General features: G+C 65.0%; 43 protein-coding genes and 1 tRNA gene (1 of these 44 only partly in view). 11 read left to right on the top strand and 33 right to left on the bottom strand.

Annotated elements, in window-relative coordinates; all coding sequences use genetic code 11:
- Nucleotides 1-82 precede the first annotated feature (82 nt).
- The 11 genes from arsB to M0534_RS08280 all read right to left on the bottom strand — a co-directional run bounded on the left by arsB (nucleotide 83) and on the right by M0534_RS08280 (nucleotide 10,772).
- Nucleotides 83-1,201, bottom strand: coding sequence for an ACR3 family arsenite efflux transporter (gene arsB / locus M0534_RS08330; protein ID WP_248567960.1), 1,119 nt, complete (start codon nucleotides 1,199-1,201; stop codon nucleotides 83-85).
- Nucleotides 1,198-1,629 (bottom strand): arsenate reductase (thioredoxin), encoded by a 432-nt coding sequence (gene arsC, locus M0534_RS08325; RefSeq protein ID WP_248567959.1) that lies wholly within the window; start codon nucleotides 1,627-1,629, stop codon nucleotides 1,198-1,200. The genes arsB and arsC overlap by 4 nt, the downstream gene beginning before the upstream one ends.
- A gap of 14 nt (nucleotides 1,630-1,643) precedes the next feature.
- Nucleotides 1,644-1,976, bottom strand: a complete 333-nt coding sequence (locus M0534_RS08320) for a metalloregulator ArsR/SmtB family transcription factor (protein WP_248567958.1) — start codon at nucleotides 1,974-1,976, stop codon at nucleotides 1,644-1,646.
- Between the two features lie 160 nt (nucleotides 1,977-2,136).
- Nucleotides 2,137-2,523 (bottom strand): CBS domain-containing protein, encoded by a 387-nt coding sequence (locus M0534_RS08315; RefSeq protein ID WP_248567957.1) that lies wholly within the window; start codon nucleotides 2,521-2,523, stop codon nucleotides 2,137-2,139.
- An 11-nt stretch (nucleotides 2,524-2,534) separates the two neighbouring features.
- Nucleotides 2,535-2,882 carry a transcriptional regulator gene (locus M0534_RS08310; RefSeq protein WP_248567956.1) on the bottom strand — a complete coding sequence of 116 codons (348 nt, stop codon included), beginning with the start codon at nucleotides 2,880-2,882 and terminating at the stop codon, nucleotides 2,535-2,537.
- Nucleotides 2,879-4,387: a DUF1538 family protein gene (locus M0534_RS08305; protein WP_248567955.1), complete on the bottom strand. Its 1,509-nt coding sequence runs from the start codon at nucleotides 4,385-4,387 to the stop codon at nucleotides 2,879-2,881. The genes M0534_RS08310 and M0534_RS08305 overlap by 4 nt, the downstream gene beginning before the upstream one ends.
- Before the next feature lie 56 nt (nucleotides 4,388-4,443).
- Nucleotides 4,444-5,598 (bottom strand): lipocalin-like domain-containing protein, encoded by a 1,155-nt coding sequence (locus M0534_RS08300; RefSeq protein WP_248567954.1) that lies wholly within the window; start codon nucleotides 5,596-5,598, stop codon nucleotides 4,444-4,446.
- Nucleotides 5,595-8,117 (bottom strand): FtsX-like permease family protein, encoded by a 2,523-nt coding sequence (locus M0534_RS08295; RefSeq protein ID WP_248567953.1) that lies wholly within the window; start codon nucleotides 8,115-8,117, stop codon nucleotides 5,595-5,597. The genes M0534_RS08300 and M0534_RS08295 overlap by 4 nt, the downstream gene beginning before the upstream one ends.
- Nucleotides 8,114-8,794: an ABC transporter ATP-binding protein gene (locus M0534_RS08290; protein WP_248567952.1), complete on the bottom strand. Its 681-nt coding sequence runs from the start codon at nucleotides 8,792-8,794 to the stop codon at nucleotides 8,114-8,116. Before M0534_RS08290 ends, M0534_RS08295 begins: the two co-directional genes overlap by 4 nt.
- Before the next feature lie 204 nt (nucleotides 8,795-8,998).
- Nucleotides 8,999-9,961 (bottom strand): 4-hydroxy-3-methylbut-2-enyl diphosphate reductase, encoded by a 963-nt coding sequence (ispH, locus tag M0534_RS08285; RefSeq protein ID WP_248567951.1) that lies wholly within the window; start codon nucleotides 9,959-9,961, stop codon nucleotides 8,999-9,001.
- Between the two features lie 70 nt (nucleotides 9,962-10,031).
- Nucleotides 10,032-10,772 (bottom strand): DUF1499 domain-containing protein, encoded by a 741-nt coding sequence (locus M0534_RS08280; protein WP_248567950.1) that lies wholly within the window; start codon nucleotides 10,770-10,772, stop codon nucleotides 10,032-10,034.
- Between M0534_RS08280 and M0534_RS08275 the strand changes: the two genes are divergently transcribed.
- Nucleotides 10,750-11,853, top strand: coding sequence for an alpha/beta hydrolase (locus M0534_RS08275; protein WP_248567949.1), 1,104 nt, complete (start codon nucleotides 10,750-10,752; stop codon nucleotides 11,851-11,853). The genes M0534_RS08280 and M0534_RS08275 overlap by 23 nt on opposite strands.
- A 357-nt stretch (nucleotides 11,854-12,210) precedes the next feature.
- Here the strand turns inward: M0534_RS08275 and M0534_RS08270 are convergent, their stop codons facing one another.
- From M0534_RS08270 to murJ, 5 genes are all read right to left on the bottom strand, one after another.
- Nucleotides 12,211-13,464, bottom strand: a complete 1,254-nt coding sequence (locus M0534_RS08270) for a DUF445 domain-containing protein (protein ID WP_248567948.1) — start codon at nucleotides 13,462-13,464, stop codon at nucleotides 12,211-12,213.
- A gap of 30 nt (nucleotides 13,465-13,494) precedes the next feature.
- A complete protein-coding gene (lspA, locus tag M0534_RS08265; RefSeq protein WP_248567970.1) occupies nucleotides 13,495-13,971 on the bottom strand; it encodes a signal peptidase II in 477 nt (158 codons plus the stop codon).
- A 61-nt stretch (nucleotides 13,972-14,032) separates the two neighbouring features.
- Entirely contained in the window at nucleotides 14,033-16,870 is a 2,838-nt protein-coding gene (gene ileS / locus M0534_RS08260; protein WP_248567947.1) for an isoleucine--tRNA ligase, read from the bottom strand.
- Between the two features lie 115 nt (nucleotides 16,871-16,985).
- The gene (gene ribF, locus M0534_RS08255; protein WP_248567946.1) at nucleotides 16,986-17,918 is read right to left on the bottom strand and encodes a bifunctional riboflavin kinase/FAD synthetase; all 933 of its coding nucleotides are present in this window, start codon (nucleotides 17,916-17,918) and stop codon (nucleotides 16,986-16,988) included.
- A gap of 180 nt (nucleotides 17,919-18,098) precedes the next feature.
- Nucleotides 18,099-19,661, bottom strand: a complete 1,563-nt coding sequence (gene murJ / locus M0534_RS08250; RefSeq protein ID WP_248567945.1) for a murein biosynthesis integral membrane protein MurJ — start codon at nucleotides 19,659-19,661, stop codon at nucleotides 18,099-18,101.
- 244 nt (nucleotides 19,662-19,905) lie between these two features.
- On the opposite strand from murJ, the gene rpsT reads away from it, so the two are divergent.
- Nucleotides 19,906-20,166: a 30S ribosomal protein S20 gene (gene rpsT, locus M0534_RS08245; protein ID WP_248567944.1), complete on the top strand. Its 261-nt coding sequence runs from the start codon at nucleotides 19,906-19,908 to the stop codon at nucleotides 20,164-20,166.
- A gap of 231 nt (nucleotides 20,167-20,397) precedes the next feature.
- On the opposite strand, the gene proB is transcribed toward rpsT, so the two are convergent.
- From proB to rplU, 4 genes are all read right to left on the bottom strand, one after another.
- Nucleotides 20,398-21,522: a glutamate 5-kinase gene (proB, locus tag M0534_RS08240; RefSeq protein WP_248567943.1), complete on the bottom strand. Its 1,125-nt coding sequence runs from the start codon at nucleotides 21,520-21,522 to the stop codon at nucleotides 20,398-20,400.
- The gene (gene cgtA / locus M0534_RS08235) at nucleotides 21,519-22,586 is read right to left on the bottom strand and encodes an Obg family GTPase CgtA (RefSeq protein ID WP_248567942.1); all 1,068 of its coding nucleotides are present in this window, start codon (nucleotides 22,584-22,586) and stop codon (nucleotides 21,519-21,521) included. The genes proB and cgtA overlap by 4 nt, the downstream gene beginning before the upstream one ends.
- 135 nt (nucleotides 22,587-22,721) lie before the next feature.
- Nucleotides 22,722-22,982 (bottom strand): 50S ribosomal protein L27, encoded by a 261-nt coding sequence (gene rpmA / locus M0534_RS08230; protein WP_248567941.1) that lies wholly within the window; start codon nucleotides 22,980-22,982, stop codon nucleotides 22,722-22,724.
- A gap of 18 nt (nucleotides 22,983-23,000) precedes the next feature.
- Nucleotides 23,001-23,315, bottom strand: coding sequence for a 50S ribosomal protein L21 (gene rplU / locus M0534_RS08225; RefSeq protein ID WP_248567940.1), 315 nt, complete (start codon nucleotides 23,313-23,315; stop codon nucleotides 23,001-23,003).
- Nucleotides 23,316-23,523: 208 nt separating this feature from the next.
- Here rplU and M0534_RS08220 point away from each other — a divergent pair, with 208 nt between their 5' ends.
- The 8 genes from M0534_RS08220 (at nucleotide 23,524) to M0534_RS08185 (ending at nucleotide 30,402) form a co-directional block, all read left to right on the top strand.
- On the top strand, nucleotides 23,524-24,492 hold the full coding sequence (locus M0534_RS08220) for a polyprenyl synthetase family protein (RefSeq protein ID WP_248567939.1): 969 nt from the start codon (nucleotides 23,524-23,526) through the stop codon (nucleotides 24,490-24,492).
- Nucleotides 24,493-24,507: 15 nt separating this feature from the next.
- Nucleotides 24,508-24,584: transfer RNA gene (locus M0534_RS08215), tRNA-Pro, on the top strand.
- A gap of 239 nt (nucleotides 24,585-24,823) precedes the next feature.
- Nucleotides 24,824-26,539 (top strand): type IV-A pilus assembly ATPase PilB, encoded by a 1,716-nt coding sequence (pilB, locus tag M0534_RS08210; protein WP_248567938.1) that lies wholly within the window; start codon nucleotides 24,824-24,826, stop codon nucleotides 26,537-26,539.
- 53 nt (nucleotides 26,540-26,592) lie between these two features.
- Nucleotides 26,593-27,813: a type II secretion system F family protein gene (locus M0534_RS08205; protein ID WP_248567937.1), complete on the top strand. Its 1,221-nt coding sequence runs from the start codon at nucleotides 26,593-26,595 to the stop codon at nucleotides 27,811-27,813.
- Between the two features lie 28 nt (nucleotides 27,814-27,841).
- Nucleotides 27,842-28,717, top strand: coding sequence for a prepilin peptidase (locus M0534_RS08200; RefSeq protein WP_248567936.1), 876 nt, complete (start codon nucleotides 27,842-27,844; stop codon nucleotides 28,715-28,717).
- Nucleotides 28,718-28,741: 24 nt separating this feature from the next.
- Nucleotides 28,742-29,380 (top strand): dephospho-CoA kinase, encoded by a 639-nt coding sequence (gene coaE / locus M0534_RS08195; RefSeq protein ID WP_248567935.1) that lies wholly within the window; start codon nucleotides 28,742-28,744, stop codon nucleotides 29,378-29,380.
- On the top strand, nucleotides 29,380-30,198 hold the full coding sequence (gene zapD / locus M0534_RS08190) for a cell division protein ZapD (RefSeq protein WP_248567934.1): 819 nt from the start codon (nucleotides 29,380-29,382) through the stop codon (nucleotides 30,196-30,198). The genes coaE and zapD overlap by 1 nt, the downstream gene beginning before the upstream one ends.
- Nucleotides 30,199-30,402 (top strand): DNA gyrase inhibitor YacG, encoded by a 204-nt coding sequence (locus M0534_RS08185; RefSeq protein ID WP_248567933.1) that lies wholly within the window; start codon nucleotides 30,199-30,201, stop codon nucleotides 30,400-30,402.
- Between the two features lie 291 nt (nucleotides 30,403-30,693).
- Here the strand turns inward: M0534_RS08185 and M0534_RS08180 are convergent, their stop codons facing one another.
- Genes M0534_RS08180 through secA form a run of 3 tightly spaced genes read right to left on the bottom strand, consistent with a single transcriptional unit; the run spans nucleotide 30,694 to nucleotide 35,587 of the window.
- The gene (locus tag M0534_RS08180; protein ID WP_345894712.1) at nucleotides 30,694-31,677 is read right to left on the bottom strand and encodes a Nudix family hydrolase; all 984 of its coding nucleotides are present in this window, start codon (nucleotides 31,675-31,677) and stop codon (nucleotides 30,694-30,696) included.
- Nucleotides 31,658-32,875 (bottom strand): bifunctional glutamate N-acetyltransferase/amino-acid acetyltransferase ArgJ, encoded by a 1,218-nt coding sequence (gene argJ / locus M0534_RS08175; RefSeq protein WP_248567932.1) that lies wholly within the window; start codon nucleotides 32,873-32,875, stop codon nucleotides 31,658-31,660. Before argJ ends, M0534_RS08180 begins: the two co-directional genes overlap by 20 nt.
- Before the next feature lie 6 nt (nucleotides 32,876-32,881).
- Nucleotides 32,882-35,587 (bottom strand): preprotein translocase subunit SecA, encoded by a 2,706-nt coding sequence (gene secA / locus M0534_RS08170; protein WP_248567931.1) that lies wholly within the window; start codon nucleotides 35,585-35,587, stop codon nucleotides 32,882-32,884.
- Between the two features lie 216 nt (nucleotides 35,588-35,803).
- Between secA and M0534_RS08165 the strand changes: the two genes are divergently transcribed.
- Entirely contained in the window at nucleotides 35,804-36,262 is a 459-nt protein-coding gene (locus tag M0534_RS08165; RefSeq protein WP_248567930.1) for a DciA family protein, read from the top strand.
- Nucleotides 36,263-36,276: 14 nt separating this feature from the next.
- Here the strand turns inward: M0534_RS08165 and lpxC are convergent, their stop codons facing one another.
- From lpxC to murD, 10 genes are all read right to left on the bottom strand, one after another.
- Nucleotides 36,277-37,203, bottom strand: a complete 927-nt coding sequence (gene lpxC, locus M0534_RS08160) for a UDP-3-O-acyl-N-acetylglucosamine deacetylase (RefSeq protein ID WP_248567929.1) — start codon at nucleotides 37,201-37,203, stop codon at nucleotides 36,277-36,279.
- A gap of 196 nt (nucleotides 37,204-37,399) precedes the next feature.
- Nucleotides 37,400-38,563, bottom strand: coding sequence for a cell division protein FtsZ (ftsZ, locus tag M0534_RS08155; RefSeq protein WP_248567928.1), 1,164 nt, complete (start codon nucleotides 38,561-38,563; stop codon nucleotides 37,400-37,402).
- Nucleotides 38,564-38,617: 54 nt separating this feature from the next.
- A complete protein-coding gene (gene ftsA, locus M0534_RS08150; RefSeq protein WP_248567927.1) occupies nucleotides 38,618-39,853 on the bottom strand; it encodes a cell division protein FtsA in 1,236 nt (411 codons plus the stop codon).
- Between the two features lie 15 nt (nucleotides 39,854-39,868).
- Complete coding sequence (locus M0534_RS08145; RefSeq protein WP_248567926.1) at nucleotides 39,869-40,666, bottom strand: cell division protein FtsQ/DivIB; 798 nt, start codon at nucleotides 40,664-40,666, stop codon at nucleotides 39,869-39,871.
- Nucleotides 40,663-41,604, bottom strand: coding sequence for a D-alanine--D-alanine ligase (locus M0534_RS08140; RefSeq protein WP_248567925.1), 942 nt, complete (start codon nucleotides 41,602-41,604; stop codon nucleotides 40,663-40,665). The genes M0534_RS08145 and M0534_RS08140 overlap by 4 nt, the downstream gene beginning before the upstream one ends.
- Complete coding sequence (gene murB, locus M0534_RS08135) at nucleotides 41,601-42,503, bottom strand: UDP-N-acetylmuramate dehydrogenase (RefSeq protein ID WP_248567924.1); 903 nt, start codon at nucleotides 42,501-42,503, stop codon at nucleotides 41,601-41,603. The genes M0534_RS08140 and murB overlap by 4 nt, the downstream gene beginning before the upstream one ends.
- Nucleotides 42,500-43,945, bottom strand: coding sequence for a UDP-N-acetylmuramate--L-alanine ligase (murC, locus tag M0534_RS08130; RefSeq protein WP_248567923.1), 1,446 nt, complete (start codon nucleotides 43,943-43,945; stop codon nucleotides 42,500-42,502). Before murC ends, murB begins: the two co-directional genes overlap by 4 nt.
- Nucleotides 43,942-45,015 (bottom strand): undecaprenyldiphospho-muramoylpentapeptide beta-N-acetylglucosaminyltransferase, encoded by a 1,074-nt coding sequence (gene murG / locus M0534_RS08125; RefSeq protein ID WP_248567922.1) that lies wholly within the window; start codon nucleotides 45,013-45,015, stop codon nucleotides 43,942-43,944. The genes murC and murG overlap by 4 nt, the downstream gene beginning before the upstream one ends.
- Entirely contained in the window at nucleotides 45,012-46,211 is a 1,200-nt protein-coding gene (gene ftsW / locus M0534_RS08120; protein WP_345894711.1) for a putative lipid II flippase FtsW, read from the bottom strand. The genes murG and ftsW overlap by 4 nt, the downstream gene beginning before the upstream one ends.
- Nucleotides 46,208-47,067: the 3' portion of a UDP-N-acetylmuramoyl-L-alanine--D-glutamate ligase gene (gene murD / locus M0534_RS08115; RefSeq protein WP_345894710.1), read on the bottom strand. 487 nt of this gene lie beyond the right edge of the window; only the last 860 of its 1,347 coding nucleotides appear in the window; its start codon lies beyond the right edge, outside the window; the stop codon is at nucleotides 46,208-46,210. Before murD ends, ftsW begins: the two co-directional genes overlap by 4 nt.

Here is a 47,067-nt window from a genome sequence, read left to right as displayed (position 1 = left end):
AATCCTGCGGCGCTGCGCGGCGCGCCTTGCCTTGGAAAGAATGCGGACTCCAACGCAGGCATGCGAACAAATCAGTGTTTCCTTAACCAGTCCCAGGTGTGATTGCCGCCGGCTGCGCTGCCACGTCGGGGAACTGATGGCGTGTGCGGTTGGCGTAACGCACCAGCGCCAGCATCAGGGGCACCTCCACCAGCACGCCGACCACGGTTGCCAGCGCGGCACCGGATTGCAGCCCAAACAGGACGATGGCCGCGGCCACCGCCAGCTCGAAGAAATTGCTGGCACCGATCATCGCACCCGGTGCCGCCACGTTGTGCGGCACCCGCCAGGCCTTTGCCCAGCCGTAGGCGATGAAAAAGATCAGTACGGTCTGGATGATCAGCGGAATCGCGATCAGCACGATATGCAGCGGATTGTTCAGGATGACCTCGCCCTGGAAGGCAAACAGCAGAACCAGCGTCAAGACCAGGCCGATTGGGGTCACCGGCGCGAGCCGCTTCATGAAGACCTTGTCGAACCATTCGATGCCGCGCCGACGCATCAGGTACACCCGTGTGCCATAGCCGGCCGCGAGTGGAATCACGATATAGAGGAACACCGATAGCGCCACGGTATCCCAGGGCACGATGATGTCCGACAGCCCCAGCAGCAGCATCACGATGGGCGCGAAGGCGAACAGCATGATGACGTCGTTCAGCGAGACCTGCACCAGGGTGTAGGCCGCATCGCCACGCGTCAGGTAACTCCAGACGAAGACCATCGCCGTACAGGGTGCGGCGCCCAGCAGGATCGCGCCGGCCAGGTATTCACGGGCCAGCCCCTCCGGAATCAGCGGCGCGAATAGCACCAGCAGGAAGAACCAGGCGATGGCGAACATGGTGAATGGCTTGATCAGCCAGTTGACCGTGGTGGTGATCACCAGCCCCTTCGGCTGCCGACGCACGCCCAGGATGGCGCTGAAGTCGATCTGCACCATCATCGGGAAGATCATGGCCCAGATCAGGACCGCCACCGGAATCGATACCTGGGCGTATTCGAAGCGGGCCAGGGTCTCGGGCACCACCGGCAGTAACTGACCGACGATCAGGCCGAGGACGATCGCAAGCGCCACCCAAACCGACAAATAGCGCTCAAAAAGCCCCATTCCCTCCCGGATATCCGGATCGGCGGACGGGTTGCTGACTGCGGCATTACGACTCATGACTGCATGCCGCCGAGTTCCTCGCCCAACAGGTGCCGGACGCGATCACGGACCTCATCACGAACTGCCCGGAACTGGGCCAGGATCTGCTCTTCGCTGCCCTCGGCCTTCGCCGGGTCATTTAAAGGCCAGTGCAGGCGCCGAATCGATGGCGGCAAAACCGGACAATGCTCGTCGGCATGGCCGCAGACCGTGACCACCAGATCGACGCCGTCGAGCATCGCATCACTTAGCCGATTGGATTCCTGATCCGAGATGTCGACCCCATCCTCCGCCATGACCGCGATCGCGCGCGGGTTCTTGCCATGGGCTTCGATCCCCGCGGACAGGGCCTTCACGCGGCCCTGTCCGAAGGCACGCAGGTAACCTTCCGCCATCTGGGAGCGGCAGGAATTACCGGTGCACAGAAACAGCACGCGTTGTGTCATGGAAGCTCCGGAAATCAGTCGCAGCTGACGGACGGACGATTCGGCATCGCGGCAAGCCGCTGCCGCAGGTCCGCCACGTCCCTGGCCTGGAATACCGCCTGCAGCACCTCATGCGCCCAGCCCGGTAGATCCGGGTGCAGGCGGTAATGGACCCACTGCCCCCGCCGCTCATCCTGCACGATCCCGAGATCCCGCAGATGCCCCAAATGCCGGGACACCCGGGGCTGCGACAGATCCAGCGCGTGGACGAACTCGCAAACGCACAGCGATTCCTCGCTCAGCATCAGCAGCAGACAACGCAGTCGCGTGGCGTCGGACAGGGCGCGGAAAAGAATCTCTGGTTTCATGGATATATGGATGTCCGTATATATTGAGTGGCAGGTTACTGCTGAGGCTGGTGGGGCGTCAATGGGAGATGGCTTTCGGGGACGGTTTTAGGTTTAACGTTTGATGTTTTACGTAAAACGTAACACTTTAAACCGTTAAACAACGCGGCCGAAGGCCGCGTTACTCCACCATCTCCAGAATCGGCGTGACGATGTCGTCCATGCTGATAATGCCCTGCAGTTCGTTGCCGTCCAGGACGATCAGGCGACGGAAGTCCTGGTCCACCATCAGGCGGGCCACGTGGCGAACATCCATTTCCGAGGGCACGGTGATGACGGGCTTAGCCGCGACGTCGTAGACATTGATCAGATCAATATCGCCGTCCTCGGCGACAATGGTACGCAAGACCGTGGTGTAGGTGATCAGGCCGTAGGCGTCATGCGGGCCCTGTTTGTCCACCACCAGGGATTTCATGCCATTGTCGCGCATCCGCTGCATGGCCTCGCGCAGCGTGGCCAGCGGCGAGATCGTGACCACGTTCTTCTCCATGACATCTTTCACAAGCATGGAACGGCTCCCTAAATTTTATCCTTGAGGCGGGATTCAAACTGCTCGATCTGACGGGTATCGATACCGGCGATATGCTCCAGCGGCAGGGTGAACACCACGCCCTTGCTGTCGACGCTCAACTCCAGGTCGCGGTTGAGCCGCTTGAGAACGGTGACTGCAAGCTTCTTCTCCAGCACGAACAGCAGCACCGACTGGCTGCCCTCGAACGTCAGGCCGAAAAAGCTCTTTTTCGGCTCGGTGCCGATACCGCGCCCGTCGAGCAGGGTCACGCCTCCGGCACCGGCCTCGCGGGCGGCATCGATGGCGCGTTCCTCAAGGTCCTCGGGCAGCACCGCCACCAGTGCGGAAAACTTCATGGCGAACTCCTTGTTCGGCCGCCGAAGCGTTCGACGGCGATAGCATAGAGCATGACTGTCACGATCGGGAAAATGGATGCGAAGGCAATCAGGCCGAATCCATCGATCAGTACATTGCGGTCATCCAGGTTGGTCGCAAGCCCGATCCCCAGGGCCGTGACAAGCGGCACGGTGACCTCCGACGTGGTCACCCCACCCAGGTCGAAGGCCAGGGCGACGATGTGCTTCGGCGCCAGAAAGGTCAGCAGGATAACCAGGGCATAGCCGCACATGATATACAGATGGATCGAGTCTCCAGTGATGATCCGGTGCACGCCGATGGTGATGCCGATGGCCACGCCGACGGCGACCAGAATACGGATGACGTTGCCTTTCAGCCGACCGCGGGCCGCCTCCTCCGCCTGCTGGCCGATGGCGATCAGGGCCGGTTCCGCCATCGTCGTCGCGAAACCGATGGAAAACGCGAACAGATACAGAAACAGGAAGCCATCAAGATTGATGAGCTGCTCGGCCATGCTCTCGCCGATCGGGAACAGGCCGAGCTTGAGACCGACGACAAAGGCGTACAGACCGACAATGACCAGCACGAAACCCACTGCCACCCGGTGTGGGTGAGCCAGTGGCTTGCGCAACACCACGAACTGGAAGAACAGGATCACGGCGATGATCGGCAACACGTCGCGGACCATCTCCAGCAGATCGGTAACCATGCCCAGCAGCAGGCTGCCGCCGGTGGGTTCGACTGGCGCTTCGGCACCTGCCTCCATGGCCAGGCCGTTACCGACATCGCCGGCCTCGCCGAAGTTGTAGACCACGATGCCGTAGAGCTGGACCGAGATCATCGGCACCATCACCGCCAGCGCCACCAGACCGAAGCCGTGCATCAGCGGATTGCGATTGCGCAGACTGGCCGCAAGCCCGATGCCCAGTGCCGCAATCAACGGCACGGTCACGATATTGGTGGTGACACCGCCGGAGTCGTAGGCCAGACCAACGATTTCCTCCGGCGCGAAAAAGGTCACCACCACCACCATCAGGTAGCCGCCGATCACGTACCAGGTCAGGCCGTGCCCGAGCAGGGCCCGCAGCACGCCGAGGGCAACCACGGCACCGACCGAGAAGGCCACCAGCAGCCGCAGGGTCAGCGCATCGATGCGGCCCTCGCTGATGATCTCTGCCTGTTCGGCAACGGCGATCAGGGCCGGCTCCGCGATCACCGCCGAGAAACCGAGACAGAAGCCGAACAGCATCAGCAGCGGCAGGGACCCGCGCCGGGCGAACTGGTTGGACAGGTTCTTGCCGATCGGGAAGACGCCGAGTTCCAGGCCCTGCAGGAACAGGGCGACACCCAGGACCACGATCAGCAACCCGAACACCATGCCCCAGAGGTTGTCCGGCACCTGCTGCATGACGCCGAACTGGAACACGGCAACAACAATGATGATCGGCAGCAGATTGCGAAAGGCGTGCTGCAGTATGCCGAGAAACTCCCTGACCTGATCCACTGGTCCGACACACGTCCTGTCTGCTAGGCCAGTACGGAGTCTGACACTCCCGCGTGTCAGTCGGAAGTCACGTAACCGGTCAGCTCCGCATAGCCGTGCCCCTGGACCGCCTGGCCCGCCACCTCCCCGCGAACGTCGATGGCGCCTTCCCAGTAGCGAAAACCGTTGCGCAACTCCTGGTCATCAAGCAAGGCTTCCAACTGCAACTCCAGTTGCTCGCCGGGGATGCGCATGCGCCAGGCCACCGGATAACGCGCGTTGCCTTCCGGGCTGTCCCAGTGGCGGAGGGCCTGCAATTCGACGGCATCGAGATCCAGCAGCCGGTAACTGCCGTCGGCTTCCACCAACAGGCCCTTGGAACGGGGCTCGATGCCGCCATCAGCCAGGCGCAGGTGATAGAACATGATGTCCCGGCCATCATCCAGCTGGATCGAGAACCAGTCCCAGCCCTGCTGCTCCTCGGTCAGCGTGCTGGTGCCCCACTCACGATCCATCCAGCTATCACCGGTCACCGCCAGGGCCTCGCCATCCAACCGGATCTCGCCACGCGTCGCAAGCCGCGTCCATGAGTAGTAGAACGAGGCGTTGCCGGGATCGTCGCCTTTCTGGCTGTAACCACGATCGCCCTGCAACACCAGCGGCTTTTCCGCCCCCAGGGCCAGGGACAGACCGAAATCGTCAGTCGCCGCCCGCAACTGGAAGGGTGTCGGGTCCTCACCGCTGCCCCCCTGCAGGCGCCAGTCCTCCAGCCAGACCCGAAACGGCTCGACCTGGGCCCCGGCAAGGCCCGCCGCACCACGCGCCAGCCGTTCCTCATGCAGAAACCGCGCGCCGTCGGCATCGGTCAGCGCCAGGTGCGCCATCCACACCTGGTTGGTCGCCAGGGCCGCAGGCCGCTGCTCCATTCCGGGCGCCAGGTTGAAACGGAAGAAGGTGAGTTGATACCCGAACCGACGGCCATCCTCGGCATGCAGATTGCCGGTGACGTACCACCATTCATGCCGATACGCCGGGTGCGCACCATGGTCGGCCGGGAAATCCACATCCCGCGGCCCGGTAACCCGGGCGTAGCCATCCAGGTCCTCCTCGCCGGACAGCAGACCCAGTGGACTCTCGCCCGTGGTCTCCGCCTGCTGCACCGGCTGATCGCAGGCGATCATGGTCAACACGGTCAGCAGCAACAGGCCGAGCAGGCGGCCGTGCCTCGTCATAACGCCTCCTCGCGCAATGCCACTGCCGGTGACTGTCGGGAGGCACGCCATGCCGGGTACAGGCCGGCCAGCAGGCCGGCTGCGAGAGCAAGCAGCACGGCCTCAAGCAACAAGCCGGGTGCCACATGCAGCGACAGCGACCAACCGAAAGCACGTTGATTGATCACCTGGGTCAGGATCGCCGACATCGCCACCCCCAGGGGCAAGGCCAGCAGGCCGGCGGTCAGGCCGATCAATCCGTTCTGCAAGGTCACCAGCCGCCAGAGCTGTGCTGGGGTCAGCCCCACGGCGCGCAACACGGCGTGCTCCCGCGCCCGCTCCAGAGCCAGCGCCGTCAATGCGCTGAGGATGCCGACCACGGCAACCAGAGTGGCGAGCAGGCGCAGCACATGGGTAATGGTGAAGGTCCGGTCGAAGACCTGCAGCGAGAGTTCGCGCAGTGTTTCCCCCGATCGGAGGCGCACGGCCTGCCGATCGCCAACGGTGGCACGCACGGCCGCCTCCAGGCTCTTCGCCGACACGCCCTCGGCACGCCGCAGGCCGACACTGCCGATCCGGCCATCGTCCCACAAGCGCTCGTATAGCGAGCGGGCCATGATCACCGCGCCTTCGCTGCTGCCGTAGTCCTGAACCACGGCCAGCACCGGAAAGGCCCGTTCACCCTCGGGCGTTTTTAGTTTGAGGCGCTGGTCCGGCGACAGGCCATGGCGATTGGCAAACGGCTCGGTGACCAGCACACCGTCGCCGGACGCCCAGCCATCCAGCTCATCACTGCCTTGCTGCAACACGCCGAACGCGCGCTCGACCGACGCCTCGAGATCGAACACCCGGAGCTGGTACCGCTGATCGCCATCGGCGACCCGCGTTTCCAGCGCCGAGGTACTTTGCGCCACCTCATCCAGTTGCCGAAGCTCGGCCGCCAGCTCGGGCTCCAGGTGGCGATCCCCGGGCACCGACACATAGAGATCCGATTGTAGCGTCCGCTCCAGCCAGTCGCCGAAGGTGCTCCGGAAACTGTCGACCATGGCGCCCACGCCGATGATGGCCGAAACCGCGACGGTGAGGGCGGCGGCCGCAATACCCGTGCGTGACAGCCCGGCACGCACGCCGCGCGCCGCCATCCGTCCGGGTAGCCCGAACACGACACCGCAGACTATCGCCAGCGGCCGCATCAGCAGGGCGATCAGGGTCGGCACCAGCAATGCGGCGCCCAGAATGAGCAGGAACAGGGCCAGAAACGCCGGCATCAGTCCGGAGGTCGGCAGCAACAGCACCAGACCACTCGCAGCCAGCAGGCACAGGCCGGCGGCCTGCTGCCGCGGCATTCGTGCCCGGGTCACCCCCTCTGCCTCGGAGGCGCTTAGCACGGCACGCGGCGGGATGCGCGTGGCTTCGACCGCCGGCACGGCCGCCGCCAGCATACTGACCACAGGCCCCAGCAACAGGGCCGTGCCCAGCATCACCGGCGAAACCGAGACGGAGCGCACGCTGAGCACGAAATACAGATCGTTGATGGTGCGCGAGACCAGATCCAGCATCACCTGCGCCAGCGCGATGCCAAGCAGCAGGCCGATCACCGTGCCGGCGAAACCGATCAACGCGGCTTCGGTGAGCACCAGTCGCAGGATGTCCCGCCGGGTGCTGCCGATGGCCCGCAGCTGGCCCAGCAGGGTTCGCCGCTGCACCACCGAGAAACTCATGGTGTTGTAGATCAGGAAGGCCCCGACCAGCAGTGCCAGCAGGCTGAATGCCGTGAGATTGATCCGGAACGCGCTGGTCATATCCTGCAGCGTTGCCTGGCGCTGGTCGGCGGGCAGCAACTGGGCGTCCGCCGGCAGCAGCGACTGGATACCGGACAGCGCCCCGGCATCATCGACACGCAGATCGACCCTGTCCAGCCGGTCGCCGCGACCCAGCAGTTCCTGGGCTGCGGCGATGTCCATGATCAGGACATCGCGCAGTCCCTCCCGATCCAGCGCACGGTACGGCGTCAGCGCGCCTGCGATGGACAGTTGCCGTTCCTCGCCATGGACCTCGATGGGCAGGCTGTCGCCGACACCCAGACCAAGCCGGTCAAGATCCTCTGCCAACAACCAGATTGCCGACGGATCCGCCAGCAGGCCGCCCAGCCCGTCACCGCCGCGCAGCGCATCCAGCGCGGGGCGCATGCCGCCTTCGGCCAGCGGGTCGACACCCAGCAGGCGCAGACTGCGGCCCGGAGCGAGCGGCGATTCGACGGTGCCCTCGACCACCGGTGCCAGATCGCGCAGCCCGTGTTCACGGCGCAGTTCTACATACCAGTCCACGGACAGGCCCGATGGCCCGGCGTGAACCTGGTGCGTGGCCTCCCCGGTCAGGGCCTGGCTGCTGAGCGTGAAGGCACGGGCAGCGCTCTGGTTGGCCAGTTCGACGGCGATCACGACGGCGACGCCCAGGGCCACACCCAGCAGGGACAGTCCGAGTTGCCAGGGTCTGGCGCGGAAATAGCGCCATCCGGCCCTGACCAGCAAACGGCTCATGGCGCCGCCGTGCGTTCCGCGCCGGGGGAGCGGGACAGGTCCAGCGTGCGGTCCATGCGTGCCGCCACTTCAGGGCTGTGGGTGACCAGCACCGTGGTCAGTTGACGTTCCCGACTGACCGCCTCCAGCAGGGCGAGCACCTGATCACCGTTGCGGGCGTCAAGCGTCCCCGTGGGTTCGTCGGCCAGCAGCAGCCGGGGCCGATGAATCAATGCCCGGGCAATGGCGATGCGCTGTTGCTCGCCGCCGGAGAGGCGGTCCGGATAGCTCTGCCCGCGGTCGGCCAGGCCCACCGCTTCGAGCAGCGCTGCCGCATCCTGCCGGCCGCGCCGCAGATCCTGACCATTGAGCTCCAGCGGCAGCAGCAGGTTCTCCGTGACCGTGAGCGTGGGAATGAGATTGAAGAACTGGAACACGAAGCCAACATGCCGCCGGCGGAAAAGCGTCGCCCCTCGCTCGTCCAGGGCGCTGATCTCGGTGTCGTTGACATGGATGGTGCCGGCATCCGGCCGGTCCATGCCGCTGATCAGATTCAGCAGCGTCGACTTGCCGCAACCGCTGCGACCGACCAGGGCCAGCCGCTCGCCGGCGCCGACCCGGGCATTGAAGTCGTGGAAGACACGGCGCTCACCGGCCCCTTCCCGATAGGACTTGCAGAGACCGGCAATTCGAATCATTGGTATGCATGACGCCTTTCGCCACAACGACTGCATCGGTAGACCGCCACCAGGCGCCCTTTACTCACATCGAAGCTGCTGTCCTTCACCAGGCGCCAGCGGTGCCGGCCATGAGCGCAGAGGGTGTGCCCCTCGCCCTGCTTGCGACGGCGCTGGCGTCGCTGCAGCGGAATGACATCGCCCATATCCCAGGGGCGCGCCGTTCTATTCGTACGCCTGGCGCGCAGCAGCCAGTTCGCGCGGCAAGGAAAAGGTGATGTTTTCGACCCGGCCGGGTCGTTCCGCCGGCGGCGTGCAGCCCCAGGCAACGAGCTGGTCCAGGACCTCGCGGACCAGCGCCTCCGGCGCCGAGGCGCCGGCGGTGACACCCACCCGGTCGATCCCGGTCAGCCAGTCGCGCCGCAGATCCGAGGCGTCGTCGATCTGGTGGGCGATCACACCCATGCGTTCGGCCAGTTCCCGCAGGCGTGACGAGTTGGAGCTGTTGCGGGCACCGACGACGATCATCATGTCGACCTCGGCAGCCAGCTCCTTGACCGCATCCTGCCGATTCTGCGTGGCGTAGCAGATGTCGTCCTTGCGCGGTCCGACAATGGCGGGAAAACGCGCACGCAGGGTGTCGATGATGCCGGCGGTGTCGTCCATCGACAGTGTGGTCTGGCTGACATAGGCCAGAAAGTCGGGCCGCATGACCGGGATCTCGGCCACGTCATCGGGCGTTTCCACCAGGTAGATGCCACCGCTCTGCCCGGCCCGGACCTCGTACTGGCCGATGGTGCCGTCCACCTCCGGGTGGCCGTAATGGCCGATCAGCACGACCTCCCGGCCCTCGCGGGCGTACTTCTCGACTTCCAGATGCACCTTGGTCACCAGCGGGCAGGTGGCATCGAACACGCGCAGGCCGCGACGCCCGGCCTCGGCCCGCACGGCCTTGGACACGCCGTGGGCACTGAAGATGACGGTTTCGCCGTCCGGCACACCATCCAGCTCCTCGACGAACACCGCGCCCTTGTCACGCAGCCCGTCCACCACATGACGATTGTGCACTACCTCGTGGCGCACGTAGATCGGCTTGCCGAACAGCTCCAGGGCACGCTCGACGATGCTAATGGCGCGATCAACGCCGGCGCAGAAGCCGCGGGGATTGGCGAGCAGGATTTCGGTCATGTCGGGTCATCCGGATACGGGGCGTGGAACTGGCGCACAGTGTAACGCGCCCGCCGCACTGAGGAAAAAATCATTGCAGGCGCTGGTCCAGCGCCCGCAGGAAGCGGTCGATGCGCTGGGCGTTGGTGCCAAGATCACTGCGCCCGACACGCGACGCCGAGCGCATGTCCAGGCGGCTGCCATCGGCATCCGCCTGGACGCGGATAATGACATCGTCGCGAAAACCGAACCAGGTGGTCGTCGCCACCGCCTCGATTCTGCCCGCGGCCGGGTCCTCCTCAACCAGTAGCCAGCCCTGCTCGCGGACCTGTTCCGCCGCGGCCGCGAACACCGCATCGGTGGTTCTTGCGTAGCGCCGCGGCCGGATCTCGGGGTAGGCGTCCCGCTGCTGCGTTGCCACCTCCTGTCCCGGATGCTCCACGGCATTCGGTGCATCCTCGCGCGCTGCGCGCAGGGCGACGAACTCCGGCGGCTCTGCCAGGTCGGTGCTGATATCGTGGATCGGCGGCACGCTTGCCGCGGCGTGACGGAACTGCAACGGCGGAATCACCACGATGACGGCGGTCAGCACGCTGATCAGGCACAGTGCCGGACCACCGCGGACTCCGCCGGCCCCGGTCAATGCGGCCAGCAGGCCGAGCGCGCCTGCCCCCAGGCCGGGCCACAAGGCGGCGCGAAACAGATCCAGGGCAGGCCGCAACTCCAGCAACTCGCGCTGGTAGGCTGGACCGGGCAGGAGCAACATCAACAGGCCGACAAGTGCCGACAGCAAGGCGAAAACGAGGATAATGCGGCTGATCAGGCTGCTCATGAACGAGGGCTTCCGGATGTGGCAGGGACAGCGATTCCGATTTCAGTGCCGCCAGCATAGCAAGGCGCGCCCGGCCGGCGCTGGCCGGCCCGCGTTTGCCGGGCTGTTGCTGAGCCTGTTTCTCACCGCCTGCACGCTACCCGCCTACCCGGAGGGCCCCGAGCGCGGCTCGGAGCCTGTCCGCCTGGAACCTGACATGATGCGGCTTGATGACGGATTCCTGTTGCCGGTGCGACGTTGGACGCCCGTGCAGGAGCCGCAGGCCATCCTGCTCGCGCTGCACGGCTTCAATGACTATGGCATGTCCTTCGACCCATTGGCCAAAAGCCTGCTGGAACGCCGTATCCTGACTGTCGCCATTGACCAGCGCGGCTTCGGCGAGACCGAGGGCCGGGGCCGCTGGCATGGCGAGGAACGCATGCGCGAGGACGTCCGCCAGGTGCTGCGTGAGTTGCGGAAAACCTACCCGGATACCCCGCTGTATCTGCTGGGCAAGAGCATGGGCGGCGCCATGGCGATGACCGTCATGAGCAACGAGCCTGTTCCCGATGTTGACGGGACCATCCTGGTCGCGCCCGCGGTCTGGGCCCGCGACACCATGCCCTGGTACCAGCGCTGGGCCCTGGCCATCGGAGTGCGGATTGCCCCGGGTCGCACCGTCAGCCCCGAGGGGCTGTCGATCGACCCCAGCGACAATACCGAAATGCTGCGCGAATGGAGCCGTGACCCGCTGGTGATCACCGATACGCGAATCGATGCAATCTACGGCCTGGGCAACCTGATGGACCAGGGACTTGCCGCCTCCGGCGCCCTCAAGGGCGAGACCCTGATCCTGTACGGCGAGAATGACGAGGTGATCCCACCGCGACCGACCTGCCGCATGCTCATGGCACTGCCCGACCAGGACTCCGTTGACTGGCGTTTCGTGCTTTACCCGGACGGCTGGCACATGCTGACCCGGGATCTGCAGCAGCAGCGCGTGCATGCGGATATCGCCGCCTGGATTCTGGATCGGGAGACCCGGCTACCATCCGGCATGGAGCGGGATCGCGACACCGCGATCGCGCAACTCTGCGACTGACGCAGACGCGGAAATCAATCAGACGCGGCGAATGCGCGCCGCGTGATCCGTCACAGTCGTGGCGACAGGCTCACCCCTGCCCCGGTGCGTCCGAACACCTTCCTTGTCCGAAAACCTTTCTTGTCCCGCCAACAGCTCACACCGCGCGGGTCCGCTGCGCTTGACCCGCCCTACGCCATGCCGGGCATCCGCGGGGTTTCGTGGGTATGTTAAGCGCGGCGAATGCACGCATTGTCAGGCGTACCAGCCGCGGCACAAGCCTCTCGATGACTGCCACGGTCAACGCTCACCCCGGCTTTGTCTCGTCCGAACACCTTCCTTGTCCGAAAACCTCCCTTGTCCCACCACCCAATCACGCTAGAACAGCGCCTGGGTGAGCAGGAACAGGGCGATACCGACCAGGGCTCCGACCAGGGTGCCGTTGATGCGGATGAACTGCAGGTCACGGCCCACCGCGATCTCCAGCCGGTCGGCCAGGGTTTCGCCATCCCAGTCACTCACGACCGCGGCAATGAAGTGGCCGATGCGATCGCGGAACGGCAACACGATCTCCCGCAGCAGGCGGATCAGGCGCTCGTCGAGCCGCTGCCGTGCGGCCGGATCCGCCTCCAGCGTGGCACCAAATTGCTGCATGCTGGCAGCCAGTGCCTGACGCAGGGTACCGTCCTCGGACTCGACCTCCTGCAGCAGGCCACCCCGCAGATCCTGCCAGGCGGATTCCAGCACCTGCCGCAACTCCGCACTGGCCAGCATTTCATCGCGTAAGGCATCCAGGCGTCCCCGCAGCCGCTGCGACGCCGGCAGGCGGTCGATCAGTTCGACAGCGGCGCGATCCAGTTCCCAGCGGGCCGGATGATCGTCGGCGGCAATCTCGCCCAGCCACTCTTCGACGCCCTGGATGATGGCCTCGGCCAGGCGCCGGTCGAAACGCCTGGGAATCCACCAGCTACTACGCTCCTCCACCCGCCGGTACACGGTCTCCCGATTCTGCAGCAGCATCTGCTGGGCGATGCGGACGCTGCGGTCGAACAGTTTCTGGTGGTGGCCGCCGTCGACCACGATGCGTAACACCCGTTCAACCAGCGGCAACAAGTCCAGCCGTTGGACTTGCCCCTGGAAGGTCTCGGCATAAAAACCCCGGACTTCGGCGTCATCGAAGGCCTTCAGCACATCCGGCGCCAATGCCAGGCAGCGGTCCGCGACCAGGCGCGCATTGACCTCGTCCTGCAGCCAGACGGCCAGCCGCAGAGCCGGCTCGGACTCGCGCATCCGGCTTTCCACCACCTCGGGGGCGAGAAAATTCCGGGCCACGAAACGCCCCAGACCCTCACCCAGGCGGGCCTTGTTGCGTGGCAGGATGGCGGTATGCGGAATCGGCAAGCCCATCGGTCGCCGGAACAGGGCGGTGACCGCAAACCAGTCTGCGATGCCGCCGATCAGGCCGGCCTCGGCGCCGGAACGCAGCAACAATACCCAGAAACCGGGTTGTTCGACGAACTGGGTCGCGAAGTAGATCAGACCGGCACCGACCAGGCAGGCGGTGGCAAACCGGCGATGACGATCAACCACCGCTCGCTGCCATGCCTCTGTCGGCCAGTCCGGCTCTTTCACCTGCAGGGCTCCGGCATGCCGTGTGCTCCGCTACTCGGCCCGATCCCCGGCACGGCGTTCGAGAAACAACGCATGGATCAGGATCATGGTGGCGCCAATGGTGATGCCGGAATCGGCGATATTGAAGATCGGGAAATGCCAACGATCGTAATACACATGAATGAAATCGATGACATGACCGTAGGCCAGGCGGTCGATCAGGTTGCCAAGGGCGCCACCGAGCAGCAGGGCCAGTGCCCAGCGCATCCAGTACTCGCTTGCCTGCAGACGCCTGAGCCAGATCACCAGCACCACACTGATCACCGCCGCGAATCCACTGAACAGCCAGCGCTGCCAGCCCGAGGCATCACCGAGGAAGCTGAACGCGGCACCGGGGTTGTAGCTGAGCGTGAGGTTCAGCAGCGGCAGCACCGGCACCGGCTGATGATAATCCAGCAGGCTGTCGGCCAGCAGTTTGCTGGACTGGTCCAGCAACAGCACGGCCAGCGCAATGGTGATCCAGTGCATGCCGGCGAGCCGCTGCAGTGTGACCCGCGCGCCGTTCATGAAGCGGTCATCAACCCCCGGATCATGCAACCCGCCGGTGCTCACCGGTGGCACCAAGGTTGTCGACGCAGCGTCCGCACAACGCCGGATGCTCCGGCGCCTGGCCCACATCCTGCCGACGATGCCAGCACCGTTCGCATTTGGGATGCTCCGAGCGCTGCACGGCAACCACCAGGGTCTGCCCCGCCTCCAGATGCACCGGGGCTGACCGGTCATCGCCCTCCGCCAGCGGGTGCAAGCGGGCCTCGGAGGTGATCAGCAGGAAACGCAACTCGTCGTCCAGGCGCTGCAGGTCGGCCAGCAGCTGCGGGCTGCAGTACAGATCCACTTCTGCTTCCAACGAAGCACCGATGCGATCCGCATTGCGGGCCTTTTCCAGTTCACGACTCACTGTCTCGCGGACCTCGATCAGCTGATTCCAGAATCCCCGATCGAAGGCGTCTTCGGCATCCAGCGCGAACAGCCCCTGATACCACTCCGCGGTGAACACGGTACGGTCGCGTTCCCCGGGCAGGTGCTGCCAGATCTCGTCCGCGGTAAAACTCAGAATCGGCGCCAGCCACCGCACCAGGGCCTCGACGATGTGATACATGGCCGTCTGGCAGGAACGCCGCGCCAGGCTTTCCGCCGGCGTCGTGTACTGACGGTCCTTGATCACATCCAGGTACAGGCTACCCATATCCACGGTGCAGAAGTTGTGCAGCCGATGGTAGATGCGATGGAACTCGTTCCGCTGGTAATGGCCGAGCACCGCTTCCTGCACCTGCCAGGCGCGATCCACGGCCCAGCGGTCGAACGGCAGCATGTCGGCCGGCTGCACCTGGTCCCTGGCCGGATCGAAACCGTTCAGATTGGCCAGCAGGAACCGCGCCGTATTGCGCATGCGGCGATAGGCATCGGCGGTCCGCTTGAGGATGTCATCGGATACCGATAACTCGCCGCTGTAGTCGGTGGCCGCCACCCAGAGCCGCAGGATGTCGCCACCGAGCTGGTTCATGACCTGCTGCGGCGCCACCACATTGCCCACCGACTTGGACATCTTTCGGCCCTTGGCATCGACGGTGAAACCGTGGGTGAGTACCGCCCGGTACGGCGCCTCGCCACGAATCGCGACACTGGTCAAAAGTGAGGACTGGAACCAGCCTCGGTGCTGGTCCGAGCCTTCCAGGTAGAGATCCGCCGGCACGCCGAGGGCCGGATCGGCCTCCAGCACCGTGGTGTGGGTGACACCGGAATCAAACCAGACGTCAAGGATGTCCGTGATCTTGTCGTACTGCCCGGCATCCTCGCCCAGCAACTCGGCGGGATCGAGATCGAACCAGGCGTCGACCCCGCCCTGCTCCACCCGATCCGCAACCTGACGCATCAATGCCACGCTGTCCGGGTGCGGCTCGCCGCTGCGCCTGTCGACGAACAGGGCAATCGGCACGCCCCAGTTGCGCTGCCGCGAAACACACCAGTCCGGGCGATTACGGATCATGCCCTCAATCCGGGCCTGGCCCCACTCGGGCATCCATTGCACGCCCTTTATGGCCTGCAGCGCCTGCTCACGCAGTCCACCCTGCTCCAGATGAATGAACCATTGCGGCGTGGCGCGGAAGATGATGGGCGTCTTGTGGCGCCAGCAATGCGGGTAGCTGTGCTCGTAATCCTGGTGGCAGAGCAAGGCATCGGCGTCGTCCAGCAGGGCGACCAGCGTCTTGTTGGCCTTGGCCATGAACTGGCCACCGACAAACGGTGTATCCGGCAGGAAATGGCCGGCGTCGTCCACCGGGTTCTCCACCTCGAGGTCGTAGGCCAGGCCGATCTGATAGTCGTCCTGGCCATGGCCGGGCGCGGTATGTACGGCGCCGGTGCCGGCCTCGGTGGTAACGTGCTCGCCGAGGATCACCGGCACCTGGCGTTGCAGGAACGGATGCTGCAACAGCAAGCCTTCCAGCGCCGAACCGGGTACCCGCGCCAGTTCCTCGAGCACGGTCATGCCAAAGCGCTGCACTGCCGATTCGGCCAGTTCGTCGACCAGAATCAGCACCTCGCGGCGGCGGGCGCGCTCGACCAGCAGCACCCGATAGGTGAATTCGGGATGCACGGTCACCGCCCGGTTGGCGGGCAGGGTCCACGGTGTCGTGGTCCAGATCGGCAGTGACGCCGCAAGGCCGCGAGCGGGATCGGCCGATATGGCACAGCGTTCGAACAGGGCCTTGGAATCCGCCAGGGCGAAACGGACATCGATCGCCGGAGAGCGGTGGTCCTGGTATTCGACCTCGGCCTCGGCCAGTGCCGAGGCGCATTGTGGGCACCAATGTACCGGCTTGAAGCCACGGGTCAGGTGACCATTCTCAACGATCCGCGCCAGGGCCCGCAGGATGTTGGCCTCGGTGTGGTAATCCATCGTTAGATAGGGCCGCTGCCAGTCGGCGAACACGCCGAGACGGCGGAAATCCTCGCGCTGGCCGTTGACCTGCTCGGCGGCATAGGCACGGCAGGCATCGCGAAACTGCCTGGAACTCACCGTATCCCCCGCCTTGCCCTTTTCCTGCTCGACCTTGAGTTCGATCGGCAGTCCGTGGCAGTCCCAACCCGGTACGTAGGGGGCATCCAGGCCATCCAGGGTACGGCTCTTGACCACGATATCCTTGAGGATCTTGTTGACCGCGTGGCCGATGTGGATCGCGCCGTTGGCGTAGGGTGGCCCGTCATGCAGGACGTAACGTGGCCGCCCGGCGCGGGCCGCCCGAATCTGCTGGTAGACGTTCAGTTCGTTCCATCGCTGCAGCATTGCCGGCTCACGTTTCGCCAGGTTGCCGCGCATCGGAAAATCCGTCTTCGGAAGATTCAGCGTGTATTTGTAATCGCTCACCGGTCGCTCGCTGGAAATGGTCGGTAAACCCGCAAGCTTAAGGAAATTCCGAGCCGTTCGCACGCATGGCTCATATTGTTTTCCGGGCAGGCCCGCGCAGGGAAGGGAACCGCGGTCAGGTCCCGGTGGTGGAAAACCAGTCGCGGGCCGCCTGCGCGTCCCGCTCCAACTGCGCGCGCAGGCCGTCCAGGTCGGGGAAACGCTGCTGGCCACGCAGCCAGTGCCGGAACGTCACCTCCAGGTGCCGGCCATACAGTGACCCCGAGAAGTCCAGCAGATGGACCTCAAGTAGCGGTCGCTTGCCATTGACGGTTGGCCGTGTGCCGACACTGACCACCGCCGGTTGCGGCGCCCCGCGTTCGATCCGGACCTCGGCCGCGAGCACGCCATCCATTGGCGGGCGCCGCCGGAACGCAATGTTCGCCGTCGGGTAACCCAGTTCACGTCCGATCCGGTCTCCATGAATCACCCGCCCCGATATTGCGTAGTCCCGCCCCAGCAAATCCCGCGCTGCAGCCAGGTCTCCGGCTGCCAGGCAGCGCCGAATGCGTGTGCTGCTGACGCGGCCTCCGGCATGATTGACCGTTGGCGTCCGCGCGACGGAAAAACCATGCTTCCGACCATCCTCGGAAAGCGTCCTGAAATCTCCGGCACGGCCCCGTGCGAAACGAAAATCATCGCCCACCAGCAGATGCCGAACCGCGAGGCCCTCAACCAGAATTCGACGGATGAACTCTGCCGACGTCATGGCGGCCAGACGCCGGTCAAAATGCAGGCAGAGAAAACGCCTGACGCCGGCTCCGGCCAGCAGGGCACACTTGTCACGCAATGAGGTCAACCGCGGCGGCGCCGACTCCGGCGAGAAAAACTCGTGGGGATCAGGCTCGAAGCTGATGACCGTGGCCGGCAGGCTGCGTTCAGCGGCGGATTCACGCAGCGCCTGAAGGATACGCTGATGTCCACGGTGGACACCGTCAAAATTGCCGATAGTGGCGACGCAGCCCCGGTGCCGGGGACGCAGATTGTGAAGTCCGCGGATCATTTCCATCCCGCGTATTCTGCCATTGTTGAGAAGACACTGAGCGATTCGCTTGGGAAACATGATTGATTCCCGCGTCTGCGTCAGTCGCGGAGTTGCGCAATTGCGGCGTCACGATCCCGTTCCCGGCCGGATGGCAGTCGTAGCGGTGTGACCTGTTTGCGGGACACGGAAGGTTTCCGTGTTTCCTTAATCGCCGGTGGAATCTGTCGCCTCGCGCAAGTGGCGTGGACGAAGGCCCAGCATCAGCAACGCCCCCGCGTAGAGCACCACGGCCAGCAGCAGCCAGCCGAAAAGGGCCGGCAGCCGTGTGCCCAAGCCGGCATCGAGCCACCAGTCGGCACCGGCGACAAGCAGGCCAAGGGTCAGGGCCATCAGGCCGGTGGCGGCAAACACCTGGAAGCCGAAACGGCCCCAACCCGGCTGCGGCTGGTAGATGCCGCGACGACGCAAACCGCGAAACAGCAGCGAGGCATTGATGATGGCCGCAATACCGGTGGCCAGCGCCAGAGCGACATGGCCTACCTCGGTATCCAGCAGCAGGACCACCGCGGTTACGCTCATCACCATATTGCAGAGCATGCTGATCGCGGCGTAGATGACCGGCGTACGCATGTCCTGCCGGGAAAAGAAGCCGGGCGCCAGCACCTTGACCATGATGAAACCCAGCAGGCCGACCGCATAGGCCATCAGGCTCAGGGACGCGGCATGGGCATCGGACTGGGTGAAGGCACCGTACTGGAACAACGTGATCAGGATCGGCCCGGCCATCACCGCGAGCCCAGCGGCCGCCGGCACGCCAACCAGCGCGCCCCAGCGGATGGCCCAATCCAGCGTCCGCGAGAAGGCAGCTGGCGAGCCGCCGGCATGCTGCATCGACAGGCGCGGCAGGATCACGGTACCCAGCGCGACGCCAAGCACCCCCAGCGGAAACTCCACCAGCCGGTCAGAGTAATACAGCCAGCTGATCGAACCGGTGATCAGGAACGAGGCCAGGATCGTGTCCACCAGCAGATTGATCTGTGCCACCGAGGAGCCAAAGATTGCCGGAAGCATCAACACCATGATGCGCCTGACACCGGCGTGCCGCCGACCCCAGCGCGGCAGGGCAAGCATGCCCACCCGGTGCAGCCAGGGCAGCATCAGGGCCAGTTGCAGGACGCCGGCGATGAATACGGCAAAGGCCAGCGCCATGATCGGCTGCGGTAGCAGCGGGGCCCACCACCAGGCGCTGGCGATCAGGCTCAGATTCAGCAGGACCGGGGCAATCGCCGGCGGACCGAACACCCCGAAGGTGTTCAATACCCCCTGGGCGCACGCCACCAGGGAAATGAAGAACAGGTAGGGAAAGGTGATCCGCAGCATGTCCCGGGCGAGCGCGAAACTTTCCGGATCCTGGGTGAAGCCCGGGGCGAACAGCATGACCAGGTAATCGGCGCCCAGCACCGCGAGTACGCTCAGCACCAGCAGGATCAACGCCAGCGTGCCCGAGGCACGGGCGACCAGTTCGCGCACGGCGGCCTGATCGCGGGTCTTGCGATATTCCGATAGCACCGGAACAAAGGCCTGGGAGAAAGCGCCTTCGGCAAACAGCCGGCGCATGAAATTGGGGATCTTGAAGGCGACGAAGAAGGCGTCGGTTGCCGCACTGGAACCGAACACGTTGGCAATGACCACGTCACGCACCATCCCCAGTACCCGCGACACCATGGTCAGGGCGCCGAACACCGCGGAGGATCGCAGCAGACTCATTCGGCACCGCCCCGCGGTCCGCGGGAACACAAGCACAGCTGCCAGCGGAGGCAGCATGGTCGGACGGCGATATGGCGCGGCAGCCTGGTCATGATGCCGGCATGATAGGCAGCCCTGGGGGGTGATGGAAATCCGCCCGGGAAGCGGGCCGAGTGGGCTCGCGCGCGGGCGGTTGACAAGTGCGGGTCAAATCCGCATCATCTCGCCTCTTTTCAGACACCAGATTTCAGGCAGGAGTCACGTCTTGGCGAATACTCCCTCAGCACGCAAGCGGGCCATCCAGGCGGACAAGCGTCGTGCGCACAACAAGGCCCAGCGGTCGATGTTCCGGACCCGGGTGAAGCAGGTGATCAACGCGATCAAGGCGGGCGACAAGGCCACCGCGGAAGCAGCCTACAAGCAGGCGCTGCCGGTGATCGACCGCATGGCGAACAAGGGCCTGATCCACCGCAACAAGGCCGCACGCCACAAGAGCCGCCTGAACCAGCATATCCGGGCGCTGTAAGCAGCCAAACTGGCAGGTTTACGCGTCAAATGAAGCCCCCGGGACTTATGGTCCTGGGGGTTTTTTGCGTTGGGAGTTTTCAGGTTTCAGTGTTCAGTTTTCAGAGGCGGGTTACCCAGCCGCTTATCTACTCATCAGCTGCCGCGATAACCTGAAACGAATCCCCAACCCTCAACGGACCCCGGCCTTTCTTTGTCTGAAAACTGAACACTGAAACCTGAAAACTCCCCCTCAAAGCAGCACGAGATTATCCCGATGAATCAGTTCCGGTTCATCGACGTATCCGAGTATGGATTCGATGCGGTCGCTGGGTTGGCCGCGGATCTGGTCTGCCTCATGCCTGTCATAGTTGACGATACCGCGAGCCACCTCGGAACCTTCCGGGTCCAGGCAGGTGACGATCTCGCCGCGGCGGAACGTGCCACCGAGCTTCACCACCCCCACCGGCAACAGGCTGCGGCCTGATTCGCGAAGCACGCGTACCGCCCCCTGATCCAGCCACAACTCGCCGGAGGATCGCATCTGGCTGGCCAGCCACTGCTTGCGCGCGGCCACTGGCCGCTGCGCCGGCAACAGCAGCGTGCCCAGCGTCTCTCCCCGGGCGATCCGCGAAAGCACCTCCGGTTCACGCCCCGAGGCAATGATCGTGGCAGCACCGGATCGGGCGGCGCGCGCCGCGGCCTGCACCTTGCTCAGCATGCCACCACGGCCCAGCGCGCCGCCTCCACCGCATTGTGCCTCCAGCAGCGGATCACCGGCCCTGGCCTCCGGAATCAGGCGTGCCTCCGGGTTCAGGCGGGGATCGCTGTCGAAAACGCCTTGCTGATCCGTCAGCACCACCAGCAGATCCGCCTCCACCAGGTTCGCGACCAGCGCCGCCAGGGTATCGTTGTCGCTGAAGCGGAAGCCGTCGGTGGCCACCGTGTCGTTCTCGTTGACCACCGGGACCACGCCCAGCCCAAGGAGCGTCCGCAGCGTGATCCGGGCGTTCAGATAGCGACGGCGATCACTCAGGTCATCATGCGTCAACAGAACCTGGGCGGTGTGCATCTGGTAGCGCTGGAATTCTGCTTCGTAGGCGTGCACAAGGCCCATCTGGCCAACCGCGGCGGCGGCCTGGAGCTTGTAGAGTTCATGCGGCCGCTGCCGCCAGTTCAGGCGCTGCATGCCTTCCGCCACTGCGCCAGAGGACACCAGTGTGATATCCACACCCAGCTGCCGCAGCGCCGCCAGCTGGGTCACCCACTGCCGCATCCGGTCATGGTCAAGGCCTCGACCATCATCGGTGACCAACGCACTACCAATCTTGACCACCCAGTTGCGCGACGCGCCCAGTTGTTGTCGATTGACGGTCATTCCCTGGTTTCCTGCAACTCGGCCCGCGCCGCATCCATTTCGGCCTGGTTTCGCGCCTGGTTTTCCAGGTAATCCATGATTGCAGCGCAAAGCGTCTGCGTGCCATCCCCGGCCAGCCCGGAGATTGCGAACACCTGCCCCTCCCAGGCCAGCCGCGAGACGATGTCATCGACCCAGGCCTGGCGATCATCCGGTGGCAGCAAATCCAGCTTGTTCAGGATTAGCCAACGCTCGCGCTGCGCCAGGTCGTCGCTGAATTGTTCCAGTTCGGCTGCCAGACCCTGGGCATCAGTCACCGGATCCTGCGCCGGATCGGACGGCACGGCGTCCACCAGATGCAGCAGCAGCCGCGTCCGGGCCAGGTGCTTGAGAAACCGGATCCCCAGCCCGGCACCCTCGGCAGCACCCGGAATGAGTCCCGGGATGTCGGCGATCACGAAACTCTGATGGTGCCCCAGCCGGACCACGCCCAGGTTGGGATACAGGGTGGTAAACGGATAATCGGCCACCCGTGGCCGCGCCGCAGACACCGCCCGGATGAAGGTCGATTTGCCGGCATTGGGTAATCCGAGCAGTCCGACATCGGCCAGCACCTGCAACTCAAGCTGCAATACGCGCTCCTCGCCCGACGTGCCGGAGGTTGTCTGGCGCGGCGCGCGATTGGTGGAACTCTTGAAGTGCAGATTACCGAGCCCGCCCCGGCCACCCTGGGCAACCAGCAGACGCTCCCCATGCGCGGTCAGGTCGCCGATGATCTCGCCGGTCTGATCATCCCGAACCAGGGTTCCGACGGGCACGGGGATGATGACATCCTGGCCGCCCTTGCCGGTCTTCTGCCGGGACATGCCGTTCTCGCCACGTTCGGCGCGAAAACGCCGCGAATGGCGAAAATCGGCCAGCGTATTCAAGCCCTCGTCGGCCTGCAGCCAGACGCTGCCGCCCTTGCCGCCGTCACCGCCGTCGGGGCCGCCAAAGGGAATGAACTTCTCGCGGCGGAAGCTGGCGGATCCGTTGCCGCCGTCGCCGGCCTCGACCCGAATACTGGCTTCATCGACAAATTTCATGGGCTTTCATTTCCGACCTGGTAGGGAAACACTGATTTATTCCGACGCAGGTCCGAGAATAAATCAGTGTTTCCCTAAACAAAAAAAAACCCCGCCGTGGGGCGGGGTCTCGGATCGCAGCGAACCTGAGGCTGTTCAGCCTTCGGCTTCCACGCTCACGACCCGGCGATTTTTCGGCCCCTTGCGGGCAAACACGACCCGACCGCCGACCTTGGCGAACAGGGTGTGATCCCGGCCCAGACCGACGCCTTCACCGGCATGGAAGTGGGTACCACGCTGCCGCACCAGGATGTTGCCCGGAACGACTTCCTGACCGCCAAAGCGCTTCACGCCAAGTCGTTTGCTCTCGGAATCACGACCATTGCGCGTGCTGCCGCCTGCCTTCTTGTGTGCCATCGCTTGATACCTCCGCGATCAGCCGGCGGTGATGCCGGTAATCTTCACCTGTGTAAAGGGCTGACGATGCCCCTTGGTGCGCTTGTAGTTGTGCCGACGCTTGAACTTGATGATGGTCACCTTGTCGGCCTTCGCCGTAGCCATCACCGTCGCGTCGACGCTGGCACCTTCGAGCACCGGCGCACCCACCTTGACATCATCACCGTTGGAAACCATCAGCACTTCACCGAGCTTGATGGAGGCACCATCCTCGGCGTCGAGCTTTTCCACACGCAGGACGTCGCCTTCGGAGACCCGATACTGCTTGCCTCCGGTCTTGATCACCGCATACATGATCTACTGTGCTCCATCAAATTGGGGTCGGTTCGGAAAGGGCGCAGATCATAGCCCCTGGAACCGCCAAGGTCAACGCCGATTGCGCTGCAGATGTGGCCCACCCGGCTGGACGCTTCCTCCCCGCGCGTCTAATGTAGGCGCCGCCGCGCCGACGGCAACGGCGCAACGGTCGGCATCAGAAGATCGGGGGAGCATACGGGCTGGCATGAGCATCGAGACCATTCGTGAACTGCTGGCGGACGATATGGCGCAGGTCGATGCGCTGATCCAGGAACGACTGAGCTCGGAGGTCGTCCTGATCAACCAGCTGGGCGGCTACATCGTCAACAGTGGGGGCAAACGGCTGCGGCCGATGCAGGTGCTGCTGTCCGCACACGCCTGTGGTTATAAAGGTGTCGCACACCGTCATCTGGCGGCCGTGGTGGAATTCATTCATACCGCCACGCTGCTGCACGACGACGTCGTCGACGGTTCGGAGCTGCGGCGCGGCCGCGAGACCGCGAATCAGCTCTGGGGCAACGAGGCCAGCGTCCTGGTCGGCGATTTCCTCTATTCCCGGGCCTTCGAAATGATGGTCGATGTGGGCGACATGCGGGTCATGGAAATCATGGCACGAACCACCAACACCATCGCCGAAGGCGAGGTCATGCAGTTATTGAACGTGCATGACCCCGACACCACCGAGCAGCGCTACCTGCAGGTGATCTACAGCAAGACCGCAACGCTGTTCGAGGCCGCCTGTCGCCTCGGTGCGGTTCTCGCCGGTGCCTCCGCGGAAACCGAAAACGCGGTAGCCGCCTACGGGCTGGAACTGGGCACTGCCTTCCAGCTGGTTGACGATGCGCTGGACTACGACGGAGCGGTGACGGATATCGGCAAGAATGTCGGTGATGACCTGGCCGAGGGCAAGCCGACGATGCCGCTGATCCGCGCCATGCAGGAGGCGTCGGAGACGGATCGGCAACTGCTCCGCCAGGCCATAGAAAGTGGCGGCCTGGAGCGCATTGACGAGGTCACGAACGTGATTGAATCGACCGGGGCGATCGCCTATACTCGCGCCCTCGCCAGACAGGCGGCGGCCCGAGCCACCAGCCATCTGGCGAGTTTGTCACCTGGTCCGTACCGCGATGCCATGATCGAATTGGCAGATTTCAGCGTGCGGCGCCTGCAGTAGGTGGCAGCCCTCGGTCGGGGTGTAGCTCAGCCTGGTAGAGCACTGTCTTCGGGAGGCAGGGGTCGTAGGTTCAAATCCTGCCACCCCGACCATCTTTCGCCCTTGCGGCTATCTTTTTTCAGCATCCAGCCAGCCCCTCGCTGAAAACGGTACTACCTCACAGACTCGCCGGAGCCACCGCGCTTACACTCGACTCGCAATAGCATGTCGGGGCTCCCGTCCGCCGGACTTTGGCCGGACGGTGCCTTCTTGTAGTATTTTGCGGGGGAGTCGGCGCTGGTTGCCGGACGACCCAACCCGCCGCAGGCGCTTGAGGATGGTAGACGTCACGATGGCAACCCCATCTCCCAGCACACGACTCAGTGGTTTGGCAGGTCGTCTGGTCCGTGACGGACTGCTCGACGAGGAAGGCGCCCGCAGCGCCGCGGACGATGCCCGCAAGGCCGGGCAGACCCTGGTTGCGACGCTGGTCGACACCAGGAAACTCGCCCCCAGCGATCTGGCGACGGCCGCCTCCGATGAATTCGGTGTACCGCTGCTGGACGTCACCGCCATCGAGCCGGAACCCGCGATCACCAATCTGGTAAGCGAAAAACTGATCCGCCATCACCAGGCGATGCCGATCTTCAAACGTGGCAAGCGCCTTTTCGTTGCCGTGGCGGATCCGACCAACCTCGATGCACTGGACGAGTTCAAGTTCCACTGCGGGCTCAATACCGACCCGGTACTTGTCGAGCATGACAAGCTGCTGCGGCTGATTGACCGGGCGATGGTCGCCGCCGACAGCAGCTTTGACGGTGACGAACTGGACGAGGACCTGGAAAACCTCACCACCACCAGCGGTGACGAGGAACAGGAGCCGGACATCACCCGCGCGGACGCCGACGATGCGCCGGTGGTGCGCTTCGTTAACAAGGTGCTGGTGGATGCCATCAAGCGCGGCGCCTCGGACATCCATTTCGAGCCCTACGAAAAAAGCTTTCGCGTACGCTACCGCCAGGACGGCATGCTGCACGCCGTGGCCAGCCCACCGATCGGCCTGGCGCCGCGCATTGCCGCCCGCGTGAAGGTCATGTCGCGCATGGACATTGCCGAGCGCCGGGTACCGCAGGACGGTCGGATCAAGATGAACCTGTCACGGACCAAGGCCATCGACTTCCGCGTCAGCAGCTGCCCGACGCTGTACGGCGAGAAATTGGTGTTACGTATTCTTGATTCCAGCAGTGCCATGATCGGCATCGATTCGCTGGGCTACGAGGCGGACCAGAAAAAGCAGTTCATGGACGCCATCCACAAGCCCTACGGCATGGTGCTCGTGACCGGCCCCACCGGCAGCGGCAAGACCGTGTCGCTGTACACCGCGCTGAACATCCTCAACACCGAGGATCGCAATATCTCGACGGTCGAGGATCCGGTCGAAATCAACCTGCCGGGCATCAATCAGGTCAACCTCAACGTCAAGGCCGGCCTGACCTTTGCCGCGGCGCTGCGCGCGTTCCTGCGCCAGGATCCGGACATCATCATGGTCGGCGAGATTCGTGACCTGGAGACAGCGGAGATTGCGGTCAAGGCGGCGCAGACCGGGCATCTGGTGCTTTCGACACTGCATACCAACGATGCACCGCAGACGTTGACCCGCCTGGCCAACATGGGCGTGCCACCCTACAACATCGCCTCGGCGGTCAACCTGATCATCGCCCAGCGTCTGGCACGGCGCCTCTGCACTCACTGCAAGAAGGTGGTGGACGTGCCCCGCGAAGCCTTGATCGAGGAGGGTTTCGGCGAAGACGAGGTCGAGGATCTGACGCTCTACGGCCCGGAAGGCTGCGACCAGTGCACGCTGGGCTACAAGGGCCGCGTCGGCATCTATCAGGTCATGCCGGTATCCGACGCCATGGGCCGCATCATCATGGAGGGCGGCAACGCCATGGAACTGGAAGACCAGGCGGCCAAGGAGAGCATCCGCGACCTGCGGCGCTCCGGGCTCATGAAAGTCCGGAACGGCATCACCAGCCTCGAAGAGATCAACCGCGTGACCAAGGATTGACCATGCAGCGGCCGGGCATCCGACCCGGCTGACCGAATACGGGCCCCGAATCGATGGCAGCAAAAGCGAAAAAGATACCCACCTTCGTCTGGGTCGGCACCGACAAGCGGGGCGCCAAGGTCAAGGGCGAGGCGCAGGCCAACAACGTGACGCTGATGAAGGCCGAACTGCGTCGCCAGGGCATCGCGCCGAAGACGGTGCGCAAGAAATCCGCTTCGCTGTTCGGCCAGCGCAAGAAGAAGATCACGGCTGGCGACATCGCCGTATTCAGCCGCCAGCTGGCCACAATGATGAGCGCCGGTGTGCCCATGGTGCAGGGGCTGGACATCGTTGGCCGCGGGCACGACAACCCGGCGATGCAGGACCTGGTGCTCAAGATCAAGGCCGATGTCGAAGGCGGCACCAACCTGAGCCAGGCGCTGGCCGCCCATCCACGGCATTTCAACGAGCTGTTCTGCAACCTGGTCGAGGCCGGCGAGGCGGCCGGTGTGCTCGACACCTTGCTGGACAAGCTGGCGACTTACCTGGAAAAGACCGAATCGATCAAGAAGAAGATCAAGAAGGCGCTGTTCTATCCGGCCGCGGTCGTGGTGGTGGCCTTTCTGGTAACCGCAATCCTGCTGATTTTCGTGGTGCCCCAGTTCGAGAGCCTGTTCCGCGGCTTTGGCGCCGATTTGCCGGTATTCACCCGGTTCGTCGTCAATCTTTCGGAATTCTTCCAGAGTTACTGGTACATCATTTTCGGCGTCCTCATCGGCCTTGGCGTGGCCTTTGTCGAGGGCCGCAAACGATCACGCAAGTTCGTGCGCCTGGTGGATCGGCTGGCGCTCAAGATCCCGGTGATTGGCACAATCCTCGAAAAGGCGGCGATTGCCCGCTACGCCCGCACCCTGTCGACCATGTTTGCTGCCGGCGTGCCGTTGGTGGACGCTCTGGAGTCGGTATCCGGCGCCACCGGCAACGTGGTCTATCAGGAAGGGGTGCTGGTGATGCGCGACCAGGTTGCCAGCGGCCAGCAGCTGCAGAGCGCGATGAAACTGTCCAACCTGTTCCCCAACATGGTGGTGCAGATGACGGCCATCGGCGAGGAGTCCGGCTCCCTCGACACCATGCTGGCCAAGGTGGCCGACTTCTACGAGGAAGAGGTGGACAACCTGATCGACAGCCTCAGCAGCCTGCTCGAACCCATGATCATGGTGGTTCTGGGGGTGCTGGTCGGCGGCCTGGTCATCGCCATGTACCTGCCGATCTTCCAGATGGGTCAGGTGATCTGATGCGCGCGGCAGCGATAGCCACTGCTGCATGCTGAATCCCGCGGTGTGGCCCGAGCCGCCATTCTGGCTGCTGTTGACCGGCTGTGGGCTGCTCGGCCTGGTCATCGGCAGTTTTCTGAACGTGGTCATCCTGCGGCTACCCCGAATGATGGAACGGGACTGGCGCGCTGGCGCACGCGAGATCCTGGAGCTGGAACCGGTCGACCAGCCGGCGATCAGCCTGTCCCGGCCCGGCTCCCATTGCCCACGTTGCCAGCAGGCCATCCGCGCCCGGGACAATGTTCCGGTGCTGAGCTGGCTGCTATTGCGGGGCCGCTGCAGGCACTGCCAGGCAGGCATCCCGGTCCGTTATCCCCTGGTCGAGGCGCTGAGTGCGATCCTGTCAGTACTCGTCGCCTGGCAGTTCGGCTGGACCGTCGAACTGCTCCCGGCACTGGTCCTGACCTGGTCACTGATTGCGCTGTCCGGCATCGACCTCGATCACCAGTTGCTTCCCGACAGCATCACCCTGCCGCTGATCTGGCTCGGTCTGTTGCTGAGCCTGGTCCCGGTGTTCGCGCCGGACCCGCAAGCAGCCATCATCGGGGCGGTTGCGGGCTATCTCAGCCTCTGGAGCGTGTTCCACGCCTTCCGCCTGCTGACCGGCAAGGAAGGCATGGGCTACGGCGACTTCAAGCTGCTGGCAGCGCTGGGCGCCTGGCTGGGCTGGGCCGCCCTGCCGATGATCATCCTGCTCTCGGCACTGGTCGGCGCCGTCGCCGGGATCCTGATGATCCTGCTGCTGGGGCGCGACCGGCAACTGCCGATCCCCTTCGGACCCTACCTTGCCGGCGCCGGCTGGCTTGCCCTACTCTGGGGCGACAGCCTGACGGATGCCTATTTCCGCCTTGCTGGCCTGGGCTGACGCCCGCCTGCACGCGCCGACCTCATGCTTGTAATCGGACTAACCGGGGGCATTGCCAGCGGCAAATCGGCCGTTTCCGACCGTTTCCGGGCGCTCGGGGTGCCGATCGTTGACACGGACCTGCTGGCCCGCGAGGTGGTGGAGCCAGGCACGCAAGGGCTTGCACGACTGGTCTCCGCCTTCGGCGACAGCATTCTTCAGGCTGACGGCCGGCTGGACCGTGCCGCCTTGCGACGGCGGGTTTTTTCCGACCCGGCGTCACGCGACATGCTCGACCAGTTGTTGCATCCACTGATCCGTGAACTCTGCCGGCAGCGGCTTGCGACGTTCGACAGCCCCTATGCCATCCTCGTCGTGCCGTTACTTGTGGAAACCGATTTCGTCGAGCTGGTGGACCGGGTCCTGGTGGTCGATACGCCCGAGGCACAGCAGATCGAACGGCTGCAGCGGCGTGACGGCTGCAGCCGTTCCGAGGCCCGTGCCATGCTCGATGCGCAGGCTCCGCGCGAGCGCCGGCTGCGGGCAGCCAACGACATCCTGTGCAACAATGGGGGCCTTGAAGCGCTGGATCGACAGATCCGGGATCTGCATCAGCAGTATCTGGCGCTGGCCGGGGCAGGGAGCTCTCCGACCGACGACTGTGGCAGGACAGGACCCAACTGATGGACGGCACTGTGACATCCGAGGAAACGCAAACCGGTCAACAACGAAAGACGGCCAGTATTGTGTTCGAGCAACCGCTGAACGAGCGGTACCGGACGATCATGCGGCTGGAAAGCCTGTTCCGACAGGCGGATTTCGGGATTCATGGGGATGAGGAATGGCATAGCCGACTGGCCGTCGACACGCTTGCGAGCATACTCGACGTGCTCGCCCGCGGTGATCTGCGCTCCGAAATCATCAAGGAACTGGAGCGGGTCAGCAGTATCCTGACGCAACTCGGCGAGCGACCGGGCGTGGACGCCGACCGGGTGCACTATTTCGTCGGCCAGTGCACGGAAATCGTGGATCGCTTGCGCTCGCAGCCGGGCCAGCTCGGCAGTGCGCTACGCCGCGATGAGCTGCTCAACTCGGTCATCCAGCGCAGTGGCATCGCGGGTGGCACCTGCGGCTTCGACCTGCCCGCCTATCACCGTTGGCTGCAGCAGCCGGCTTCCCGCCGGCGGCAGGGGCTTGAGGACTGGTACGCGGTGCTGGACGGTCTGCGCCAGGCCTGTGACCTGCTGCTGCAGCTGATGCGGGACAGCGCCATGCCGCAAAGCCAGACCGCCATTGACGGCATCTATCAACGCAACCTGGAACGCGGCACCAGCGTGCAGCTGGTCAGCGTCGAGTTGCCGGCAGACAGCGCCTGGTTCGCCGAAATAAGCGGCAACAAGCATTTTGTCACGGTGCGTTTCATGGAACCGGGGCTCGACCAGGAGCGCGCGTTCCAGACCGACCGGGACGTGGAATTCATCCTCCGCTGCTGCATGCTCTGAATGGCCTCCACCCAGACCGTCCATTGCCCGAACTGCAGCAAGCCGGTGTCGTGGGATCCGGCGCGGTCGCCGTGGCGACCGTTCTGCAGCGAGCGCTGCAAGCTCACCGACCTCGGGGCATGGTTCAACGAGGAAAACACGATTCCTGGGGTCGAACTGCCGGACGAACTGATCGACGAGTTCCGCGACGACGAATCCATCTAGGGAACCGCTAATGATTCCCGCGCCTGCGCCCGAGACCGGTTTTGGTCATCCGGTAATGCGCGGTGCCGGCCGTGCTCGGGGTGGCGTAGGGCGGGTCAAGCGGAGCGGACCCGCGCGGTGTGAAGCGTTGGCGGGTTGCCCCGGCCCCACCAAAATGCCGTGCCATGCCGAGATGCCTGACACCGCGTGCATTCGCTGCGCTTAATGCACCCTACGAGACCTACGAGATTCCGTCTTAAAAAAACCTTGAACCTTGCACCTTGAACCCGTGGCGGATCACACCGCGTCTGGTTAGTGTTTCCGTGGTCCCGGGGGCCAGAGTCCCCGGATCGCCGCGATGCCCTGCGCGCCATGTGCTTTCGCCGTGTCCAGATGCGTCGGGTCCAGGCCGCCAAGCGCATAGGTCGGCAGCGGCACCTCCCGCAGCAGCGCGTGCAGACGATCGAAGCCGATACCACCCGCTTCCGGATGACTGCGGGTGGGCAATACCGGGCCGAGCACGGCAAAATCCACGCCCTTGTGGACCGCCTGCCACAATTCTGCGGTCGAATGACAACTCGCTGCCAGCCACTGACCCGGCGCCAGCCGTGGTCGCGTGGCCAGTGCCCGCAACCGCCGTGCGCTGAGATGCAGGCCGACACCGAGGCTCACTGCTAGCGACGGTTGCGCATTCAGCAACAGTTGAACCGGGCGTTTGCCGAGATGTGCAACCACCTGCTCGGCGAGGCGCGCGTAGGCCGCATCATCCAGCGATCGGGCCCGCAGCTGGATCAGATCGATACCGTTCGCAACGGCTCGATCGAGCGCGGCAAGAAAGCCATCGACGGGACCGGCAGGTTCAGGGGTAATCAGGTATCGGTCCGGCAGACGTGCCGCAGTGACTATCGGCTGATTGGCGGCCGGGAAACGCAATGCGGCGAGCTGCACCCCATCCACCCAGCGCATGGCCTGCCCCTCGCGGGGCTCCGGCTCACCGTCGAAGCCGGTGACGCGCCAGACGTGCAGCACGACGGTCTTGTCCGGATAACGCCAGGGCACACGAATCAGGGGCTCCGCCTGCCGGACCCGAATGCCCAGCTCCTCGGACAGCTCCCGCTGCAGCGCCTGAAACGCGCTCTCGCCGGCCTCGAGCTTGCCTCCCGGAAATTCCCACAAGCCACCCTGGTGCAGATGCCGCGGTCGCTGGCTGACCAGGAAACGGCTGTCCGGCCCCTGAATCACCCCGGCGGCCACCACCACCGGCGCCATTGCAGCCTCAGGTCCGGTACTCGGCATTGATGCGGACGTATTCGTAGGAGAAGTCGCAGGTCCAGACCGTCTCGCTGGCCCCGCCGCGACCCAGTGCAACGCGGATTCCGATGTCCTGACGGCGCATGCGTTCGGCGGCAGCCTCCTCGGTATAACCCTCGGCCCGTCCGCCGTTCTCTGCCAGACACAGATCGTCCAGCGAGATTCGCACACCTTCGACGTCGAGTTCCTCGACGCCGGCACGCCCGACCGCGGCGAGAATCCGGCCCCAATTGGGATCGCCGGCGAAAAACGCTGTCTTCACCAGCGGCGAGTGCGCGATGCAATAGGCCACGTCGAGGGCTTCGGCCGCGGAGGACGCCTCATCCACGGAAATGGTAATGAAGCGGGTCGCCCCTTCGCCATCCCGCACGATGGCCTGGGCGAGCTCCCGGCACAGGTCCGCAAGCGCCTCGGCAAACGCCGCCACATCCTCCGGATGCAGCGCATCGAGCCGGCAATGCGAGGCACCGGTCGCCACCAGCACACAGGCATCGTTGGTGGATGTATCACCGTCGACGGTGATGCGGTTGAAGGACTGATCCGCGGCATCCCGCAACAGCCGCCGCAGCAGCGGCCGACCGATGGAACAGTCGGTGGCAATGAAGGCGAGCATGGTCGCCATGTCCGGCCGGATCATGCCGGCACCCTTGGCGATGCCGGTCAGCGTGATGGTATGGCCATCGAGTTCGATCTGGCGGCTGCAGCCCTTGGCCAGGGTGTCGGTGGTGAGGATGCCTTCGGCGGCCTCCTGCCAGCCATCGGCCTGCAGCGCGGCAAGCGCCGCCGGCAGCCCGGCCGTGAGTCGCTCCACCGGCAAGGGTTCGCCGATGACACCGGTGGAAAACGGCAGCACACGATTGACGGCGACGCCGGTCTGATCCGCCAGCGCCTGGCAGCAACGCAGGGCATCCCGCGCCCCGCGCTGACCGGTTCCGGCATTGGCGTTCCCGGTGTTGATCAGCAGGTAGCGCGGCGCCGACCCTGCCAGGTGCTCCCGTGCCAGGTGCACCGGCGCCGCGCAGAACCGGTTGCGCGTGAACACCGCGGCGGTCTCGGCGCCTTCTGCAAGCTCCAGCACGACCAGATCCCGGCGGTCCGGTTTGCGAATGCCGGCCCGAGCGGTACCCAGGCGCAAACCGTCGATGGCAAGCAGTTCAGCGGGAGGGTTCAGTCCGACCGCCATGGATTGTCAGCTCAAGCGTCCGTGACACTGCTTGTACTTCTTGCCCGAACCACAGGGGCAGGGTTCGTTGCGGCCCACCTTGCGTTCCTGGCGGACGAAGGTGCCGCCGCCCGTGCGCTCGGCCTCTGACTCGTCGCCGCCCATGGCGCTGCTGGACTCGTGCTGATACTGCATCTTGTCTTCCGGCGGACGCTGTTCTTCTTCCACCGCCTCGACATCCTCCGGTGCACGCAGTTGCACACGGGACAGGATGGTGATGATCTCGCGCTTGATGTTCTCCAACATGGTCGAGAACATCTGGAAGGCTTCCTTCTTGAACTCCTGCTTCGGGTTCCGCTGCGCGTAGCCACGTAGGTGGATACCCTGCCGCAGATAATCCATGGCTGCCAGGTGTTCCTTCCACTGGCTGTCCAGCACGCGTAGCAGGACCGCCTTCTCGAACCGCCGCAGCACCTCCTCGCCGATCTGCTCCTCCTTCGCCTTATAGGCCTTCTCTGCCTCCTCGACGATGCGCTCGCGAAGCGGCTCCTCGTGCAGATTATCGTCCTCGTCCAGCCACTGCTGAATCGGCATTTCCAGGCCGAAATCCCGGCTCAGGACCTCTTCCAGGGCGGCCACGTCCCATTGTTCCTCGATGCTGCCCGGCGGAATGTAGTCACTGATGACCGTGTTCAGCACGTCTTCCCGCATCTGCACCACGGTGTCGCTGAGGTCATCCTCGCTCATGAACTCGGTGCGCTGCGCATAGATCACGCGCCGCTGGTCATTGGCGACGTCATCGAATTCCAGCAGGTTCTTGCGGATATCGAAGTTGTGCGCCTCGACCTTGCGCTGGGCGTTCTCGATCACCCGGGACACAAGGCCGGATTCGATTGCCTCGCCCTCCTGCATGCCCATCCGCTGCATCAGCGACGAGACCCGCTCGGAGGCGAATATGCGCAGCAGGCTGTCATCCAGTGACAGGTAGAAGCGGGTGGAGCCCGGATCACCCTGGCGCCCCGACCGCCCACGCAACTGGTTGTCGATGCGCCGGGACTCGTGCCGCTCGGTGCCGACAACATGCAGGCCACCAGCATCCAGCACCTTCTGGTGCCGCTCCTCCCAATCAGCACGGACCTTGGCCACCGCCTCCTCGGTCGGGTCCTCCAGCTGGGCAATCTCGGTGTCCGGATTGCCGCCGAGCACGATGTCGGTGCCGCGGCCGGCCATGTTGGTGGCAATAGTCACCGCACCGGGACGGCCGGCCTGGGCGATGATCAGTGCCTCCCGCTCGTGCTGCTTGGCGTTCAGCACCTCGTGCGAAATCTTATCCTTCTTTAGCGCCGCGGAGATGATCTCGGAGACCTCGATCGAGGCCGTACCGACCAGGATGGGGCGCCCGGCTTCGCGGTTCTCGCGGATATCCTCGACGATGGCGTCCAGCTTTTCCTTCTGGGTCAGGAACACCAGGTCGTTGTGATCCTGCCGCGCCATCGGCCGATTGGTCGGGATGACCGTGACCTCGAGTCCGTAGATGTGCTGGAACTCGTAGGCCTCGGTATCGGCGGTACCGGTCATGCCCGCCAGCTTGTCGTAGATCCGGAAATAGTTCTGGAAGGTGATCGAGGCCAGCGTCTGGTTCTCGTGCTGGATCTTCAGGCCTTCCTTTGCCTCGATCGCCTGGTGCAGGCCCTCGGACCAACGCCGGCCCGGCATGGCGCGGCCGGTGAACTCGTCAACGATGACCACCTGATTGTCTTCGCTGATCAGGTACTGGTCATCCCGGTGATACAGGTGGTGTGCCCGCAGCGCCGCGTTGATGTGATGCACCTTGCCGATATTGCGGGCGTCATACAGGCTCTCGCCCTCCTGCAGCAGGCCCTCGTTGACCAGCATTTCCTCGACGGTTTCGTGGCCGGCCTCGGTCAGGTAGACCTGGCGCTGTTTTTCGTCGACCCAGAAGTCGCCCTCGCCGTCCTCTTCCTCCTGCCGCTGCAGTTTCGGAACCAGGGTATTGATCCGCGCATACAGCTCGCTGCTGTCCTCTGCCGGTCCGGAGATGATCAGCGGTGTGCGCGCCTCGTCGATCAGGATCGAGTCGACCTCGTCGACGATGGCGAAATTGAGTTCGCGCTGCATGCGGTCTTCCAGCCGGAAGGCCATGTTGTCGCGCAGATAGTCAAAGCCGAACTCGTTATTCGTGCCGTAGGTGATGTCGGCCGCGTACGCTGCGCGCTTCTCCTCGGCCGGTATTCCGGCCACCACCACGCCGGTGGTCATGCCGAGGTAGGCATAGATCTGGCCCATCCACTCGGCGTCCCGCCGTGCCAGGTAGTCGTTGACCGTGATGATGTGCACGCCCTTGCCCGATAGCGCGTTCAGATAGGCGGCCAGCGTGGCCACCAGCGTCTTGCCCTCACCGGTCTTCATCTCGGCGATGCGGCCCTGATGCAGCACCATGCCGCCAATCATCTGCACGTCGAAATGACGCATGCCCAGCGTCCGGCGCGATGCCTCGCGGACTGCGGCAAACGCTTCCGGCAGCAAATCGTCAAGGCTCTCGCCGCGCTCCAGCCGCTCGCGGAATTCCGCGGTCTTACCCCGCAGGGCCTCTTCGGAAAGCGCTTCCATCGACTCTTCGAACGCGTTGATGCGGTCGACCGTCTTCTGCATGCGCCGCACCTGTCGATCGTTACGGCTGCCGAATACCTTTCTCGCAATTGCGCCTAGCATGGAGTCACTCGATTATGTTCCGAAGATTCACATCACCCGTCCGCTGGACAACGGCAATGCCGTCTGGCCTGATGCGGTCGGCGCCAGACCCCTGCGGGCCAGGCATTGGCCCCCGGTCCACCACATGGAATATCGACCGCGATCGGAGGCGCGTATCATAACTGATCGCAACGTAAAGTTCAGGACGGCACGGTACCGTCAGCGATGGGGTGGCGAATGGGCAGCAAACGGCCGCGACCGGTCAAACGGGTACTGACGGATCCGCGCTCTATGCTGGCGCAGCTACAGCAGGAGGCGGACCACCTGCGCGTGCAACAGGCTGCCCTGCATGAGGCGCTGCCCAGTGCGTTGCAAGCGCGCTGTCAGGTCGCGAAGGTCGAGGATGAGGGGGAGCTGCTGCTGATAACCGACACACCGGCGGCAGCGAGCCAGTTGCGGTTTCTGGGGGCAGCGCTTTGCGACAGTGTGAGAGGCCGCCGGGGGCGGGCGCCGGCACGCGTGCGAATACGCATCGAGCCCCGCCGAACGCAACCGGTGCAGCTTGCACGACCGCGCCATCTGAGCCCGGCCGCGGCAACACACCTGGAGGCAATCGCCCGCCACCATCCGGACGAGCGGATGCGTCAGGCCCTGCTCCGACTGGCGTCCCGCGCCGGCCCGTCCGGACAGGACTAACCGGTCAGCGTGGCTCAGGCGCTCGCCAGCACCGGCGCGGGCAGAGACTGATCGAACGAAATCGGTGACTTTGACGCGTCGTCAAAGGTTACCTCTTCCCAGGCGTCGGGCTGTTTGAGCAGCGCGCGGAGCAGCTGGTTGTTCAACGCATGACCGGAACGGGTACCGGTGAACGAGCCGATGAGGCTGCGGCCAAGCAGGTACAGATCGCCGATTGCGTCAAGGATCTTGTGCTTGACGAACTCGTCCCGGTAGCGCAGACCGTCCTCGTTCAACACCCGGTAGTCATCCACCACGATGGCATTGTCGAGGCTGCCGCCGAGGGCAAGCCGGTTTGCCTGCAGCGCTTCGATATCACGCATGAAACCGAAGGTCCGCGCCCGGCTGACTTCCTTGACGAAACTGGTGCTTGAGAAATCAACTTCCGCCGTCTGGCAGCCTTTCTCGAACACCGGGTGGTCGAAATCAATGGCGAAATTGACCTTGAAGCCGTTGAACGGCTCGAACTGCACCGCCTTGTCGCCATCCTCGACCCGGATCGGCTTCTTGATACGAATGAACCGCTTGGGGGCATCCTGTTCCTGAATGCCTGCCGACTGGATCAGGAACACGAACGGCCCGGCACTGCCGTCCATGATCGGCACCTCGGCGGCGCTCAGTTCAACCACCGCATTATCGATCCCGAGACCGGCCATGGCCGACATCAGGTGCTCGATCGTGCAGACACGAACGCCGTCCTGAACGAGATTGGTGGACAACAGGGTGTCACCCACCTTTTCCGGATGCGCAGGGATTTCGACCCCGCCATCCAGATCGACCCGTCGGAAAACGATTCCCGTGTCAGCCGGCGCCGGCAGCAGGGTCAGAAAAACCTTCTCACCCGTATGCAGGCCCACCCCGGTCGCCCGGATCACATTCTTCAGTGTGCGCTGTCGAATCATTCGTAGTCACAATTCTCCCTGCGACCCCGGCGCGGTCAGGCGCTGCCAGGCAAGCATCATGGCAAGGCTGGACGCATCCCCTTGCGTGGAAACCCCGTTATTCTACTGCAACACAAAGTCGCTGCATACTGCAGTGCAACAAAACAGCCGTAGTGGCGCCCCGGGGTCATCAACAGCGGCCTATCCCGCCGCCGGCCTAGTCGGCCTGGCGACGGAGGAAGGCCGGGATGTCCAGATAGTCCATGTCACCCTCGGCGCCTGCCGCCTGCGGGTACCGATCATTTGCCGCCTGTTTGCGGATCGCGGTCGGCGTTTCCAGCTGGCCGTAATCCACCTCGCCACTGGGCTTGCGCGCCACCGCATGCAGTTGCGGTTTCTGCTCCTCGGGACGCAGTGCCGACACCGGCCGATCCAGGCCCGTCGCGACCACGGTAACCCGCAATTCGTTCTCAAGCTCCGGGTCGATCACGGTGCCGACCACCACGGTCGCCTCATCGGAGGCAAACTCGCGCACGGCTTGGCCAACTTCATCGAACTCGCCAATGGACATGTCCATGCCGGCAGTGACATTGACCAGGATACCGTTGGCACCGGCCAGGCTCACGTCTTCCAGCAGCGGGCAGGCAATGGCACGCTCCGCGGCTTCCCGGGCACGGCCCTCTCCGGATGCCGAGCCGGTGCCCATGACCGCCATGCCCATTTCCGACATCACGGTGCGCACGTCGGCAAAGTCGACGTTGATCAGACCCGGGCGGGTGATCAGTTCGGCGATGCCACGAACCGCCCCCAGCAGCACGTCATTGGCCGACTTGAAGGCGTCGAGCAAGGTCAGGTTCTTGCCCAGAACGCTCAGCAGCTTCTCGTTCGGGATCGTGATCAGCGAGTCCACCGAGCGGGCCAGCTGTTCGATACCCTGACCGGCAACCCGCATCCGCTTGCTGCCCTCGAACGGGAACGGCTTGGTCACAACCGCCACCGTGAGGATACCCATCTCTCGCGCCACATCGGCCACCACCGGTGCGGCACCGGTGCCGGTACCGCCACCCATGCCGGCGGTGATGAACACCATGTCGGCGCCGTCCAGCACTTCGGCGATGCGATCCCGGTCCTCCAGCGCGGCGTTGCGGCCGACCTCCGGATTGGCGCCGGCGCCGAGCCCCTTGGTGATCTGGCCACCCAGCTGCAGCACGGTCTGCGCCGTGGTGCTGGACAATGCCTGGGCATCGGTGTTGGCGCAGATGAAATCCACACCGTCGATGTCGGCCTTGACCATATGCTGCACGGCATTGCCGCCGCCGCCGCCGACACCGATGACCTTGATCACCGCGTTTTCACTTACGGAATCCATGATTTCAAACATGAGCGTCTCTCCTCGTTGCGCGTTGGCCTGAACCAGCCCTCGACCCGGGCATGCTCAGAAATTCCCCTGAAACCAGCTTTTCATGCGATCAAAAACTGCGCGGAACCCCTTTTCCGCCTCGTACTCCACCACCGGATTGGCGCGATTGTTGGCACCGAAATAAAGCAGGCCCACGCCGGTTGCGTAGATGGGATTGCGGACCACGTCCGCCAGTCCGGTGACCTGCTGCGGCATGCCCAGCCGGACCGGCACGTGGAACACCTCCTCGGCCAGCTCGACGGCTCCCTCCATCTTCGAACTGCCGCCGGTCAGCACCACGCCCGCGGCAATCAGTTCCTCGAAACCACTGCGGCGCAGCTCCTGGTGGACCAGGGTCATCAGCTCCTCGTAGCGGGGCTCGACCACCTCGGCCAGGGTCTGGCGTGACAGGCGCCGGGCGGCCCGCTCGCCCACCGAAGGCACCTCGATGGTCTCCTCTGCACCGGCCAGCTGCGACAGGGCGCAGGCATACTTGACCTTGATTTCCTCGGCGTGCTGGGTCGGCGTGCGCAGCGCCACGGCAATGTCGTTGGTCACCTGGTCGCCGGCAATCGGGATCACCGCCGTATGGCGAATCGCGCCCTCGGTGAAGATGGCGATATCGGTGGTGCCGCCGCCGACATCCACCAGGCAGACGCCCAGCTCCTTCTCGTCCTCGGTCAGGACCGAATAGCCGGAGGCCAGCTGTTCGAGAATGATGTCGTCCACCTCGAGCCCGCAGCGGCGAATGCACTTGACGATGTTCTGCGCCGCGCTGACTGCGCCGGTAACCATGTGCACCTTCGCTTCCAGCCGCACGCCGGACATGCCGATCGGCTCGCGGATGCCTTCCTGGGAATCGATGATGAATTCCTGCGGCAGGATATGCAGGATCTTCTGGTCGGCCGGTATCGCGACCGCGCGGGCGGCATCGATGACCCGCTCCAGGTCCGCCGCACCGACCTCCTTGTCACGGATCGCGACGATGCCGTGGGAATTGAGGCTGCGCACGTGACTGCCGGCAATGCCCACGTAGACCGAATGGATCTGGCAACCGGCCATCAGCTCGGCCTCTTCCACCGCCCGCTGGATGGAATGCACCGTGGATTCGATGTTGACCACGACCCCTTTCTTCAGGCCGCGGGAAGGGTGAGATCCGATCCCCACGATCTCGATCACGCCGTCATCGCCGATAGCACCGACGATCGCCACCACCTTGGAGGTGCCGATATCCAAGCCAACCAGCATGCTGCGCTCCGTCTTCTTTGACATTCTGCTTCCTCTTGCCTACTGCTCTGCGCCGGATGCCTCGGTCCAGCGAATGGCAAAACCGTTCGGGTAACGCAGGTCGGCACGCTCCAGCGCTCCGTCCTGCGTCTCCGCCAACTCCGGATACACGGCGGCGAAGCGCGCCGCCCGTGACTCCACTTCCTCGCGGCCCAGCAGCAACTGCGCGCCCTCGTTGACCGTGGCCGACCAGGACGCCCGCGCGTCGACTGCAATGCCCTGCAACTCCAGCCCGGCGTCATCCAGCAGGGACTGCAGACTGGCGAAGCGCACGCTGACCTTCTCCGGCCGTTGATCCGGCCCGGCCATTTGCGGCAAGCCGGACGGCCAGGTGGCCGGATCAGGCGCGAACACCTCGCCCTCACTGCTGAGCAGGGCGTCCTCGTTCCAGACCGCCACCGCCTCCTGCTCGACGATGGTCACGCGCAGCGTGCCCGGCCACTGGCGCCGCACCGAAGCCGACCTGACCCAGGCGATGTCCTCCAGCGCCCGCCGGATCGCGCTCACGTCCAGGGCCAGAAAACCGCCGTCAAGCAGGGGATCAAGTGCCGCTCGCAGATCCTGCTCCCGCACCCGCTGCAGCTCGCTGTCGAACTGCACTGCCTGCAGCGGGAACTGATCCGGCGCGGTCAGTTCCTGCACGGCGTAGGCACCACCGCCGGCCAGAACCAGCACCAGCACCAGCACGCCACCGCGGCGACCGAAACGCCGCAGGCACATCCGCCGATGGCGCTGGCTGGACGCGCTTGGCTGCTGCGGCCGCCGGGCCACGGCACCGCTTCGCTGCATGCGTCTCATCGCGCCCCCTCCAGGCTGCCCAGCAGGATCTGCCAGACCAGTTCGTCGAAATCGATGCCGGCGGCGGCTGCCGCCATCGGCACCAGCGAGTGGTCGGTCATCCCGGGGATGGTGTTCACCTCCAGCAACCAGGCCTCGCCATCGGCATCGATCATCAGGTCAACCCGGCCCCAGCCAGTGGCACCCACCGCCTCGAAGGCCTGCAACGCCAGTTCGCCCAGCGCCTGCTCCCGTTCGGGGGCCAGACCGCAAGGGCAGTGGTACTGCGTCTCGTTGGAGTGGTACTTGGCGGCGTAATCGTAGAAATCGGCGGCCGGCTCGATGCGGATCATCGGCAGCACGCGCCCGTTAAGCACCGCCACCGTGTATTCCTCGCCCTGAATCCAGCGTTCCGCCAGCAGCACATCGTCATGGCGGAAACCCGCGGCGCAGGCCTCGGCCACTTCTTCTTGCCGGTCGACCCGGCTGATGCCGATGGTGGAACCCTCGCGGGCGGGCTTGATCGCCATTGGCAGACCGACATGGGCGGCGAGATCGGCCAGATCCAGCGGCCCCCGCCGGATTACCGCGTGACCAGGCGTTGGAATGCCCATGGCCTGCCAGATCTGCTTGGTCCGCACCTTGTCCATGCCGATCGCCGAACCGAGCACACCTGATCCGGTATAGGGCAGTTGCAGCAAATCCAGGGCGCCCTGGATCACCCCGTCCTCGCCACCCCGTCCATGCAGGGCAATGAAGGCCCGGTCAAAACCGCCCTCGCGCAGGCGATCGAGGATGTCGCGCCCCACGTCGACCGCCTCGACGGCAACGCCTCGCCGTTGCAGTGCCGCCAGCACCGCGGCCCCGCTCTTCAGCGACACGTCCCGCTCGGCCGCCCAGCCGCCCATCAGCACCGCCACCTTGCCCAGTTCCGCCACGGTTGGCGCCGCACTGCTCATGACTTGTCCTCGCCGATAATGCGGAATTCCCGCTGTAGTCGGACGCCGAAACGCTGCTCCACGCGCTCGGCGACCTCGGTCGCCAGGGCCTCGATGTCCGCGGCCGTGGCATTTCCCCGGTTGAGAATGAAATTCGCGTGCTTGTCGGAAACCTGTGCACCGCCGATCACCCGGCCCTTCAGTCCAGCGGCCTCGATCAGGCGGGCGGCATGATCCGCCGGCGGATTACGAAATACCGAGCCACAACTCGGCTTGCCGATGGGCTGCGTTTCCGCACGCTGCGCCAGCAACTGGCGAATGCGGCGCAACCCCATCTCACCGTCACCCGCCTCGAGCCGCAGCAGACAGGCGGTAAACCATTCGCCGGCGGCGCCTTCCACGCTGCGATAGCCAACTGCAAAGTCGTCGGGCGTCCGCTGCCGCAGCACACCCTGCCGATCAACAGTTTCGACCGCAGCGACGCAACCCCATGTCTCACCGCCGAAGGCGCCCGCGTTCATTGCCAGCGCGCCGCCCATGGTTCCGGGGATACCGGCCAGGAACTCGGCGCCAGCCAGATCGTTGCGTGCGGCAAAGCGCGCCACCTTCGCGCAGGCTGCGCCGGCGTCGGCCCAGAGCCCGCCGTCATCGGTCAGGACGATCTCGGCAATGCCGGGATGCAGGAAAATGACGCTGCCGCGCAGCCCGCCGTCGCGCACCAGCAGGTTGCTGCCCAGACCGCACCAGTACAGGGGCTCGTCGGCCGGCAGCTGGCGCAGGAACTGCGCCAGGTCATCGCGATCCGCCGGCCGGTAGAAACGGTCGGCCGGACCGCCGACCCGCCAGGTCGTGTGCCGGGACATCGGTTCGTCCAGGTGCAGTTCGCCCCGCAACCGCTGATCGAGTGCCGCCACGTTCATGCGTCCGCCTCCGTGGTCAGCTCCCGCAAGCGGCCGCCGACGGTGCCGATGCTGCCGGCGCCGAGGGTCAACACGATATCGCCGTCCCGGACCATCGCCGGCAGACTGTCCAGCAACTCGTCGATATCACTGACGAACACCGGGTTCACCTTGCCGCGCGCACGGATGGCCGCCGCCAGTGCGCGGCCGTCGGCTCCGGCAATCGGCTCCTCGCCGGCGGCGTAGACGTCGGTCATGACCAGGGCGTCGCAGTCGGACAGCACGCGCGCGAAATCCTCGAACAGGTCCCGCGTGCGGGTAAACCGATGGGGCTGGAAGGCAAGTAGCAGCCGCCGCTCCGGCCAGCCGTCACGCACCGCCTGCATGGTGGCCGCTATCTCGCTCGGGTGGTGGCCATAGTCATCCACCACCAACGCCTGCCCCGCCGGGAAGGTCAGCTCCCCGTAGCTCTGGAAACGACGGCCGATGCCGGCGAAATTGTGCAGGGCACGGACCGTTGCCTCCGGTGACACACCCAGTTCGCTGGCGACGGTGATTGCGGCCAGCGCGTTCAGCACATTGTGACGGCCCGGCAGATTCAGCTCGACCGGCACGGGATGCGTGCCATCGACGCAGACTTCGAAAGCGGTGCGACTGCCCTGCTGCCGGATTCCGGTGGCGCGCACATCGGCAGACTCGTCAACACCATAGGTCCGAACCGGGCGGGTGACATCCGGAATCAGCTCGCGGACCACCGGGTCATCCAGGCACAGCACCGCGAGGCCGTAGAACGGCAGATGGTGGAGGAACTCCAGGAAGGCACCGCGCAGGTTATGGAACTTGCCGCCGTAGGCTTCCAGGTGATCAGCATCGATATTGGTGACCGCGGCAATCATCGGCTGCAGATACAGGAACGAGGCATCGCTCTCATCCGCCTCGGCAACCAGGAATCGCCCCTCGCCCAGGCGCGCATTGGCGCCGGCGCTGTTCAGCCGGCCGCCGATGACGAAGGTTGGATCCAGTCCACCCTCGGCAAGGACACTGGCAATCAGGCTCGTGGTCGTGGTCTTGCCATGGGTACCGGCCACCGCCACGCCGTAGCGGAAACGCATCAGTTCGGCCAGCATCTCTGCCCGAGGCACCACCGGCACCCGTGCTGCGCGCGCCGCACGCAGTTCCGGGTTATCGCCGGACACCGCACTGGAAATCACCACCGCATCGACATCTCGCAGGTGCTCCGCGGCATGGCCGATGAACACCTCGACACCCAGGCCCTGCAAGCGCCGGGTCACCGGTGATTCACGCAGATCGCTGCCCGAGACGGTGTAGCCGAGATTGGCTAGCACCTCGGCGATGCCGCTCATACCGGCGCCGCCGATTCCGATCAGGTGCAGGTGCCGGACCCGGCCCATGCTCGCGCCCGGTGCCGCGTGAACCCATGCCTGTTGCCGGCGTGCCGTCATGCCGCCACCTCCAGGCAGATATCCGCTACCCGCTCGGTGGCCCTGGGTGCCGCCTGCGCCCGGGCCCGTTCGGCCATGCCCCGGAGCTGATCCCGGTTCGCGTTGCGGAGCGCGGCGGCCAATGAGCCGGCACTCAAGTCGGACTGGGGGATCAGCACCGCAGCGCCCGCGTCGGCGAGGACACGGGCGTTGGCGGTCTGATGGTCATCCACGGCGTGCGGCAATGGCACCAGCCAGGATGCGACCCCGGCCGCGGCCAGCTCACTCACGGTCAGCGCCCCGGCCCGGCAGATCACCAGATCCGCCCATGCATAGGCAGCGGCCATATCCTCGATGAAGGTTTCCAATTGCACGCTGACCCCGGCCTCGGCGTAGGCCTGACGGGCCAGTTCGGCGGTGCGCTCGCCGCTCTGATGCCGGACCTGCGGCCGGGCTGACGACGGCAACTCCGCCAGCGCCCGGGGAACCGTTTCATTCAGCACCTGGGCACCCAGGCTGCCGCCCACCACCAACAGGCGCAGCGGACCGCTGCGATCGGCATAGCGGACCGCCGGCTCGGCCAGCGCCGCGAAATCCCGGCGCACCGGATTGCCCACCACCTCCAGCTGACCGCGGCCCGGGAAACGCATGGAAAATCCGGACAGGCGGCGGCGGGCGATTCGCGCGAGCAGACGATTGCTGAGTCCCGGCCTCGCATTCTGTTCGTGGATGACCAGGGGGCGTCGCAACAGCCAGGCAGCCACACCGCCCGGTCCGGTCACATAGCCGCCGAGCCCCAGTACGGAACGGGGCCGATGCCGCCGCAGGATTCCGGCCGCACGCCAGACGGCGGCAATCACGGTGACCGGCGCCTGCAGCCAGCCCTTGAGGCCGTTGCGGCGCAGGCCCCGAACCTGCAGGGTCTCCAGCGGCAGCGAGGCCGCCGGCACCAGGCGCGCCTCGAGTCCCGCCTCGGTGCCCAGCCAGATCACCGGCACACCCCGATCCAGCAGTTCGCGGGCCACGGCCAGGCCGGGAAAGACGTGTCCGCCGGTCCCCGCCGCCATGATCACCACCGGTGCCTGGCTCATGTGGCACCTCCCGCGTTCCGGTCGCGACGGGGCCGCGCACCCACGGCCCGCAGCTCGTAATCCGCCCGCAAAACCAGGGCCAGCGCAACCACCGCCATCAACAGGCTGCTACCGCCGTAACTCATCAGTGGCAGGGTCAGCCCCTTGGTCGGCAGCAGTCCCATGTTGACGCCGATGTTGATCAGGCATTGCATGCTGAACCACAGTCCGACCCCCATGCAGACATAGCCCGGGAACGTCTTGCCGTGACGCAGGCAGGCGGCACCGATGCCCAGGATGCGCCAGCCGATGTAGGCCAGCAGGGCGACAACCACGACCACGCCGAAAAGGCCGAATTCCTCGGCCAGCACGGCGAAAACGAAGTCGGTATGGGCTTCCGGCAGATAGAACAGCTTTTGCACGCTGGCACCGAGGCCTACGCCGAACCATTCTCCGCGGCCGATAGCGATCAGCGACTGGGTCAACTGAAAGCCGCTGTTGAACGGATCCGCCCAGGGATTGAGGAATGCGGTCAGGCGTTCCCAGCGGTAGGGCGAGGTGACGATCAGCGCAGCACCCGCGGCCACGGCAAGGGCAAGCAGGAGACCGAAGCGCCAGAGCGGAACGCCGGCCAGGAACAGCACCCCCAGCCCGATCGCCATGATCACCGCGGCGGCACCGAAATCGGGCTGCAGCAACAACAGGAAGCCGATCAGGCAGAACACGGCGATCGGCAGCATGAAGCCGGCGGTGGTTTTCCGGACGCGATCCCCATGCCGGCTGAGCCAGGCGGCAAGGTAGACAATGACGCCCAGCTTGGCGATCTCCGCCACCTGCAGATTGAACGGACCCATCGGAATCCAGCGTATGCTGCCGTTGACCTCGCGGCCGACACCCGGCATCAGTACCAGCACCAGCAGGAACAGCGAAACCAGCATGCCGACGCCGCTGAGCACGCGCCAGACCTCCAGCTTCAGGCAAAGCGTCAGTCCGCCCAGGGCAAAGGCCAGCAGGAAGAACAGCGCCTGGCGCTGCAGGTAATGGAACGGTGAACCCAGATTGCGATCCGCCAGCGAGATCGAGGCGGAACCGACCATGACCAGGCCCAGCAGCGACACGGCCAGGATCGCACCGAGCAGGCGCCAGTCCAGCCCGGCCAGCAGGCTGTGGACCTCGGGCCGCTCCGGGATCATGGCGGGAAGGGTGCGCGCGGTCATGCCGGCAACCTCCCGACCGCCTCGGCGAAAGCGTCACCGCGGGCCTGGTAATTCTCGAACATGTCGAAACTGGCACAGGCCGGGCTGAACAGCACGCTGTCACCGGCCTGCGCCAGCTCCGCGGCCAGCCGGACCGCGTGCTGCAGATCCGCCGCCTGGTGCAGGTCGACCCGCCCGGACAGGACTGCCGCGATCTGCGGCGCATCCTGCCCGAGCAAGACCACGGCGCGGATCCGCTGGTCCATGCAATCAGCCAGCGGGGTGAAATCCGCGCCCTTGCCGTCACCGCCGAGCAGCAGCACCAGCGGTCCCGGCATCCCGGCAATGGCCGCCGCAGCGGCACCGACATTGGTGGCCTTGGAATCGTTGAACCAGTCAACACCGCCTTTCCGCGCCAGCCACTGTCCGCGATGGGGCAGGCCGGGAAAGGCCTGCAATGCGCGGCGACAGGCGGCCAGCGGCAGATCCAGCACCCGCGCCAGGGCGAGCGCAGCCAGCGCATTGGCCAGATTGTGGCGGCCGCGTACCAGCAGCGCCGATGCAGGCATCAGCTGCTCGCCGCCACGCATCAACCAGACCTCGCCACCCCGCTCCAGCAGGCCGTAGTCCTCGTCATTGGCGGGCGCGAGGGTCGAGAAGCGGATGACATGGCGGCCATCGCGGGCCATGGCCAGGACCCGCGGATCATCCGCGTTGACCAGCATGACGCCGTCACCGTTGTAGATGCGCGACTTGATCGCCGCATACCGCTCGACACTCTGGTGCCGGTCCATGTGATCGGCACTGACGTTCAGCACCACGGCGGCGACCGGCCGCAGGCTGTCGGTGGTTTCGAGCTGGAAACTCGACAGTTCCA

The sequence above is a fragment of the Methylonatrum kenyense genome (assembly GCF_023195885.1).
GTDB classification, from domain to species: Bacteria; Pseudomonadota; Gammaproteobacteria; order Nitrococcales; family Aquisalimonadaceae; genus Methylonatrum; species Methylonatrum kenyense.
The sequence above is the reverse complement of the archived record's forward strand: the minus strand, read 5'-3'. Positions and strand labels throughout refer to the sequence as shown.

What these genes read in the sequence shown, in the direction of transcription:
- M0534_RS08275 (WP_248567949.1), top strand. Translation starts at nt 10,750, where the DNA reads ATGCGGCTGATCAGGCTGCTCATGAACGAGGGCTTCCGGATGTGGCAG.
- murC (WP_248567923.1), bottom strand. Translation starts at nt 43,945, where the DNA reads ATGACGGCACGCCGGCAACAGGCATGGGTTCACGCGGCACCGGGCGCG.
- lpxC (WP_248567929.1), bottom strand. Translation starts at nt 37,203, where the DNA reads ATGATTCGACAGCGCACACTGAAGAATGTGATCCGGGCGACCGGGGTG.
- ispH (WP_248567951.1), bottom strand. Translation starts at nt 9,961, where the DNA reads ATGACCGAAATCCTGCTCGCCAATCCCCGCGGCTTCTGCGCCGGCGTT.
- lspA (WP_248567970.1), bottom strand. Translation starts at nt 13,971, where the DNA reads ATGCACTGGATCACCATTGCGCTGGCCGTGCTGTTGCTGGACCAGTCC.
- pilB (WP_248567938.1), top strand. Translation starts at nt 24,824, where the DNA reads ATGGCAACCCCATCTCCCAGCACACGACTCAGTGGTTTGGCAGGTCGT.
- M0534_RS08220 (WP_248567939.1), top strand. Translation starts at nt 23,524, where the DNA reads ATGAGCATCGAGACCATTCGTGAACTGCTGGCGGACGATATGGCGCAG.
- M0534_RS08205 (WP_248567937.1), top strand. Translation starts at nt 26,593, where the DNA reads ATGGCAGCAAAAGCGAAAAAGATACCCACCTTCGTCTGGGTCGGCACC.
- M0534_RS08200 (WP_248567936.1), top strand. Translation starts at nt 27,842, where the DNA reads ATGCTGAATCCCGCGGTGTGGCCCGAGCCGCCATTCTGGCTGCTGTTG.
- arsB (WP_248567960.1), bottom strand. Translation starts at nt 1,201, where the DNA reads ATGAGTCGTAATGCCGCAGTCAGCAACCCGTCCGCCGATCCGGATATC.
- arsC (WP_248567959.1), bottom strand. Translation starts at nt 1,629, where the DNA reads ATGACACAACGCGTGCTGTTTCTGTGCACCGGTAATTCCTGCCGCTCC.
- ftsW (WP_345894711.1), bottom strand. Translation starts at nt 46,211, where the DNA reads ATGACCGCGCGCACCCTTCCCGCCATGATCCCGGAGCGGCCCGAGGTC.
- M0534_RS08140 (WP_248567925.1), bottom strand. Translation starts at nt 41,604, where the DNA reads ATGAGCAGTGCGGCGCCAACCGTGGCGGAACTGGGCAAGGTGGCGGTG.
- M0534_RS08295 (WP_248567953.1), bottom strand. Translation starts at nt 8,117, where the DNA reads ATGAGCCGTTTGCTGGTCAGGGCCGGATGGCGCTATTTCCGCGCCAGA.
- ftsZ (WP_248567928.1), bottom strand. Translation starts at nt 38,563, where the DNA reads ATGTTTGAAATCATGGATTCCGTAAGTGAAAACGCGGTGATCAAGGTC.
- cgtA (WP_248567942.1), bottom strand. Translation starts at nt 22,586, where the DNA reads ATGAAATTTGTCGATGAAGCCAGTATTCGGGTCGAGGCCGGCGACGGC.
- M0534_RS08145 (WP_248567926.1), bottom strand. Translation starts at nt 40,666, where the DNA reads ATGAGACGCATGCAGCGAAGCGGTGCCGTGGCCCGGCGGCCGCAGCAG.
- ribF (WP_248567946.1), bottom strand. Translation starts at nt 17,918, where the DNA reads ATGGAAATGATCCGCGGACTTCACAATCTGCGTCCCCGGCACCGGGGC.
- rplU (WP_248567940.1), bottom strand. Translation starts at nt 23,315, where the DNA reads ATGTATGCGGTGATCAAGACCGGAGGCAAGCAGTATCGGGTCTCCGAA.
- M0534_RS08320 (WP_248567958.1), bottom strand. Translation starts at nt 1,976, where the DNA reads ATGAAACCAGAGATTCTTTTCCGCGCCCTGTCCGACGCCACGCGACTG.
- murB (WP_248567924.1), bottom strand. Translation starts at nt 42,503, where the DNA reads ATGAACGTGGCGGCACTCGATCAGCGGTTGCGGGGCGAACTGCACCTG.
- proB (WP_248567943.1), bottom strand. Translation starts at nt 21,522, where the DNA reads ATGACCGTCAATCGACAACAACTGGGCGCGTCGCGCAACTGGGTGGTC.
- murJ (WP_248567945.1), bottom strand. Translation starts at nt 19,661, where the DNA reads ATGAGTCTGCTGCGATCCTCCGCGGTGTTCGGCGCCCTGACCATGGTG.
- M0534_RS08310 (WP_248567956.1), bottom strand. Translation starts at nt 2,882, where the DNA reads ATGAAGTTTTCCGCACTGGTGGCGGTGCTGCCCGAGGACCTTGAGGAA.
- zapD (WP_248567934.1), top strand. Translation starts at nt 29,380, where the DNA reads ATGGACGGCACTGTGACATCCGAGGAAACGCAAACCGGTCAACAACGA.
- ftsA (WP_248567927.1), bottom strand. Translation starts at nt 39,853, where the DNA reads ATGTCAAAGAAGACGGAGCGCAGCATGCTGGTTGGCTTGGATATCGGC.
- secA (WP_248567931.1), bottom strand. Translation starts at nt 35,587, where the DNA reads ATGCTAGGCGCAATTGCGAGAAAGGTATTCGGCAGCCGTAACGATCGA.
- M0534_RS08180 (WP_345894712.1), bottom strand. Translation starts at nt 31,677, where the DNA reads ATGCCGAGTACCGGACCTGAGGCTGCAATGGCGCCGGTGGTGGTGGCC.
- M0534_RS08280 (WP_248567950.1), bottom strand. Translation starts at nt 10,772, where the DNA reads ATGAGCAGCCTGATCAGCCGCATTATCCTCGTTTTCGCCTTGCTGTCG.
- murG (WP_248567922.1), bottom strand. Translation starts at nt 45,015, where the DNA reads ATGAGCCAGGCACCGGTGGTGATCATGGCGGCGGGGACCGGCGGACAC.
- M0534_RS08290 (WP_248567952.1), bottom strand. Translation starts at nt 8,794, where the DNA reads ATGATTCGAATTGCCGGTCTCTGCAAGTCCTATCGGGAAGGGGCCGGT.
- M0534_RS08300 (WP_248567954.1), bottom strand. Translation starts at nt 5,598, where the DNA reads ATGACGAGGCACGGCCGCCTGCTCGGCCTGTTGCTGCTGACCGTGTTG.
- M0534_RS08165 (WP_248567930.1), top strand. Translation starts at nt 35,804, where the DNA reads ATGGGCAGCAAACGGCCGCGACCGGTCAAACGGGTACTGACGGATCCG.
- argJ (WP_248567932.1), bottom strand. Translation starts at nt 32,875, where the DNA reads ATGGCGGTCGGACTGAACCCTCCCGCTGAACTGCTTGCCATCGACGGT.
- rpmA (WP_248567941.1), bottom strand. Translation starts at nt 22,982, where the DNA reads ATGGCACACAAGAAGGCAGGCGGCAGCACGCGCAATGGTCGTGATTCC.
- M0534_RS08185 (WP_248567933.1), top strand. Translation starts at nt 30,199, where the DNA reads ATGGCCTCCACCCAGACCGTCCATTGCCCGAACTGCAGCAAGCCGGTG.
- coaE (WP_248567935.1), top strand. Translation starts at nt 28,742, where the DNA reads ATGCTTGTAATCGGACTAACCGGGGGCATTGCCAGCGGCAAATCGGCC.
- M0534_RS08315 (WP_248567957.1), bottom strand. Translation starts at nt 2,523, where the DNA reads ATGCTTGTGAAAGATGTCATGGAGAAGAACGTGGTCACGATCTCGCCG.